Origin of the sequence: Halalkalibacter wakoensis JCM 9140 (assembly GCF_000513095.1) — a bacterium.
Lineage (GTDB): Bacteria > Bacillota > Bacilli > Bacillales > Bacillaceae_D > Halalkalibacter > Halalkalibacter wakoensis.
Genome location: NZ_BAUT01000003.1, coordinates 1 through 57,671 on the forward strand (window position 1 = coordinate 1; position 57,671 = coordinate 57,671).

Genomic DNA, 57,671 nt, shown 5'->3' on the forward strand with positions numbered 1-57,671 from the left:
CCTCATCTATGATCACTAGATCATACGGTTGGTCTAACACAATATCGCGATGTGGCTGCCTTTTAGCTGTATCAATCGAAGCCACTACTACATCGCACTGTTCCCACACATAGGATTTTCGTTGGGCGATGGCTGGAATATGAAACTTTGTATTTAACTCAATTGCCCATTGAGAAACGAGTGAAGCGGGAACTAGAATCAAAACTTTTTTTACAAGTCCTCTGATCATGTATTCTTTTAAAATTAATCCAGCTTCGATTGTTTTTCCTAAACCTACTTCATCAGCTAAAATAGCTTTTCCGTTCATTTGTTCGATGACCGTGTTTGCAACCTCAATTTGATGTGGAAATGGTTTCAATTGAGGTAGGTGTTTAGGAGCTTGTAGTCCATGAAATTCTGGTATAATTTGATGTTGTTCAGCTTCATAAGCCAATTTAAAAAGTTCCCAATTGGACCATGGACCGTCTTGATCTAATCTTTCTTTAAACGTATCGTTCCAGTTTTGATCAAAGTGTAAATCGATTTTCATAATACCATCCTTTCATAAAACGGCTATTTCCGAATGAAAATAAAGATAATCTATAAATTAATCTGAATTTATAAATAAAGAGTTGCGAAAATGAACATAAATTGGTACGATATTAATAGAAATCCGAATTACTCATATTGTCATTTTTTTGAGATGTTTATACATGTAGTATGTACCATTTTAAAGAATTTCATGAGTGATACTGGGAATAATGAAACGTTAGCGGATGAGAATAAGGGGAGAGCTTGCTACCATGCAACGCCGAAGGAGCAAGTGTTTGGTAATGTGTTACCTGCACGAATCTCTCAGGCAAAAAAGACTCTTATTTGACGCAGCTCTGGAGAGTGCTGAAAAAGCCACCTACGAAGACACTATATTCAAATGGAATATAGGAAACTTTCTGGTTAAAGGACAGAGTTATACACGATTTAGTGTATAACTCTGTCCTTTTTTGTGTGCTTATGGAATGAATGAGACTTGAGGAGGTATGATGAATGGCTGATTTAAAACGAACACCTTTGTTTGATCTTTATAAAGAAAGTGGAGCAAAAACGATTGATTTTGGTGGATGGGATCTTCCAGTACAATTTTCAAGCATTAAGGATGAACATGAAGCTGTAAGAACAAAAGCAGGCCTTTTTGATGTTTCACATATGGGTGAGGTAGAAGTGAAAGGTCCGAAAGCTCTACAGTATTTACAGAAAATCATGACAAATGATGTGTCGAAGCTAGTTGATGGCCAAGCTCAATATACGGCCATGTGTTATGAACATGGTGGAACCGTAGATGACTTGCTTATTTATCGAAAAGCAGAAAATGATTATTTGTTAGTCATCAATGCTTCCAATATTGAGAAGGATGTAAAGTGGTTAGAGCAACACATCATTGATGGGGTAACGGCCTTGAATGTATCAAGTAACATAGCGCAGTTAGCGATTCAAGGACCTCTTGCACAACAGATCTTGCAAAAAAGAACAGCGTATGACTTAGCAACGATTGGATTTTTCCGTTTTGCAGATGATGTAGAAGTTGATGGTGTAAAGGCGCTAATTTCACGTACGGGTTATACAGGAGAAGATGGATTCGAACTATATTGTTTAGCAAGTGAAGCTCCGAAATTATGGAACAGCTTGCTTTTGGCAGGTAAGGACGATGGACTCGTACCATGTGGCCTTGGTGCACGTGATACGTTACGATTCGAAGCGAGACTGCCCCTTTATGGCCAAGAACTGACAAAAGACATTTCTCCTTTAGAGGCTGGTATCGGCTTTGCGGTAAAAGTGAACAAAGAAGCTGACTTTATCGGAAAAGAAGCGCTGAAGAAGCAGAAGGAAGAAGGATTAAAAAGAAAACTTGTCGGGCTTGAGATGATTGATAAGGGAATACCGCGAACAGGCTACGAAGTTTTTGTTGCAGAGAAAGTAGTGGGCTTTGTTACAACGGGAACTCAATCACCAACGTTAAAGAAGAATATTGGACTTGCTGTACTCGATAAAGATCTTACCGAAATTGGAACAGAGGTAGAGGTTCAAGTTCGGAAAAGACGTTTAAAAGCAATCGTTGTAGAAACGCCATTTTATAAGAGATAAGAGGAGGAACACCCATGAACCATCGCTATTTACCTATGACAGAAGCCGATCAACAGGAAATGCTGAAGACGATTGGCGTCGATTCAATTGAAGAGCTGTTTTCCGATATTCCGAGTGACATTCGTTTTAAAGGAGAAATGAATGTAAAAGAGGCATTAAAAGAGCCAGAGCTCGTCTCTTATTTTAAGTACTTGGCAGCTAAAAATGTTTCTATAAAACAAACACCTTCTTTTTTAGGGGCAGGAGTGTATGAGCATTATATTCCATCGATTATAGATCATGTTATTTCTCGTTCAGAATTTTATACAGCTTATACACCGTACCAGCCAGAAATTTCTCAGGGAGAGCTTCAAGCCATTTTTGAATTTCAAACGATGATTTGTGAATTAACAGGAATGGATTTAGCAAACTCTTCTATGTATGATGGTCCAACTGCTCTTGCTGAGGCTGCGATGCTTAGTGCAGGTCAAACGAAAAAGAAAACCATCTTAGTGTCCAAATCCGTTCATCCAGAGGCTCGCGCCGTATTACAAACAAATGCAACGGGTCAGCGTTTAAAAGTAATTGAGGTTGATACAGCAAACGGCGTAACTGATCTTAAACAGCTTCAGGAAGTATATGGAGAAGACACAGCTTGTGTTGTTGTTCAGCATCCGAATTTCTTTGGAAACTTAGAGCCATTAGCTGAGTTAGAAAAGATTGCTCACAGTGACAAGGCCATGTTCGTTGTATCAAGTAACCCGCTTGCTTTAGGTCTATTAAAGCCACCGGGTGAATTTGGTGCTGATATTGTTGTAGGTGATGCGCAGCCATTTGGGATTGCTACTCAATTTGGTGGACCGCACTGTGGTTATTTTGCAACAACAAAGAAATTAATGCGTAAAGTTCCTGGTCGATTAGTGGGACAAACAACTGATGAACATGGTCAACGTGGTTTTGTTTTAACTCTTCAGGCACGTGAGCAGCATATTAGACGTGAGAAAGCGACTTCTAACATTTGTTCAAACCAGGCTTTAAATGCCCTTGCAGCTTCTGTAGCGATGAGTGCAATTGGCAAAAAAGGTGTAAAGGAAATGGCTTATCAAAATGTTCAAAAAACAGCATACATGAAAAAGCAATTAAAAGCACAAGGGGTGGAAATTGTTTCAGAGCAACCATCATTTAATGAGTTTGTCATAAATGTCAAAAAATCGGTTTCCGAAGTGAACGAACAGTTGCTATCAAAAGGGTTTATCGGTGGCTATGATCTTAGTCGTGATGATGAATCATTAGAAGGGCAAATGTTACTGGCTGTAACGGAAGTAAGAACGAAAAATGAGATTGATACTTTTGCCAAGGAATTGGGGGCTTTACTATGATGACAAAAGACCAACCATTGATTTTTGAGCGTAGCAAACCAGGACGAATCGGACATAGTCTTCCAATTTTAGATATGGAGGAACAAAAGATAGAAGAACTAATTCCAAGTGAATTTTTGCGTGTGGAAGAACCTGAGTTGCCAGAGGTTTCTGAGTTAGAAATTATGCGTCATTATACGGCTTTATCAAAACGTAATCATGGGGTCGATTCGGGCTTTTACCCACTTGGTTCTTGTACGATGAAGTACAATCCAAAAATTAATGAAGATGTTGCTCGTTTTGAAGGATTGGCTCATATCCATCCATATCAGCCAGTCGAACAAGTACAAGGTTCGATGGAGCTTCTGTATGAATTGCAAACGTCATTAGCTGAAATTACAGGAATGGATGAAGTGACTCTTCAACCAGCAGCTGGTGCACATGGGGAATGGACTGGATTAATGATGATTCGAGCTTATCATGAAGCAAACGGAGATTTTGACCGGACAACGGTTATTGTTCCAGATTCTGCCCACGGTACAAACCCTGCATCCGCAACAGTTGCTGGATTTGCATCTGTAACCGTGCGTACAGACGATAATGGGTTAGTTGATCTTGAACACTTACGTGAAGTGGTTGGAAAAGATACAGCTGCGCTTATGCTAACCAACCCGAATACGCTTGGTTTGTTTGAATCGTATATCGTTGAAATGGCTCAAATCATTCATGAAGCTGGTGGTAAACTTTATTATGATGGTGCGAATTCAAATGCCATTTTAGGGATCGCAAGACCTGGAGATATGGGTTTTGATGTTGTTCACTTAAACTTGCATAAAACATTCACCGGCCCGCATGGTGGTGGTGGCCCAGGATCTGGTCCTGTTGGGGTGAAGAAAGAATTAATTCCATATTTACCAAAACCAGTTATCGTTAAGCGCGAAGATGGTGTGTATGATTTTGATTATGATCGTCCGCAATCAATTGGACGTGTGAAACCGTATTATGGAAATTATGGCATTAACGTTCGTGCATACACGTATATTCGGACAATGGGACCTGATGGCTTACGGAAAGTATCGGAATATGCGGTATTAAATGCTAATTATATGATGCGTAGGTTAGAACCTTATTTTGATTTACCATATACGCAACACTGTAAGCATGAATTTGTTATATCTGGTCGTCGTCAAAAGAAACTAGGTGTACGTACGTTAGATATTGCGAAGCGTTTGCTAGATTTTGGGTATCATCCTCCTACGATCTACTTTCCGCTTAATGTTGAGGAATGCATGATGATTGAACCGACAGAGACGGAATCGAAAGAAACATTAGATGAATTTATTGATGCTATGATTCAGATTGCGAAAGAGGCAGAAGAAAATCCTGAGATTGTACAAGAGGCACCACATACGACGGTCATTTCTAGATTAGATGAAACAACGGCAGCGAGAAAACCGATTTTAAAATATGAAAAAGCCTGAGCCTAAGCTCAGGTTTTTTAAAAAAATAAAAATTTCTTAAAGAGTTGGGATAAGGTATATAAAAAGCCAAATAAAAAACGAAGCTTATCCTCATTAAGTTTAAGCTTCGTTAATCTACATATATTATTTCTTTTTAACCTTACCTGACCACTTCTTAAACCCACCTTTTAGGTGATAAATGTCGTCAGTACCGCGCTTCTTCTTAATAAGTTGAGCAGCTTGTCTACTACGAGCAGCTGACTGGCAGTATAGATAAACAGGTTGATCGCTACGGACTTCATTGATTCGTTGACGAAGCTGAGACATCGGAATGTTTCTAGCTCCAAGAATATGTCCACCTTCATATTCACGAGGTTCGCGAACATCAATTAACTGAGCTTTGCGATAGCCCTTAATAAACTCATCTTGTGTTAATGTTTTTAAATACTTTGGATTGTAAAAGCGTTTAAAGATGAGATACACCAAAAATCCTAGTAAAATAAGCCACAAAAATTCCATAAGCTGTTGTATACACTCCTTTACGTACTACATCACTTTTTCATTATAATGCTCACTTCTCAAATACGCAATAACTCAAATCACTTGGCGACACATTCGACGTTTGTTAGAATGATTTTAAGATCAAAATGGAAAGAAGAGATGGAAATGAAGGAAACGTGGCGCTTTATAGATTCAGGGAATTGTTCACCTGCTTATAATATGGCATTAGATGAAGCATTGCTTGATTGGCATAGCAAGGGACTTATTCCACCAACCATTCGGTTTTATGGTTGGAATCCTGCGACTTTATCAATTGGGTATTTTCAGAAGGTAGAAAAAGAAATCAATATGGATAAGGTCAAAGAGTATGGTTTAGGGTTTGTTCGAAGGCCAACTGGAGGACGTGGCGTTCTTCATGATCAAGAATTAACGTACAGTGTAATTGTGTCCGAAGATCACCCCGAAATGCCAAAGACCGTAACGGAAGCGTATCGCGTTATTTCTGAAGGAATATTAGAAGGGTTTAAAGACGTCGGATTAGATGCTTATTTTTCCATTCCACGTACAGATGAAGAAAAAAGTGCACTAAAGAACCCACGGTCTGCCGTGTGCTTTGATGCGCCGTCTTGGTACGAGCTTGTCGTGGAGGGGAGGAAAGTAGCGGGGAGTGCTCAAACGAGGCAAAAAGGAGTCATCTTACAGCATGGATCCATCATTTTAGATATTGATGAGGATAAATTATTTGATTTATTTACCTATTCAAGTGACCGACTGCGTCAGCGTATGCAGAAGAATTTTAAAAACAAGGCGGTTGCTATCAATGCACTTAGAAGTGAACCTTTAACAATGGAAGAGGCAAAAGTTGCCTTTAAAAAAGGATTTGAAAAAGGGTTAAACATTGAGCTTGAACCATATACACTGTCTAAAGAAGAAGAGGAAATAGTCAAAGAAATTGCTAATAACCGTTATAATAATGACGAGTGGAATTTCAGAAAATAAAAAACAGGTGGCCCTTGTAGCCGCCTGTTTTTAGGTTGTTTTCATTTTTACATAAGCTCTTTAAATTTAATTTGCAAATCTTTTGTGACAGGACCAATTGGAAACGTAGTCGTTAACTGCCCATAAACAGCTTTAATAGGAGTAATTTCAAGCGATGTGTTTGAAATAAATGCTTCATCGGCATGTTCCAGTACCTCTACAGGAAAAGGCTCTTCTACAACCTCGTACCCATATTTCTTAGCAACTTTAATAATGAGTTGTCTTGTAATGCCATTTAAAATTAAATTCGTTGCAGGATGGGTATAAAGAATTTTATCTTTTACTAAGAAGACATTTGAAGAGGAGGCCTCTGTAATGGTGCCATTTCGATGCATAATGGCTTCTTGACAATGATGATCAGCAGCTTCACGTTTAACCATGACATTTCCTAATAAATTGATTGTTTTAATATCACAGCGTAACCAACGAATGTCATCTGTTAGCCAAACATTTACACCGTTCTTTTGAGCATCTTCTACATCTTGTGGTGGTTGAACAAATGCCGTGAATGTAGACTTTAGTTCTCTTGAATATAAATGATTACGTGGCTCTACACCACGGGTGATCTGAAAATACACGAGCCCATTTTGCATAGAATTCTTTTCAACAAGCGAATAGAGCAATTCTTCCATTTTCTCTATTGAAAAAGGAAGAGGAATTTCTAGTTTCTTTGCGCTATCAACTAAACGTTGTAAATGTTCATCTTTTGCAAACAATTGACCATTGTATACTTTTATAACTTCGTATACTCCATCGCCGAAATAATAGCCTCGATCGTCTAATGGGATTGATGCTTCTTTTTTAGGAAGAAGCAATTCATTTTGAATGATGTACTCCATCTTTTTTCCTCCAACAATTAAATAGTTCCAAGTATGCTTCAAGAATAACATAATAAGGCAAGCGTGGAGAAAAAAATTTTGTCAATTAATTTGCTGAATTTCTGAAACGAAGATGGTGCAAGACGTTGAAAATAGTTTGTATCTGGCAAGAGACGAATTCGTTCAAAATGTCGAAAAAAAGCGGATAAGTGTCTAGTAAACTCGCATTTTCTTCTTTTTTGGAGGAATTACAAAGTTGACAAAATGAGCTAAAATAAAACTCAACACAATATATAGTGTATAAATGAGAAAAATGAGCACAATATATTGAATCTAGTAATGAGTTTGTGGTAAGCTTACCCAAGAATATCGGACATGGACAACAACGTAGTAACTAACTAGATATACCTAGTTGAATATAGATTTCCATGAGAATGAGGAGGAGACGCGAATGGCAATGACGATGTCAAATGTGATGCGCCTAAATACGGAAGGATTAAATGAGGATATTAAGCAATTTTCGCAAGTGCATCCAATTACAAGCGATATGCATATTACTCAAAAAGGTGTATCAAGACTCGTAATGTTAGACCGCTACACATTTAAAGATACGGAAAAGAAAACCTTAAAAGAAGGAGACTTTGTTGTCTTAACAGTAAAAGATGATCCGAAGTTCCCAGCTCGCGGGTACGGTTTTATTGTGGAACTGAATCGTGAAAAAAATCAAGCAAAAGTATTGGTTGATGAAGAGTTCCGTGGAGTGCTTGAAGGAGAGGAAGCGGATACTGGCTTAGTTTCCCGTTCATTGGACACAATTGAGAAGCCTCTTGAAATTTATTATGAGCAAATCGCAAAACGAAATGCGACGGGACTTGCGTCTGTTGAAACAACAGAAGAGAAGAAACAAGAAGCATTTGAACAATTTTATGAGCAACTTGTTTCGATGAACTTTATTCCAGCTGGACGTGTATTATATGGTGCCGGGGCGGAAACGGATGTTACGTATTTTAACTGTTACGTCATGCCATATGTTCAAGATTCACGTGAAGGAATTTCTGAACACCGCAAACAAGTAATGGAAATTATGAGCCGTGGTGGCGGTGTTGGAACGAATGGATCCACTCTTCGTCCAAGAAACACATTAGCACGTGGCGTGAACGGAAAATCATCTGGTTCCGTTTCATGGCTTGATGATATTGCAAAATTGACGCATCTTGTGGAGCAAGGTGGGTCCCGTCGTTAAGACTCGGCGACGTAATCTCGTGAATTGCTGGAACACCCTTAGAGCTTTCTACACCACAACGTGACTGGTGACAGTGAGCGTGACGGTTTGAAAAGAAGAAAGATTGGGCAATCAGCAGCCAAGCATCTTTGGAAACGGAGATGAAGGTTCAACGACTATTGAAAATTCCTAAATTACCCATTAAATTAAGTGTATACCGATTAAGGTAGGTGCTATTAATATGGGTGGTAAGGAAAGAGTAAATCATAATAATCGGAGACGTTGTTATGAGGCACGAGACAAAGAGGAAATCATAAAATCGATTATCAATCTTATATAAATCGTAAACATGAAAAGTTTCTATCTTTGATGATATAGTCTGACCTCATGTGAAAGCATGAGAGCTAGGCAGAAATGACCTAGCCCCGCTAGAGGCGGAGTAACAAACTGGGAGCCCAGATGATCATGCTTGCTGATTGGCATCCTGACATTTTGGAATTTATTATTTCAAAAATGCAAAACCCGCGTATTCTTCGTTTCTTATTAGAGAATACACAAGACGATCACATTCAAAAGCTTGTAAAGGACAAGCTTTCCTTTACGCCTTTAACTTCTGTTGAAGAATCGATGTATCAAGGGATTTTGAACTATAAGACGATACCAGGTCAAGGTGGATTCGATCCGAAGGTTATTGAAGACGCGGAAGAAAAGCTACACATTGGTGGAACTTACTCAGTGAATAATGCTGAATTTTTAACAGGGGCAAATATATCTGTTTGTTTAACAAAGGAATTTATGGAAGCCGTTGAAAATGACGAAGAATACGCACTGCGTTTTCCTGATGTTGAAAATTATAATGATGAAGAAATGGCTATTTATAATGAAACATGGCATGAAGTTGGCGATGTGCGTGAATGGCAAGAAAACGGGCATGGAGTTAGAACATATAGAATTATTAAAGCAAAAGAATTGTGGAACTTGATTAATATTTGTGCAACGTACAGTGCTGAACCAGGTATCTTCTTTATTGATAATGCAAATGACAAAACAAATGCAAAGGCCTATGGACAAAAGGTTGTTGCAACAAATCCATGTGGAGAACAGCCGCTAGCACCATATTCAGTTTGTAATCTTGCAGCGATTAACTTAGCAGAAATGGCTAACAAAGAAACAAAACAAGTCGATTTTGACAAGTTAAAGAAAACGGTTGAGGTCGGTGTACGTATGCAAGACAACGTCATTGATGCAACCCCTTATTTCTTAGAACAAAACACAAAACAAGCAAAAGGGGAGCGCCGCGTAGGGTTAGGTGTTATGGGGCTTCATGACCTTCTTATCTATTGTGAGTCTGTTTACGGTTCAGAAGAAGGAAATGATTTAGTTGACCAAGTATTTGAAACGATTGCCACTACAGCTTATCGAACGAGTATTGAACTGGCAAAAGAGAAAGGAAGTTTTCCTTTCCTTGTAGGTGCTACAGAGGATGAAACGATAAAGCTACGTAACTCCTTTATTAATACTGGATATATGAAGTCAATGCCTGAAGATATTCGTCAAGGAATTCTTGAGCATGGAATTCGTAATTCTCACTTATTAACGGTAGCTCCAACAGGAAGTACAGGTACAATGGTCGGAGTTTCAACAGGTCTAGAACCATATTTCTCCTTTTCTTATTTCCGTAGTGGACGTCTTGGAAAGTTCATTGAAGTAAAAGCTGGCATTGTCGAAGAGTATTTACAACAAAATCCAGAAGCAAGTGCAGAGCAATTACCGGAATGGTTTATTTCAACAATGGAACTGCCTCCAGAAGCTCATGCGGATGTACAATGTATTATCCAACGTTGGGTAGATAGTTCCCTTTCGAAAACGGTGAATGCGCCTCGTGGTTACACAGTTGAACAGGTTCAAGCAGTGTATGAACGCTTGTACAGAGGTGGAGCAAAAGGCGGAACTGTCTATGTTGATGGAAGTCGCGATGCACAAGTTCTTTCACTAAAAGCTGAAGAAAACAACTTTGATCATGACGTAACGTCAAAAGCAGAAGCGAATAACAAAGTTGTTTTAATTGATACGATATCTGAAATTAGATCAACGAATGTTACGATTGGATCTGAAGTTGGGAATACGTGTCCAGTTTGTCGAGAAGGAAAAGTGGAAGATCTTGGTGGATGTAACACTTGTACAAGTTGTGGCGCACAATTAAAGTGTGGCTTGTAGAATAAAATAAAAAAGGTGTTCAAAGGTCAGAGAGACCATTGAACACCTTTTTTCTATTTACTGACAGCGTGAAACCTATATATATGCACAAACTATTTTGTAGTTATAACACGATTGAGATGAAACAATTACTGAAAAAACAGAGGTGTATATAGATGAAGGAGTTCGAACCACAGCTTGTTTATATTGAGCCGGGCGCTCTTGAATATCCTTTAGGGCGTGAGTTGAAAGAAAAGTTTGAAAAAAAAGGCGTCGAAATTAGGGAGACTACTTCCCATAATCAAGTTCGTAACATACCGGGTAAGAATGAATTGCAACAATATCGCAATGCCAAATCAACACTAGTTATAGGCGTTCGTAAAACATTGAAATTTGATACATCCAAGCCATCAGCTGAATATGCTTTGCCTCTTGCTACAGGTTGCATGGGGCATTGTCATTACTGTTATTTACAAACAACATTAGGGAACAAACCGTATATCCGAACGTATGTGAATTTAGAAGATATTTTTGAGGCTACCGACAAATATATTAAAGAAAGAGAACCGGAAATTACTCGTTTTGAAGCGGCCTGTACTTCAGATGTCGTGGGATTAGATCACCTAACCCATTCCTTAAAAAAAACCATCGAGCATATTGGGCAAACAGATCTAGGAAGATTACGATTTGTGACAAAATATCATCATGTTGATCATTTATTGGATGCAAAACATAATGGCAACACAAGATTTCGATTTAGCGTAAACTCTGATCACGTTATAAAGCATTTTGAACCAGGAACCTCTTCGTTTTTAGAACGTATCGAAGCAGCCGGCAAGGTTGCAAAAGCTGATTATCCGTTAGGCTTTATCGTAGCTCCCCTGATCCTACATGAAAATTGGAAAGAAGGATATTACGACTTATTTGAACGATTAGAGGCCATTTTACCAGCCTATGCGAAAAAAGATTTAACGTTTGAATTGATTCAACATCGCTTTACAAAAACAGCGAAAAATATCATTCAAAAACGTTACCCAAAATCGAAACTAGAAATGAATGAAGAAGAAAGAAAATATAAATGGGGAAGATACGGAAGAGGAAAATATGTATATAAAGATGAACAGGCTGGGGAATTAAAAGAAACAATCCAAACGTATATTGATCGCTTTTTCCCAGAAGCAAAAATGGAATACTTCACATAAAAATAAGCAAGACATTGTCCTCTCCTTCTATTTTGTTGTACAATAAATGGTGTTGCACTTTTTTATAACAATGAGAATAGACTAAAAGATAAAGATGCACGGAAGGTCATAAAGAGTGATGACCAATAAATGGAGGGGACATCATGCCAACACCAAGTATGGAAGATTATTTAGAACGAATATATATGTTGATAGAGGAGAAAGGCTATGCAAGGGTCTCCGATATCGCAGAGGCATTAGAAGTCCATCCATCTTCAGTAACAAAAATGGTTCAAAAGCTTGATAAAAGCGAATACTTAATTTATGAACGATATCGTGGACTAGTACTGACAGCAAAAGGAAAAAAGATTGGAAAAAGACTTGTTTATCGTCATGAACTCTTGGAAGATTTTATGAGGCTTATCGGAGTGGATGATTCTCATATCTATCAAGATGTTGAGGGAATTGAGCATCATTTAAGTTGGGATGCCATTGACCGAATTGGTGATCTTGTACAATATTTTCAAGAAGATAAAGGCAGAGTTGTGGAGTTAAAAGAAGTTCAAAAACGAAATGAAGAAGAAGAGTGAAAAAGCAATGGATAGTGCCATTTGGCCTTCCATTTGCTTTTTTTTTATTATTTTTTAAATTTAAGAGTTGTCCCTGCTTCTATCCTTCATAAGGTTAAAAAGGGAGGCGATTACAATGAAAGTTGATGGTGTTTTTGCTGGTGGAGGTGTAAAAGCCTTCGCATTTATTGGGGCTCTTCAAGTAATGGAAGAGAAAGGATATGAGTTTGATCGAATTGCTGCAACGAGTGCGGGATCCATTATTGGTGCATTAATAAAAGTTGGGTATACGAGTGAAGAGATATATACTCTGCTTGATCAATTAGATTTAGAAATGTTTAAAGATGAACGTATGTCAATATTGCCCTTCACTCTTTCGAAGTGGTTGCTTTTATACTTTAAACTGGGAATCTACAAAGGAAATGCATTTGAATCATGGCTTAGGGATGTGCTAGCAGCTAAAGGAGTAAGAACGTTTGGGGACTTACCGAAAGGATCCTTAAAAATCATCGCCTCAGACTTAACGAAAGGAAAACTTCTTGTTTTGCCTGATGATTTAGAGAAATACGGAGTGATCCCAGAAAAGTTTCCTGTAGCTAGAGCCATTCGCATGAGTTGTAGCATTCCTTATTTTTTTGAACCAGTTAAAATTTATGATCGAGGAAGTGGTGGGAAACCTTCTTATATTGTTGATGGAGGTCTATTAAGTAATTTTCCGATGTGGTTATTTATGGATGGTAACCCAAAAAGGTGGAAAAAACCTGCGATTGGGTTTCAATTAAAACCTGAATTAAGCGAAATGCCACCTAAGAAAATAAAAAATGCGGTGTCCATGTACCGAGCACTTTTCGAAACGATGGCATCTGCCCACGACCTTAAATACATTGATGAGGACCATGCAAAAAATATCGTTTTTATTCCTGTACTGAATGTGAAAGCAACAGACTTTGAGTTGTCGGACGAACAAAAGGATAAACTGATTGTATTAGGAAGAGAGGAAACAAATCATTTCTTAAAAAAATGGTGCTATTAATAGAAAACGTCTCTTTAGCTGCAAAAAAAGAAACGAGTCGCTTAAAAGAGCGCCCGTTTCTTTTTCTTGTTTTTCTTTCCTTCTATTACAGTAAGGTTGTGACCTTCACGGCGAGTTTTTGGCCTAGAGGGTTTTCTCTTCTCTTTTAAAGAAGAGCTTTTTGCCTTAAAAGTCGCTGGTGTGGAAGGAGATGGTTTTTGACTTGTTTTCTTTGCTTTCTTTAGCTGTGCACGACTTGGGCCTGTTTGTGTAGGAAATATTGGAGTTCCGTACTTACGAGCCATATACCAACGATAAGCTAGAAAAATAACAGCAACAAATCCAACTATCATTAAAATTCTTGTTAAGAAACCAAGAGGATTAAAGATTAGCTCATATCCAAGTCCAATAACAGCGAAAAACAAAACGATCGGAATAATGTACGTCATGATTGAACGCATTTGTCTGCACCTCCAATTGAATTGACGATCAAAGGTTACACAATTTCGGCTGCTCGTCTGTCAAGTTTCCTAGCACCTTGCGTTTAGTATGAATACTTCTCGCAACTCTGATCAAACTAAAAAGACAATGATTGCTGGAACAAACCCGTAGCAGTAAATGGTACACACTTGTTCGTTTTGAAAATGTATGTTGACGCCGTTTTTTCAAACGGACAAATAAAAGAGAGAAAATAACATGTAAGCAATGTTGCAACGAAAAATAGGATCTTTTTATAGATTTTATAATATTAAGATCACAATAACTAGTAATTCTACAAAAAGGCCTCAAATTCCTCTATGGGAATACCTATGTCAACCATTTTAACAAAAATATGTTTCAGTATAGTATACCCATTTTTTGTCGAATTCATTCTAAGTGGACAACCAAAAATCGGATGTTTTTCAACTTACTTATCGGACATACTAACGTATGGAGGTGGACAGTTTGCAAAAACAATATGTTGAAAGAAACAAACAAGAGGAACAAATGTCTTTTGCAGCAAAAGTTGCGCTAATTGGTCTTTTCGGTGGGTTAATTTGGTCATTAATCGGTTATTTTGCGTTTTATTTTCATTTCATTAGAGTTGGTCCTGCTCTAGCGTTAATGCCTTTTGTATTAGGGGACTGGAAAGATACGTACATTGGACAGCTTGTTGGGGTAGCCGTTATTTCTGTTCTATCAATTGGAGTGGCGTTTTTATATAAGTTAGTGTTGCAGAAAATAAATAAACTTTGGGCTGGAATAGGTTTTGGTCTTGTCCTTTGGGTGTTGGTATTTTATGTGCTAAATCCAATATTTCCAGGTTTAAAATCGGTTACTAATCTTGATCTGAACTCAATTATCACGTCTATATGTCTTTATGTCTTGTACGGTGCATTTATAGGGTATTCTATATCTTATGAATATGCAGAAAGACAAGAAAATGTTTAGACTTTCTCCTAATCTGTGTCGTGTTCACCAACGAATATGCTACAATGTTTTTGGTGAAAGAACGGCACAAATTAAGAGGAAAGAGGGATAGTTGATGAACCGAATCGAAGCATTGCGTTCGAAATTGAATGAGCTAGAGGTCGACGGATTATTAATTACGAGCACATACAACAGACGATATATGACTCAATTTACAGGAACGGCTGGAGTAGCTATTGTTTCAAAGGAAAAAGCTATTTTTATAACTGATTTTCGTTACATGGAACAGGCAAGTGAACAGGCAAAGGGTTTTGAGATAGGTCAGCATACAGGTCCAATATTTGAAGAAGTAGCCAAACAAGCAAAAGCACTTGGATTAAAAAAACTTGGATTCGAACAATCACATCTTACATATGAAGCACACCAAATCTACAGTAAACAACTTGAACCCGTTACATTAGTCCCCGTTTCAGGTGTAATTGAAAGCATACGACTTATAAAAAGTGAAGAAGAAGTAAAGATCATTCAAGATGCAGCCAATATTGCCGATGCAGCGTTTGAACATATTACTTCCTTTATTCGCCCAGGTATAACGGAACTAGCAGTAGCAAATGAACTAGAATTCTTCATGAGAAGTCAAGGAGCGGCCAGCTCATCCTTTGATATAATCGTAGCGTCGGGTTACCGGTCTGCACTTCCACATGGCGTGGCAAGTGAGAAAGTAATTGAAAAAGGAGAACTCGTAACTTTAGATTTTGGTGCTTACTATAAAGGGTATTGTTCAGATATCACAAGGACAGTTGCTGTTGGACAAATTAGTGATGAATTACAAACCATTTACAATACGGTTCTTCAAGCTCAACTTTTAGGGATGGAAGGAATCAAACCTGGAATGACAGGGAAAGAAGCAGATGCCTAACGAGGGATTATATTGCTGAAAAAGGTTTTGGTGAATACTTTGGTCACTCGACAGGTCATGGCCTTGGAATGGAAGTGCATGAAGGCCCGTCTCTTTCGTTAAAATCTACGACTGTTCTTGAGCCAGGAATGGTTGTGACAGTCGAACCAGGTATTTATATTGCAGGGGTTGGTGGAACAAGAATTGAGGATGATACGCTAATCACAAAAGACGGAAATCGATCGTTTACGCACTCGACAAAAGAATTATTATTTGTAGGTGAGTAACTAGAGATAGCTAGAAAAAGGACACGAAATTTGGAAGAAACTTTTACCAAGCTGTGGTATAGTAAGAATGGTTATTGAACGTCCAAGTTATGGATGGAAAGATGGAGGAATAAATCATGATTTCTGTAAACGATTTTAAAACGGGTTTAACAATCGAAGTGGACAATGGCATTTGGCAAGTAATGGATTTTCAACATGTAAAGCCAGGAAAAGGAGCGGCCTTCGTACGTTCGAAATTACGTAACCTTCGCACGGGCTCCGTACAAGAAAAAACATTCCGTGCAGGGGAGAAAGTAGCAAAGGCTCACATCGAAAATCGCCGTATGTCTTATCTTTATGAAAGCGGAGATATGCATACATTTATGGACAATGAGTCATATGAACAAATTGAGTTGCCGTCAGCTCAAATTGAATATGAATTGAAATTTCTGAAAGAAAATATGGTCGTTCAAATTATGACTTACCAAGGTGAAACGTTAGGGGTAGAAGTACCGAATACGGTTGAACTTGAGGTTACTGAAACAGAGCCAGGTATTAAAGGGGACACTGCTTCTGGTGGTACGAAACCGGCTACACTTGAAACAGGATTAACGGTTCAAGTTCCTTTCTTCATTAATCAAGGGGATGTGCTAATTATTGATACAAGAAGTAGCGCATACGTTTCACGCGCATAACGAGACTGTTGGGGATTCCCCAACAGTTTTTTTTAGATTTTCTAAGTAATTAAAAGGACAAAATCAAGAAGCGACTGATAAAGGTGAAAACCAACCTTTTTCTGTGTGGCCAATAGAAAAGTAAATAGAGTCTTAATCACCTTCTATGAGAAATCCATTCATAGAAGGTTTTTTATTGCAAGCTTTTTCTTTTTTAGTACTCGCGATACGAAGCTCGTCTTTTTTGTTCTGAATAAGCTTGTTCCATCATAGGTTGTACAAAGTGAATATATTATTGGGGTGGAAGAATGAAGACATGGTTCTATACGATAGAGATGACATTGCTTGTAATGGTAGGATTGCGGCTGATTTCTGGTCTTATTGAATTAACAGTTGCAGGTTTGATTTTAAAATTCAACAGCATTGAAAAAGCAATGGCGTTAAATGCAATGTTAGCAATCATTGGACCAACGATCTTTGTTACGTCCATTGCTTTAGGGCTAATTGGGATGTCGGATAAATTATCTATGTCTAAGTTTTTGTTTATAGGAGCTGGAGTTGCACTCATATTAATCGGAATTAGAAAGTAGAGGAGAGTTGGGTTATGTTACGGGATATAGCATTCATTTTACCAGAATATATTCGAGGGATTATCAATCAATTAGACGTAACCATTGCTCAAAATGTTGAAGAAATACGCATCCGTGTTGGTCGACCTCTTGAGGTAATCTCAGGAGGAAGGCCGCATTACCCACAAGCGAAAGGGACAAGTTACATCGTCAGAGCAGAGGATGCTAAGTATTTGCTCAATCAACTTAGTCAGTATTCAATGTATGCATTTGAAGAAGAACTACGACGAGGGTTTATTACAATACAAGGTGGCCATAGAGTTGGGTTAGCTGGGAAAGTTGTACTTGATCGTGGACAGGTAAAAACATTACGAGATATAAGCTCTTTTAATATTCGAATCGCAAGACAAACGATTGGTGTAGCTGAACGCTTCATTTCACATTTATATGATAAAAGGTGGCTGAATACACTTTTTATCGGACCACCACAATCCGGTAAAACCACCATGCTTCGTGATGTGGCGAGGTTAATTAGTCAAGGAATGCCTAGTCGAAATATTGCTCCGTTAAAGGTTGGAATTGTGGATGAACGTTCTGAAATTGCGGCAAGTATGAATGGTGTTCCACAACTTGATTTAGGTTCAAGAGTGGATGTACTCGATGGCTGCCCGAAAGCTGAAGGGATGATGATGTTAATTCGATCGATGAGTCCTGATGTGATTATCGTCGATGAGATCGGAAGAGACGAGGATGTCGTTGCTGTTCAAGAAGCTCTTCATGCCGGGGTAAAAGTGATGACAACGGCTCATGGTTTTTCCGTAGAGGATGTCGAGCAACGTCCAGGGCTAAGAACGCTAATGGAAATTGGCATCTTTGAACGATGTGTGGAATTAACAAGAACCACTCGTGCCGGTGTCGTAAAAAGAATTCGGAATCAAAACCGTAAAGATGTGGTGAGTATACCGTGAAGCTATTTGGTGCAATTATCATCATTCTTGCCACAACTTGGGTCGGATTTGAAGGTGCCAAACGGCTAAGCGAAAGACCGAAACAGTTAAGGCAACTAAAAGTAGCAATTCAATCACTTGAAGCAGAGATTATGTATGGATTAACACCACTTGCCGAGGCGAGTGAACACATTGCCAAGCAAATACCAAATCCGCTCTCACGATTATTTGAGCAATTTTCTAACAAGCTGCTTACAAAACAAGAAACAGCTTTTGAAGCATGGGAAGAGAGTGTTAATGAAATATGGGGACAAACCTCGATGCTTGATAGTGAGAAAGAAGTCATGATGCAATTTGGGTCAACTTTGGGTCAACATGATCGAGAGCAGCAACAAAAGCAAATTAAGGCTGACTCTTTCTCATTTGGAGAGAGAAGAACAAGAGGCTAAAGAGCGTCAGCATCGATATGAACGAATGATAAAAAGCTTAGGATTTTTAACGGGGTTGTTGATTGTCATATTGATGTTGTAAAGGACAGGAGGAGGAGAGGTTGTGGTGTATGATGTTAACACCATTTTTCAAATAGCAGGAATTGGAATTGTGGTTGCGATGATTCACACCGTTTTGAAGCAAATGGGGAAGGAAGATTGGGCTCATTGGGTAACCCTTATTGGATTTGTCGTCGTACTTTACATGGTAGCAACAATTGTTGATGATCTGTTCCAAAAAATTAAAGGAGTCTTCCTGTTTCAAGGGTAGGGGGTGAGTTGCGATTGATATTATCCAAATTGTCGGGTTAGGACTTATCGCAACCTTCCTAGCCCTCGTTGTAAAAGAACAAAAACCTTTGTTTGCATTCATGTTAACGGTTTTTGTCGGAATTTTGATCTTTCTATTTTTAATAGATGAAATTGTCAAAATTATTGACATGCTCCAAGGAATTGCTGAACAGGCAAACATGAACATGATGTACTTGCAAACGATTTTAAAGATCATAGGAATTGCTTATATAGCAGAATTCGGATCACAAATTGCAAAGGATGCAGGACAAGCTGCTATTGCTTCAAAAATTGAACTTTCTGGAAAAATATTAATTTTGGTTATGGCTATACCAATTTTAACAGCTGTGATTGAAATGGTTCTTTCTCTTTTACCGAATTAACGAGAGAGAAAGATGGGAGGGACAAGCGTGAATATACGGTTCATCATCCAAGGACTCATTGTACTTACCGTCTTATTACTATTTGCACCTGTCAGCTTAGCTGAAACTGAACCGTTGGACGAGCAAGGGTTTGTTGAACAACAAATGGAACAACTGCAACTTGATGAAGTGAGAATGTACTGGGAAGAGATATCAACCGAGTACGGAGGGTTTCTTCCTGAAAGTCAAAAAGGGACTTTTATGGAATTTGTAAGAGGCGATAAACAATTCTCGATGAAAGAATGGGGAATTGGACTTCTTAAGTTTTTACTACATGAGCTGTTAGTGAATGGGAAACTATTAGGATCCCTTATTCTACTAACTGTATTTTGTATGATCTTGCAATCATTACAAAATGCATTTGAACAGCAGACGGTTAGCAAAGTAGCGTATGCCATTACGTACATGGTTTTGATGCTAATTGCATTGAACAGTTTTCATGTAGCGATTACGTATGCACAGGAAGCCATTAGTAGCATGGTTCATTTTATGATCGCTATGTTGCCATTGTTGTTAGCTATGATGGCAGCGATTGGAAACATAACTTCGGCTGCTTTGTTTCACCCACTTATCATTTTTTTAGTAAATACGAGTGGATTATTGATTCAGCACGTGGTATTGCCGCTCTTATTTTTATCTACAGTTTTAAGTATTGTCAGTACATTAACCGATCACTACAAAGTAACAAAGCTGGCTAACTTTCTTAGAAATTTAGCCATTGGAGCATTAGGCGTTTTTTTAACGATTTTTTTAGGGGTTATTTCTGTACAAGGAGCAGCAACAGCTGTAGCTGATGGGATTACGGTTAGAACAGCAAAGTTTATCGCAGGAAACTTAGTCCCAGTCATCGGAAGAATGTTTACCGACGCAGCAGATACGGTTTTAAGTGCATCGCTTTTATTGAAAAATACAATTGGGATTGCAGGACTCGGTATTTTGTTAATGTTATGCGCATTTCCAGCTTTAAAGGTTCTCTCACTAGCCATCATTTTCAATCTATCAGCAGCGATCCTTCAGCCTTTAGGAGGCGGACCAATAATTGAATGTTTATCAATTATCGGAAAAGCTGTCATCTTTGTTTTCGCGGCAATGGCCGTCGTCTGCCTCATGTTCTTCCTAGCCATCACCATCATGGTAGCCGCAGGAAACATGTCGGTGATGATTAGATAGATTTAAGGAAAAAAGGCGATTTTCCCTTTTTTCCTTAAATCGTCGCAATGAGCGGAGCCGCCGTAATGTTTTAAGCTTTTTGAGTGAACTTCTCAAAAAGCGCACGGTGAGTGGAGCCATTGCAAACCCACTAGGAAAAAAGGCGATTTTCCCTTTTTTCCTTAAATCGTCGCAATGAGCGGAGCCGCCGCTGCAAGCAGGCTTTTATCGTTAAAATTAGAGAGGAGGAGCTACTTTGGGATTTTTGACGGAATGGCTGACGAATATCATTCTATTAATTTTATTAGCGACCATTTTAGAACTAATGCTACCCAATTCGAATATGCAACGTTACGTCAAAATGGTCGTAGGCTTACTTTTACTTGTTGTTATGCTTCAACCTTTATTATCGATCTTCACCGAAGATGTTGATGAATGGCTGTTTTCATTAGCGGGTGAAACGGAACAAACAGAAAGATTAGTAAATGATTCAATAAATTTGCAAAAAAGAGATATAGAGTCGGGTGTACGTGCATATACCTTAGAACAGGTGGCTGTCCAATTGGAGAGACAAGTAGCAGGAGAGTTAAAGGATCAGCATTCTCTAGTCATTAAAGAGGTAGAAATTGATTTGGAAGGTGATATTAATCAAGCAATTGATGAAGAACAAATCACTGCCATCCATGTATTTGTACAAACAATAAGTGACAACGAGGAAGTTGAGGAAGAAAATGAGTCTAGCGAAATATCTCCTGTGCAAGTTGTTCGAATTGATACGACATCACGAGGACAACAGAGACAGGAGATGGAGGAAACAGCTTTTGACTTACAACCTGTTCAAACATTGCTATCTCAAAATTGGCAGATCCCAAAAGATAAGATTTTACTAGCTTGGGAAGGGGGGAAACAAGCACAATGAATCGCGACGAACAGAAGGATCAACAATGGCTACAAAACCTATTTAAAAAGCCAGAAGGTGGAAAAAAGAAACGATTACCTCTTCATTATATCTTGCTTTTAGGTTGTATAGGTGTAGCGCTCATGATCACGGGCAACCTTCTGACCAATCCAGCAGGAGACGAAGAACAATCCTTACCCGTCTTTAGTGAAGAGGAAGAGGCTGACGCTGAACCAGCTTTTGGGAGAGAGACATCATCAGCTGAACCTAGCACGATGCAAGACTACGAAAGACTCTATGAAAACCAGTTAAAAGAAGCACTTGAACAAATTGTTGGAATCTCTGATGTTTCCGTAATGATTAATTTAGCTAATACGGAACGCAATGTGTATGAACGAAACACGAATGAAAAGCAACAAAAAACCGATGAGACTGATCGAGAAGGCGGCACGAGAAATGTAGAAGATATTACTCGTGATGAGCAGCTTGTTATTAGGAGAAACGGTGATAAAGAAGAACCAATCCTTATTGAACAAGAGAAGCCAACTGTTAGAGGGGTATTGATTGTGGCAAAAGGGGTTGAAAATGCCCAAGTGAAAAGTTGGGTTGTAGAATCAGTAAGTCGTGTACTAGATGTACCAAGTCATAGAGTGTCAGTAATGCCTAAGAAAACAAAGGAGGACTTATAATGGTCTTAAAAAAGCAAACAGTATGGTTATTAACGATGTTGAGTTTAATTATTGTGTTATCTGTTTATTATGTACAATCGCCTGGCCCTGTACCGGGAGAAGAGGTAGCGTTTGATGAAATACAAGAAGAAACGGAAATGAATTTAGAAGAATTGGCTGAAGGCGATGCGAATGAAGTTGTTGTGAACATTGCTGAAGAGCTAGAAGAAGCAGAGGCTGAAGAAGGACTAGAAGAAACTGAATCAGGAGTAATTTCTAGCATCTCTACGAATGAAGCATTTGCAACGATTCGCATGGAATTACAAGCATCACGTGACCGCATGGCAGAAGAGTACACACAAATCGTTGCTTCATCTGACGTGTCTGCTGAATTAAAATCAGAAGCACATGATAAGAGCATTGAATTACAACGTTTAGCTCAAAAAGAGAGTCAATTAGAAACATTAATCATGGCGAAAGGTTTTGAAGACGCACTTGTTATGGCTGAAGACGATCAAGTACGCGTTATTGTTCAAACAGAGGAGCTATCTCGTGAGCAAGCAAACGAAATCTTAAGTATGACATATGATCACCTTGGATCAAATAACACTGTTACTGTTGCTCATCAAGCAACAAAATAAGAGGATATGAAAGCCACCAAATTGGTGGCTTTCTATCTATTTCATGTTAAACATTCCATTTATTCAGCATAATTTTTCATAGAGCAATGGCTTCGATATATTCGTCTATGATATAATACGCAAAGTAAGAAAAAAGGAGCGATTGCAATGGAATGGAATGATTTAACAGAAGGCGCAAAAGCCGTTTTGGAACAAACACGAAATATTAAAAATGATCATATTCAAATTGTTGAATTTGAAATTGGATTCGAACAGGTTCCTGAAGAAGGAGAAGAAGATACATACGCAATATCGATTCAAGAGGAAGATTATCAAAACCTTAAACGTTATACACAAGAAAATGAATATGGAGATAAATTCCATATGGCACGCAATAAAAATATTGTAAAAATTATCTTATTGGAAAATGGTAAAATTCCTGAGAACTTATCAGAATTTCCTGTTTTTCGTCAATATAAAAAAGAGTCGCTAGTAAAACCGGAAGTAACGGAAGAAGCAGGGGAATAAATCTCATAGATCAGGTTGATGAGTTGAATCAATCTGATTACCCCCTTTTCATTTAGTAGAATCCTAACTTAAAGGGTTTTTTAACGTCTTGTCGAAACTGTTATTATGTTATTGTTTTTTAGATATCTCTTATATGTTTTTGAGATAAAAGGGTTACGAGAGGGAGTGCATGACATGTTAAAAGTTCAAGAATTGAAAGAATTAATCAAAGCATTAGACCAGTCAAATTTGGATGAGCTGAAATTTGAGCAAGAAGGAACAAAACTTGTACTAAAAAAGCAACAAGCACCTGTAAACGCAGTTGAGAAGATTGTTGAAGTAACAAAAGAGGCTCCGCAAGTAACAGCTGCACCAAGTGTTACAGAAGTAGTGACTGAAGCGCCACAAAAAGAAGCCCAGCAAGAGCAGAAGACGGTTGCAGCTAACATACATACAATTACATCACCAATGGTTGGAACGTTTTATGCTGCTCCATCTCCTGATTCAGCTCCATACGTTACATTAGGTGATCAGGTTAATGCAGAATCTGTTGTTTGTATTGTTGAGGCAATGAAGCTTATGAATGAAATTGAAGCAGAAGTAAAAGGCAAGATTGTAGAGGTTCTTGCTGAAAACGGAGAACTTGTTGAATACGGACAACCATTATTTGTTGTTGAGCTTGTTTAACATAGGAGAGATATTATGATAAAAAAGGTCTTAATTGCAAATCGTGGGGAAATTGCAGTACGGATTATCCGTGCTTGTAGAGAAATGGATATTGAAACGGTAGCTGTTTACTCTGAAGCTGATAAAGACTCATTACATGTTAGGTTAGCTGATGAAGCGATTTGTATTGGTCCAACAGCTTCGAACAAAAGCTATTTAAATATCACAAATATTATGAGCGCAGCTACATTAACAGAAGTAGATGCGATCCATCCAGGATACGGATTTTTAGCTGAAAATGCTGATTTTGCTGAAATTTGTGCTGCTTGTAATATTACGTTTATTGGGCCAAGCCCGTCAGCTATTAATCAAATGGGAACTAAAGATGTGGCGAGAAAGACAATGGCACAAGCTGGTGTTCCAATCGTGCCAGGCTCAAGTGGGATCGTCGAAAATACAGATGCTGGTTTAAAAGTAGCTGAGGAAATTGGGTATCCTGTTATTATTAAAGCTACAGCTGGTGGTGGAGGAAAAGGGATCCGCGTTGCACGAACACCTGATGAGTTGAAAAAAGGCATGAACATTACGCAGCAGGAAGCGGCTACAGCTTTTGGTAATCCTGGTGTATATATAGAAAAGTATATTGAAGACTTTAGACATGTTGAAATACAAGTTTTAGCAGATAATCATGGAAATGTGATTCACCTGGGTGAGAGAGACTGTAGCATTCAGCGTCGTTTACAAAAACTTTTAGAAGAAACACCTTCACCGGCAATAACAGAAGAAACTCGCACGGCGATGGGGGAAGCGGCGGTCAATGCAGCAAAAGCTGTCTCCTATTCAGGTGCGGGTACAGTTGAATTTATTTATGATCACCATCAAGATCGATTTTATTTTATGGAAATGAATACCCGTATTCAAGTTGAGCATCCTGTTACAGAAATGGTTACTGGAGTTGATCTTATAAAAGAGCAACTACGGGTAGCTAGCGGCGAAACTCTATCACTTTCACAAGATGATGTTACATTTCAAGGATGGTCAATTGAATGTAGAATTAACGCTGAAAATCCAGCTAAGAATTTTATGCCATCCCCAGGTAAAATAACAAATTATTTAGCACCCGGTGGATTAGGGGTTCGTGTTGATTCAGCCGTATACCCTGGCTATACGATCTCCCCTTTTTATGACTCAATGGTTGCGAAAGTCATTACACACGGAGCTACTCGTGAAGAAGCCATTGCGAAAATGAAAAGAGCATTGGAAGAGTTTGAAGTAGAAGGGGTAGATACAACCATCCCGTTCCACCTTCGTCTATTGAACCACGAAACCTTTATTTCTGGTGATTTTAATACGAAGTTCCTAGAGCATTACGATGTGATGTCAGTTAAGTTATAGTGGAGTAAATGGAAGACCCGTTGTTTGATAAGAAGGCTGTTTTCGTAAAAATGTTGCTGGGAATTAGCCTGAAAAAACTTCAAGTAATAGGAGGGAAACAAAAATGAATGAAAATCATATTCTCGAACTTGAGGAACAAAAGTCAGAGTTAGGAAAAGTAGAGATTTCTCCAGAAGTGATAGAAGTGATAGCTGGTATTGCTGCATCAGAGGTTGATGGAGTTGCGACGATGCGAGGCAACTTTGCTACAGGAGTAGCCGAAAAATTAGGTAGAAAAAATCACGGTAAAGGTGTTAAAGTGGAGTTAGATGAAGACGGAATTACCGTTGATGTATCAGTAGTCATTTCATATGGCGTTGCTGTTCCAGAAGTTGCAAGTTTAATTCAATCAAATATTAAACAAGCTTTGCAAACGATGACTGCCATTGAGCTGCAAGCAATAAATGTTCACGTTGTTGGTGTTCAATTTGAATCAGCAGATCCTATTGAGCAAGAAGAAGTTTAAATAAGAAAAAGGTGACCCAAATGTCTAACGACTCAGGTGGTCACCTTTTTTCTTTTTGAATTGGTTTCTTTTTGGCTATAATAATAAAATCTGAAGAAAAGATAAGGCTGTTTTCGTAAAGAGTGCTGTTGTACAGATAGGTTTTTCTCATAGTGAAATGGAGCGGAACCCACTCGACTCCTGCGGGAGACCCCACAGGCTCGGCACCTCCTTGCGGGTGCGAGTGGCTGAAGCGTAATGGAACGAACATATGACGAACACGTTACTCATAACAAACAACTAGGTATGCGAAAAGAGCTAAAGATAAAACTGACAAAAAGAAAAACGAAGGTTTATGAACATTTCAGTCGAAATTGTTCTGTTTTCCGTTTACGTGTTATGCTATTATCAACATATTAACTGAATTGAAGGAGTTTAACGAATGAATCGAAGAGTAGCTAGACTTAGAGCTGCACAAGCGCTCTACCAAATAGATCTAACAGAAAGTGATGCAAATATCGCCATAGAAAGTGTAATGGATGAAGGGGAGACTCCAAGTTCGTTTATGCTTGATCTCGTTCATGGAACCCTCGAACATAAATCGACCATTGATCCACTTATTTCAGCAAGTCTTCAAGGTTGGACACTTGATCGTATGGGTCTTGTTGATCGTGCTATTGTAAGGATGACCCTCTATGAAATGAAGCATATCGAGGATATCCCTGTAAATGTTTCATTTAATGAAGGAATTGAATTAGCAAAAGCGTTCGGTGGGGAAGAGTCTGGAAAGTTTGTAAATGGTGTATTATCAAAAGCAATGGAAGACTTACACAAATAGATAAAATTAAAGGAGCGGATTGTAGCAATGACAGCCTTATTATTAAATGGAAAAGAATTAGCAGCAAAAAAAAGAGAGCAGTTAAAAAAAGATGTTGAAGAATTAGCAACCAAACAGATTGTCCCAGGATTAGCTGTTATCTTAGTTGGTGAAGATCCTGCTTCTCAAACATATGTAAGAGCAAAGCAAAAGGCATGTGAACAAGCTGGAATTCATTCTGTTCTTATCGAAAAATCCAACTCAATTACGGAAGAGGAGTTATTAGCAGAAATTGACCGTTTAAATGAGGACTCTTCCATTGATGGAATACTTGTTCAATTACCAATTCCAGATCACATTTCTGAACAAGCTGTTATTGAAAGAATCTCACCTGAGAAAGATGTGGATGGATTCCACCCTATTAGTGTTGGAAAGATGATGATAGGTGAAGATACGTTTCTTCCATGTACACCATATGGCGTTGTTGAAATGTTGAAAGAAGCTGAGATTGATCTTGTAGGTAAACATGTGGTTGTGGTTGGTCGAAGCAATATTGTAGGTAAGCCAGTTGGTCAGCTATTATTAAATGAGCATGCAACGGTTACATATACACATTCAAGAACGAAAAATTTACGTGAAATGACAAACCTGGCTGATATCCTCATTGTGGCGATTGGTAAACCAGAGTTTATTTCTTCTGAAGACGTAAAAGATGGGGCTGTCGTTGTCGATGTAGGGATTAATCGAGTGAACGGAAAGCTAGTTGGTGATGTCGACTTTGAGGGAGTAAAAGAAAAAGCTTCCTATATTACGCCAGTACCAGGTGGAGTCGGACCAATGACAATAACGATGTTACTAGAAAATACAGTTCAATCAGCAAGAAAGCGTTCATAGAGGTATTCATGGCGACTAAAAATGTATTAACGATTTCTGAAGTGACCCGTTATATAAAATCACTAATGGAAGAAGATGTGATGCTTCAAAGTGTTTGGATAAGAGGAGAGCTTTCAAACGTCAAGATGCATAGTCGTGGGCATTTGTATTTTACGGTTAAAGATGACCAATCAAGAATGCAAGCCGTTATGTTTGCAGGACATAATCGCTATCTGAAATTTAAACCTGAAAATGGGATGAAGGTTCTCATACGCGGTGAAGTCAATGTGTACGAGCCATATGGACAGTATCAATTCTATGCAAAAGAAATGCAACCAGATGGGTTAGGCAGTCTTTATCTCGCTTATGAGAAATTAAAGGCGCAATTAGAAGAAGAAGGACTTTTTGCACCTGAACGTAAAAAGGCGATTCCTTCATTTCCAGCTCGAATTGCTGTCATTACATCACCCACAGGTGCTGCCATTCGAGACATTATTATTACGTTAAAACGAAGATATCCAATGGCTCAAGTTACGCTTCTTCCTGTTTTAGTTCAAGGAGAACAGGCACCAAGCTCTATTACGCGAGCGATCAAGCAAGCAGACTTAGCAGGATGTTTTGATTGTTTAATTGTTGGACGTGGAGGTGGCTCGATTGAAGAGCTTTGGGCCTTTAATGATGAAGAAGTTGTACGAGCAATTTCAGATGCACATGTTCCGATTATCTCAGCTGTCGGGCATGAGACGGACTTCACAATTAGTGATTTTGTTGCAGATCTTCGCGCGCCTACCCCTACAGGAGCAGCTGAATTAGCAGTCCCTGATCAACAAGAAGTTCGCAGGTCTCTATCGATGTTGAAGGTTCGTTTAAAGAAACTAATGAAGGATCACGTTGCAGCTGAATCGGCAAAATTAGAGCGTCTTAAACGTTCTTATGCATTTCGTTATCCTGAACAATTGATCCAACAAAAAGAACAACAGTTAGATGGTTTTCTCGATCGATTGAAGCGAGGCATTTTGCAAACAGTAACAGAGCCGGCCAAACAATTAAAGCATATTGATAAAACATTGCAAATGTTGCATCCACAAGTACGAGTTCAAAAAGCTACTGAGGAAACGAAGCAGCTGCAAACAGCATTAATTAAGGCTATGAAAGAGCAAGTAAAAAGCAAAAGAATACCGTTTGAGAAATCAATAAGTGAGTTACATCTTCTAAGCCCATTGCGATTAATGGATCGAGGATATAGCTTAATTTATGATCAGAATACAGACTCTTTAATCAAATCGACTAAGCAGGTTCAGGTTGGAAGCAAGGTAGATATAAGGTTAAAAGATGGAAATGTTCATTGCGTGGTAGAAAAAACAGATAATGGGTAAGGAGGAGATTTGAATTGGCAGAAAAAACGGAACTCAGTTTTGAGGAAGCGATGAAAGAATTAGAAACTGTCGTTGAACGTTTGGAGCAAGGAGATGTTCCACTTGAAAAAGCCATTTCCATGTTTCAGGAAGGAATGGCGTTGTCAAAACAATGCCATGAGAAGCTAGAAAAAGTGGAAAAACAAATGGATCAAATCCTTCATGAAGATGGAGAATTGGAGCTGTTGAATTTTCAGGAGGATGAATAACCGTGAATGCAGAGCTTACGTCATTTCTAACTGAAACAAAGGAGCAAGTTGAAAAACGCTTGCCACAAGTATTCGAGAATTTATCTATTCCTGAAACATTAGTTGAAGCAATGATCTACTCTTTAAATGCTGGAGGGAAAAGAATTCGTCCAGCCTTATTATTAGGAACCATTCAAAGCTTTGGAAAGCCAATGGAATCTGGGTTAGATGTAGCTTGTGCCATTGAAATGATTCACACCTATTCACTCATTCATGATGATTTACCAGCCATGGACGATGATGATATGAGACGTGGCAAGCCAACGAATCATAAGGTGTATGGAGAAGCGCTAGCGATATTGGCTGGTGATGCCCTGCTGACGTATAGCTTTGAACTCATCACTCAATTAGATAGAGAGGACATCTCAACAGAACAGAAACTGTTATTAGTACAAGAAATTTCAAAAGCAGCTGGACCAGAAGGGATGGTTGGTGGACAAGTAGCTGATATTGAAGGAGAAAACAGGTCTCTTTCACTTGATGAGCTTGTGTACATTCACCAACATAAGACAGGCGATCTTTTAACAGCTGCGATTGTCTCAGGTGCTATTATAGCTGGGGCGTCTAAAGATGATATTGCTAATTTACGTATGTTTGCCAAAGAACTAGGTTTAATGTTTCAAATTAAAGATGATATTCTTGATGTCGAAGGCGATCAAGATTTAATCGGAAAACCAATTGGTAGCGACGATGGCAATAATAAAAGTACATATCCGAATCTCTTAGGCTTAGAAGGGGCAAAAAAGAAATTAAATGAGCATATGTCTAATGCTAAGGAATATTTATATAAAGTAAAGATGAATCATGGGTTACTCTTAACTTTAACGAATTATGTAGCAGAGCGTGATCATTAATTCTAAGCATTTCCATTGAGCTAACATAAAGCTCATGCTATAATAGCGTGACAAATGAGTGGTGCAGTATTCTAGTCAGTTCTCCATTCTTGAAGGCGGGGCTAAAAATCCGCCAAAGGGCACATCGATGAAGCTCCTTGTTTTGGCTTGAGGCGCCCAGCCTTGGGTCTTAACTGGGAGAAAAGGTAGTAGGGCGATCCGCAAAGGCATGTGGGCGTTGACCCTCCTACTGTGGAGGCCTTTTATCCAGTCCATACAGGAGTATGATCACTAGGATAAAGGGTATGAACCTGCAACGGCAAGCTAGGGAGCTTGTCTGCAGCGTAGCCTGCCTTGAGTGGAGCTAGAGGGGATTATGGAAATGAGGTCAAATTCGTGTCGGCCAACACGATCTGACTTTTACCCATATGAAATCTACTCTGCAAAAGAGGATAAAAGAATGGCAAGGAATTGCTGAGGAAATCTCCTAGACTGTTCATTTTGACATTTAAAGAGGATTGCAGTGTAGACTAAGTGGTAATCCAGTCTGACGATTGGTGACAACGTCAAATTCAGTATAAAGGGAAACCGCCACTGCGGCGACGCTGTGGAGCTGAATTGGGAAATCCTACTGGACCTAAGCTACAGAGTTTACTCTTTAAATGACCACTCTTCATTTACATAGAACTTTTTTAAAAGGTGATCGATAAATAACTATGAAACCTCTTCAGAAATCAATACATTGGAGCTTAGGAATCGCCGTTATCACGCTTGTGCTAGCGGCTATTTTTTCAGTTATTTCTACTTTTATTTTAAGTGGAGTAACGTGGGCAATCGGAATGGTAATTGTCCTTATCATTGTGTTTTTAGGTGTTTTCTTTGATACAATAGGTGTAGCCGCAACAGCTGCTGATGAAAAGCCCTTTCATGCTATGGCGTCAGAGCGCTTACATGGTGCCAAACATGCTGTTCTAATTACGAGAAATGCTGATAAATTCGCAAATTTCTGTAACGATGTAATTGGTGATATTTCTGGTATTATTAGTGGGACAGCTTCTGCTTACGTTGTATTGCAACTGTCCATTCAATTAGGATATGGAGACACGTCTGTTCAACAATTTGCGATTTCGATTCTTTTTACAAGTATCGTGGCTGCTCTAACAGTAGGCGGTAAAGCAGTGGGGAAAACACTGGCGATTCATTATGCAACTCCAATTATCTATCAAGTCGGTAGATTATTATATTTTTTAGAGGTGAAACTGAAAATAAGAGTATTTTCAGCCAATGGAAAAAGTAAGAAAAAAGAAAAACTGACTCGAAAGTGAGGGTTCCTTTATGAAACTAGAGGAATTTAAAGACCCAAGCGACCTTAAAAATTATTCAAAACAACAACTCGAAGAATTAGCAGAAGATATAAGAGATTTTCTTATAGAGAAATTATCAGTAACTGGTGGCCACTTAGGTCCAAACTTGGGTGTTGTTGAATTAACGTTAGCTCTTCATCATTTATTTGATAGCCCAAAAGATAAGTTTATTTGGGACGTAGGACATCAAGCTTATGTTCATAAAATCCTAACAGGGCGTGCGGGTCAATTTGATCAATTACGTCAATATAAAGGATTATGTGGGTTTCCTAAACGAAATGAAAGTGAGCACGATGTTTGGGAAACAGGGCATAGCTCTACCTCTTTATCTGCTGCAATGGGCATGGCAACTGCGAGAGATTTAAAAGGAACGGATGAAAATGTTGTTGCGATTATTGGTGATGGGGCTAACGGGTGGAATGGCACTAGAGGCTTTAAATCACATTGGACATGAACAAACGGATTTAATTGTGATTTTAAATGACAATGAAATGTCGATTGCTCCGAATGTAGGTGCCCTTCATAACGTGTTGGGTCGCTTACGAACTGCTGGGAAATATCACAAAGCAAAAGAGGAGCTAGAGCAGCTTATTAAAAAGATTCCTGCATTTGGCGGGAAGTTGGCTTCCACAGCAGAACGTGTGAAAGATAGCTTGAAATACTTGTTGGTATCTGGAATCTTTTTTGAAGAGCTTGGCTTTACTTATTTAGGACCTGTAGATGGACATGACCTTGATGATTTAGCGGAAAACTTAAAATACGCAAAGAAAACCAAAGGCCCTGTTTTAATCCATGTTTTAACGAAAAAAGGTAAAGGCTATGAACCAGCTGAGAACGATGCGAAAGGAACATGGCACGGGCTAGGACCATACAAAATTGAATCAGGTGAAGTGGTGAAAAAGCCTGGTCCACCAAGTTATAGTGGTGTTTTTGCTGAAACATTGAAGAAAATTGCTCGTGAAGACAAGCGTATTGTGGCCTTAACCGCAGCTATGCCAGGAGGAACAAAACTCGATGTATTTGCAAAAGAGTTTCCTGAGAGAATGTTTGATGTAGGTATTGCAGAACAGCATGCAACTACGATGGCAGGAGGCTTGGCAACTCAAGGTATGAAGCCTGTTTTTGCCGTGTATTCAACATTCCTGCAACGAGGCTATGACCAAATTGTTCATGATATTTGTAGACAAAACTTGAATGTACTTTTTGCCATTGACCGTGCAGGATTAGTTGGTGCAGATGGTGAGACACATCAAGGGGTGTTCGACATCGCTTATTTGCGTCACTTGCCAAACATGAAAATATTAATGCCAAAAGACGAAAATGAACTTCAACATATGCTATATACAGCTGCGAAGTATGATGATGGTCCGATTGCTGTTCGTTATCCACGTGGAAATGGATATGGAATCAAAATGGATGAGGAATTAAAGCAACTACCAATTGGCAAATGGGAAACCCTACATGAGGGTACAGATGCCTGTATTTTAACTTTTGGTACAATGATTCCAGTAGCAGAAGAGGCATTAAGCGCCTTAACCAAGCAAGGTCTGTCTGTGAAAGTAGTCAATGCAAACTCAGCTAAACCATTAGATGACGAATTGTTACACGATTTAGCACAGCAGAAAATCCCTGTTTTAACCCTAGAGGAAGCAGCCCTCCAAGCTGGTTTTGGTAGTGCTGTTTTAGAGTTTTTCCATGACAATGGTTATCACAATGTTGAAGTGAAGAGAATGGGAATACCAGATGAATTTATTGAGCATGGTAGTGTATCCCAACTGTTAGAGGAAATTGGTCTTACTTCGGCAAACGTTGCTGATCAAATGTTAACAATGCTACCGAAAAAAAAGCAAAGGGCGTAACAACTTTGACTAAGAAAGAGCGAATAGATGTTTTGCTAGTCGAGCGAGGATTAATAGAGACGAGAGAAAAGGCGAAGCGATCCATAATGGCAGGGTTAGTGTTCTCTGGCACAGAGAGAATGGATAAACCTGGCGTGAAAGTGGATCGTGACACTCCTCTTGAATTAAAAGGGAGTCCTCTTCCTTACGTGAGTCGTGGAGGGCTTAAATTAGAAAAAGCAATTGATGTATTTCCTATTTCTTTACAAGGAAAGGTCGTTCTGGACATTGGTGCTTCTACTGGAGGGTTTACTGATTGTGCCCTCCAAAATGGAGCGAAATCGGTTTATGCTCTGGATGTCGGTTACAATCAATTAGCTTGGAAGCTCCGACAAGATGAGAGGGTAACCGTTATGGAGCGAACGAACTTTCGTTACGTTACTCCAGAAGACTTGCACGAGGGTTTGCCTCAATTTGCAACCATTGATGTATCGTTTATCTCGTTAAAACTCATTCTGCCTGTTTTAAAAAAGATTCTTGTAGCCAAAGGAGACGTTATTGCCTTAGTTAAGCCACAATTTGAAGCAGGGCGTGATCAAGTTGGGAAAAAGGGAATCGTTCGGGATAAAAATGTTCATGAAGAAGTATTGCAGAACATAACGAAGTTCTCGTTGGCTGAAGGATATGCTGTTTGTGGAATAAGCTATTCTCCGATCAAAGGTGGAGAAGGAAACATTGAGTTCTTACTGCACTTACAATTAGCAGCAGAAGATGGCAGTGAAATGGACAAGGCGATTGTCATTCAAGAAATTGTTAATGAAGCACATGAAGCATTAAAAGCTAAACAAGAAGAGTAAAAAAGAAAAGTCTCAGTTGAGACTTTTCTTTTTTTAGATTGGGTTTTTATTCAAATAAATGCATGAATAAATTGAGATTTATTGAAAAGGAACCAATAATCTTGTCTTTCTCAGTTGTATTGTAGCTCATTTACGTAGATAATGTAGATAGATGAGATCGTGAAGAAATAGGTGAATATGATATGAATAAAGGTCAAAGACATATTAAAATTAGAGATATTATTGCAAATAACGAAATTGAAACTCAAGATGATTTAGTGGAACAACTACGAGAAGCTGGTTACAATGTCACGCAAGCTACCGTTTCTAGAGATATTAAGGAACTCCATTTAGTGAAAGTACCGATGTTAGATGGTCGTTATAAATATAGTTTACCGGCAGATCAAAGATTCAATCCTCTTCAAAAGTTGAAACGTGCGTTAATGGATAGTTTTGTTAGTATTGATCGCTCGGATAATTTAATCGTAATGAAAACGCTCCCCGGTAACGCTAATTCCATTGGGGCATTAATTGATAATTTAGATTGGACAGAAGTAATAGGAACCATTTGTGGGGATGATACGATCTTAATTATTTGCAAAACAAAGGAAGAAGGTCCGGGTGTTACACAACGATTTTTAGATATGTTATAAGGGTGTGACGTAAGTATGTTAATTGAATTAACAATCCGTCAATTTGCAATTATTGATGAGTTAACCGTTCAATTTGAAAAAGGGTTAACCGTCTTGACTGGGGAGACCGGGGCAGGAAAGTCAATTATCATTGACGCGATAGGACTTTTGCTAGGTGGTAGAGGTTCTGCGGAATATGTAAGACATGGAGAAAAAAGAGCTGAAATTGAAGGGTTATTTATCGTATCAGACCATCATCCTTTAATAAAAAAAGCAGAGGAATTTGGTATAGATGCTCAAGATTCTATGTTTATCTTGCAACGAAATATTACAGCGCAAGGCAAAAGTATTTGTAGAATAAATGGAAAGTTAGTGACGCTTGCCATTTTACGTGAAATAGGACAAGCGCTTGTCGATATTCATGGCCAGCATGAGCACCAATCATTAATGCAAGCAGAAAAGCACATTTCGATGTTAGATGGATATGCTGCACAAGATTTAGCAAAAACACAAAAAGAATACGAAACATTATTTCAACAAGCCAAACAGTTACAAAAACAATTACTACGTTTAAGTGAGAATGATCAAGAATTAGCACAGAAAGCCGATTTGTTTCAATATCAGTTGGACGAAATTGATCAGGCAAAGTTATCTCCAGAAGAAGACGTTCAATTAATGAATGAGCGAAATAAATTGGCTCATGGAGAGAAGTTATTTTCTCTCTTACAAGATAGCTATTTAAGTTTGTACGGAGAAGGAAGAGGGTTAGATTTTATTAATAATGCTGTCTCTCACTTAGAGGAAGCCGCTTCGATTGACAATGAGTTAAAGGAGCTGTTTGAATCGGTTAGCAACAGTTATTATTTATTAGAAGAAGCTGCATTTGCGCTTCGAGACCGTGTAGAACAAATTGAATTTGATCCAGCTCGTCTTGAAATGATCGAAACCAGGCTTCATGAAATTCAACGTTTGAAAAGAAAATACGGTGAGACGGTTGATGAGATTTTAATTTATGCTTCAAAAGTAGAAGAAGAATTAGACACGATCCTTCATAAAGATGACCGGTTGTCTACGTTACAGGTAGAATTGGACGGGATTTGGGATGATCTGTTTGTGGAAGCAAAAGCATTAACAACCATTCGAAAAAAAGCAGCTCGACAATTAACCGAAGCGATTCATAGTGAATTACGTTCATTATATATGGAAAAAACAAAATTTGATGTACGTATTACGGAAAAGCATCCAGCCAAACATTCTCCAATCGTGAATGGGCAGGTAATTCCATTTAGTCCAGATGGAATTGATGCAGTTGAATTTTATTTAACGACTAATCCAGGTGAACCAATGAAGCCACTCTCGAAAGTCGCATCAGGAGGAGAGATTTCTCGAATCATGCTTGCGATTAAATCGATTTTTTCCGATCAGCAAGGAATTACATCTGTTATTTTTGATGAGGTTGATACAGGAGTCAGTGGCCGTGTTGCACAGGCAATTGCCGAAAAAATTCATATGATTTCGATAGGATCTCAAGTTCTTTGTATTACCCATCTTCCTCAAGTTGCAGCAATGGCTGATTCACATTTGTATATTCAGAAGTATGAAGAAGAAGACAGAGTAAAAACATCGGTCAAAATCCTTTCCGTAGAAGAAAAGGTTGATGAAATAGCACGAATGATCTCGGGTGTAGAGGTAACGGAATTAACACGAGAACATGCAAAAGAACTGTTACAGCTAGCTAAATTGCATAAGCAACCAGCTTAATGGAAGGATTCGGTAGAACATAAAACCATGCTCAAAACTCCTCAAGTTTATTCTACATTCTTTCACACATTTTAAGCCTGCTATTAAAATTCCACTTATAGCAGGCTTTTAAAAATGAATAAAAACGGTATTTAGCTTCCTAAAGAAAGGTAAGTTTTTTTCTTTTTGTTCCAGTTATAATTGTTGTGCTCTAAGGCAACATTAATAGTACAGCCAGTAACGGAGGTGTGGGCAAGGAGCTAGGAGAGTGAAGTGAGTGAGAGGCGATGCAGTAAGAAAAACATTAGGTATACTTGTTTTGTTATTTGTCGTAAGTTTAGGTTTTTCTGATGGTGTACGTGAATGGGTCCATATTCCTACAGCAATGACTGTATATGAAGGGGATATGTCGCCTGTTTTGGAAGAAACCAAAGCACTTAAAGCTGCAACAACGCCATCAGCACTTACTTTTCAAATGAACGGAGCAAGTGAAGAAGAAGCAACTGAGAATGTCTCATTAGAAGTTGCGGGCTTTCCAGTCAAAAGTATTGATGTTAATGTGCTTCCGAAAACAGAAGTTATTCCAGGTGGACAATCTATTGGCGTTAAATTAAACACTGAAGGGGTTTTAGTCGTAGGTCATCACTTAGTTGAAAGCAAAAACGGAAATACATCACCAGGTGAAGATGCTGGCATTCAAGTTGGTGACATGATTACCAAAATAGATGATCATGAAATCCAACGAATGAGTCAGGTTGGGGAGTATGTCCAGGCTGCCGGAGATGACGAACGTTCCCTAAAACTTGAAGTGAAACGTGACCAACAAATCTTAGAAAAAGAATTAACTCCTGTTAAGGCAAAAGGAGAACATTCCTACCGCATGGGTCTATATATTCGAGATTCTGCAGCGGGCGTTGGAACGTTAACTTTTTATGATCCAGAATCAAAAAAATACGGGGCATTGGGTCATGTCATTTCAGATGTTGATACTCAAAAGCCAATTGTCGTTCACGACGGTCAAATTATCAGATCTTCTGTTACTTCTATTGAAAAAGGGAGCAATGGCGATCCAGGTGAAAAGTTGGCAAGTTTATCTCAACAAAGAGATGTTTTAGGTAGTATAGAAAAGAATAGTTCCTTTGGCATATTTGGAACATTAAAAGAGGCAAACTTAAAAAATAATATACACGATAAAAAAATGCCAATTGCTCATTCAACGCATGTAAAAGAAGGGCCGGCTAAAATCTTAACGGTTGTAGAAGGGGAAGAAGTCGAAGAATATGATATTGAAATTGTCAGTTCCGTTCCCCAAAAACAACCAGCTACAAAAGGAATGGTTATTAAAGTAACAGATCCGAAGTTACTTGAAGCAACAGGTGGGATTGTACAAGGCATGAGTGGAAGTCCCATTATTCAAGATGGAAAAATCATTGGTGCAGTAACACATGTCTTTGTTAATGACCCGACTAGTGGCTATGGTTGTCACATTAGCTGGATGTTAGAAGAGGCAGGAGTAACTGATCATTTTTCAAATACACAAGAAGTCAAAGCGAGTTAATTCGCTTTGACTTCTTTTCATTTCTAGAATTTATGGTATCATTAAACGTGTAAAGAAAATTCGACAAAAGGAATACTCTAAACTTGTCAAGGTTCGAATAAGGTCGAATAAGGTAGTATGGTGGAGAATGAGTTAGAAAACGTGAAAAAAGCTTATAAATTTTAAAAAAATAAAAGGGATTTAAAAATGACTGTCGAAAAGGTTATAATATGACAGTTAAATGGAACAGAGGAGGCTTTATCATGCAAAAAATAAAAGTATGTATTGCAGATGATAATCGTGAGTTAGTTAATCTACTCAATGAATACATATCAGCTCAGAGTGACTTAGAGGTAGTTGGTTCAGCTTACAACGGACAAGAATGTTTAACGTTAATAGAAGAGAAAGAACCGGATGTCCTTATTCTTGATATTATTATGCCACACTTAGATGGGTTGGCCGTTCTTGAAAGAATCAATAAATTAAATTTAAAGAAAAAACCAAATATCATTATGCTAACTGCGTTCGGGCAAGAAGATGTTACAAAGAAAGCAGTTGACTTAGGTGCGGCTTATTATGTACTTAAACCGTTTGATATGGAAGTTTTAATCTCTAATATTCGTGAGATTAGTGGTCAGACAAGATCGTTTATCCAGCAGTCACCTTCTACGAACTCATTTATTTCAAATATAAACAGCAAGCCTGCAGAGCAACAAGGATTTAATTTAGATGCAAGCATTACAAGCATCATTCATGAAATTGGAGTTCCTGCTCATATAAAAGGATATATGTATTTACGTGAAGCGATTACAATGGTATACAATGATATTGAGTTGTTAGGCTCGATAACAAAAGTTCTTTATCCTGACATCGCGAAAAAGTTTAATACAACATCAAGTCGAGTTGAACGTGCTATTCGCCATGCGATTGAAGTTGCATGGAGCCGTGGCAATATCGATTCGATTTCAAGTTTGTTCGGATACACAGTAAGTCATTCAAAAGCAAAGCCAACGAACAGTGAATTTATCGCAATGGTAGCTGATAAATTAAGAATTGAACATAAAGTTTCTTGAAAGAATCGCAATGAGGATTAGTCCAAAAACACTTCAACATATGTTGAGGTGTTTTTTATTATTTTAAAAAAGCTTAAAGATTATTTTTAAAGGGTTTTCACTATCTGTGTAGTATTTAACATAGAGAGAGGAGTGAAAGCTGTTGTTTAGTAATCAAAAAGCCATTGTGATAGGGACGGTGGCGGTTGTCTTTTTTATAAAATGGTCCATTATCCTCATTTTGTTCTTTTTATGGAAAAAAAGTAAAGAAAAACAGAAGTTCTAGCGTTTCCTAAATTGTAGGAAATGCTTTTTTGTTTTTCTTACATGAAAATAGTGAGAATAGTATATGTTACGTTTTATAAATAAAAATGAAAAAATAGCTCATATTATGAACAAACGGTAAAAAGAGGGTATTCATATGATGAATCTGATAAAAGGACCTATCTATGAACATAAACAAACAAAGAAGTTGCTTCATTTCTTACCGAAAAAAAGCATTGTCTATTTGTGGCATGAAGATTTAGATGGAGTAGCTGTTGATGGTTTAATTGATGCACAAGTAAAAGCAGTTATCAATGCAAAACCTTCCATGACGGGACGCTATCGTCAAGACCACGTTCGAACACTATTGCAAGCAGGGATACCTGTATTCGATGTTATCAGATCGGAAAAGCAAAAGGATCAATATCACGGGGAAGAAGCCATCATTTTTGAAGATCAACTCTATGTTAGTCAAGAATCAGATCCTATTTTTATTGCATCGTTATTCTCTTATACAGAGGAAGTTATTGAAAAAAAAGAAAGACAAGCACATTCCAATTATTCAAATCAGTTTGATGAATTTGTTCAAAATACCATTTCCTATGCGGAAAAAGAATGCCAATGGTTTACGAAATTTCCGAAAGTGCCAAACTCATTCTCAAATGTTGCAAGTGAAAAGGACGTCTTTATTGTAGCTAGAAATACGAAGTATGAATTGGACATTAAAGTTGTACGACGCGCAATGCTAAAAAAAGAGAGTGTGATCGTAGCGGTAGACGGGGCGGCTGATGGTTTGTTAAAACAAAAAATTACTCCAGATTTCATTATAGGTGATATGGACTCGATAAGTGAAAAGGCTATTGCTTGTGGAGCTCAATTGATTTGCCACGAACATCCAAATGGTACTTCACCAGGGAAAGAAAGGTTAAATCATATGGGGTTGTTTGTGGAAACCATTCGCTTTGTTGGGACAAGTGAAGATGTAGCGATAACTGCTTCTTTTTGGTCTGGAGCAAATCGTCTCTATTTAATAGGTTGTCGGATAGGGATGACTGAATTCCTTGAGAAAGGAAGAGCAGGTATGGGATCAACATGGCTCTGTCGGTTACAAGCAGGAGACAAAATAACCGATTTAAAAGGGATTCATACTCTGGAACATTCTTCGTTTTTTCCGTTACAGTGGTCGCGAAGACATCGTCCAAAACCATCTTTACTGGAAACCATTCAACAACTTGTAAGCGAAAGAATGGGTCTCTGGAAGAAGAAGGAGGTCTTAAGGCATGATTGAGACATCGTTCATCATTGCCGCCTATAATGAGGAAAAAACAATAGAGAAAACACTACAGGCACTAAGGAACCACCCGCACTTTTTAAGAGCCGAAATAATTGTAGTAGATGATGGGAGCCAGGATCAGACAAGTGATGTAGCAAGAAAATGGGCAGACGTCGTCGTATCTTTTCAAGATAATAAGGGAAAAGGTACGGCGATGCAACGAGGGTGGAAAGAAGCAAAAGGAGATTACATCGTTTGCTTAGATGCCGATTTAGAAGAGACTGCAGAAGAGATTTTTTCTCTGCTTCCACCTTTATTAGAAGCAAAAGCGGATATGACAATATCTATTATTAACCCAGGAAAAAAGTCAGGTATGGGTTTTGTGAAAAGAAGGGTACAGTCCATTGTAGAGCGTGAAACAGGAGTAAAGTTAGAAGCTCCTTTATCAGGGCAAAGAGCGTTTCATAAAAAATGGCTTTCTGTGTTGCTTAGAAAGTCGTACTACGGGTTTGGGATCGAGACTCAGATGACGATTGATGTCTTAAAAGCTGGAGCAACGTGTGTAGAAATTGAAACAAATATGAAGCATCGAGAAATGGGTAGAGATGTGAAGGGATTTGTCCATCGACTGAAACAGTGGCTGATATAGAAAGGCAACTTCGAGGTGTTCAACCATGATCGTGTTTTTCATTGCTATCCCACTTATTGCTTATTTAAGTATGGTTATTTTTTATTCCAAGAAGCTGGGTGTAGAAAACTTTGAAGGTAAATTTGTTCCCTACAGTTTAGGTGTACCCATTTTGTTTAGTTATGGACTTTTTTATGTGCTTTATCACGGTGCTTCAAGCTTTTCATTAGGATCAGTGTTATTTATCCTTCTTATTTGGCTCTTGGGATTTATTGACGACATATATGGAACTCCGTATCCAAAAGGATTAAAAGGACATGTCATGTATGCGTTAGAAGAAAAAGTAATTACAACGGGTTTGCTAAAAGCCGTTGGTACGGTTGTGACAGCATTATTGTATGTACCGACCGTTCAAACTCTTACATTAATTTCATTTATGGTTAGTTTGTTTTTATTAATTGGCATTCCACATGTAATGAATCTCTTTGATACACGCCCTTTACGTGTGTGGAAGGTAACGGTTTGTTTCATTATGGCTGCCCTATTTGTAATCCCTTTGCCAACAATCCACTCAATTATTATGTTGGTTGCCCTTTTTGGTACATGGTATTTCCTTGAAGCGTATCGAAAAGCGATGCTTGGAGATAACGGTGCAACCCTTGTTGGAGCGATAATGGCCGTTGTGAGTATTCACTACTTTACCCCTACAACGCAGTTTATTCTTTTAGGGATCGTATTTTTATTTATGTTACTCGCTGAAAAATACTCCTTTTCCAACATTATTGAAAATTCTTCTATGTTACGGGTTATCGATCAATGGGGAGTTGCTAAAAGGCAATAAAGAGGGGTTGTCCTTTATGAAGTCGGTTTTAGACTTTATAGGACAACCCTGAATCATTTTGCAATAGTAGGATTATGATTTTCTTTTTTGAAACCTCGGAGCAATTTTGCCATTTTTTCGATCTCTGTAAAAAATAAACCCACCGATAAAACTTAATCCAGCAATGAATAATACTAAACCTATAAAAAATTGCAATGTTAAATTAGGAAAAGGGGTATTCATAATTTGGAAAATGGTATCTCTCATAAGCTTTATGCCATAACCAGCAATAACTCCCGGTATGACTAATATCATTAAGGCTATAAAACGTCCCATCTTAATTCCTCTTTCATTATAAAATCAACCTACCTCTATCTTAACGAAATTTCTAGTTTGTGTACATCATAGTAGTTGCATTTTTGTGTCATTTGCGTAATAGTAAGGAGAGGATAAATTATTAGTAGAAGTTAAGACCAAGTAATAAAAAGGGGGGAGTATGATGAAACGAGCGGTAATTATTGGTGCCGGAAAAGGTGGGACAGCTCTGTTTCGGATGCTCATGAACATGGAGCACATTCAAGTTGTAGCTGTGTACGATCTTAACATGTCAGCCCCTGGCATTGTAGAGGCGAAAAGAAACAATGTCAAAACAGGAACGATATGGCAAGAAGTTTGCGCTGATGATGATGTTGATTTTATTTTTGAGTCAACCGGTCGGCCGGATGTCTTGACGGAAGTGCGCAAAATGGTTTCTCCTCAAACAATGATTATTCCTTCGCAGTTAGCGAGACTTTTTTATTCTTTAATGAAAGAAAAAGATCAACTGATTATACGCTTGGATGAGCAAAAGTCAATCCAAGAAACCATTTTAAACTCAACTCATGATGGTATGATCGCGATAAATACAGATGAACGAATTCTTATTTTTAATGAAGCAGCTGAACGAATTTCAGGGATGAAAGCTGAACATGCAATTGGATGTAAAATTCAAGAAGTCATGCACTCGAGTCATTTGCCAAGAGTATTAAAAACACAACAAGCTGAACATAACAGAGAGCAACAACTCCAAAATGGGGCAAATGTGATTACGACTCGAGTGCCAATGATTGAAGAAGGGCGATGCATTGGGGCACTAGCTGTATTTAAAGATATAACAGATATTGTTGAAATGGCAAATCAAGTAACCAACTTAAAAGGCATCCAAACAATGTTAGAAGCTATTATTCATTCGTCAGATGATGCTATTTCGGTTGTAGATGAAAAAGGGATTGGACTGATGATTAACCCGGCTTATACAAGGCTGACAGGGTTACAACGTGAGAATGTAATTGGAAAGCCTGCCACTGCTGATATTTCCGAAGGTGAAAGCATGCATTTACAAGTGCTTGAAACAGGTAAAGCCGTTCGAGGTGTCTCACTAAAAGTAGGGCCAAATAAAAAAGATGTGATTGTCAATGTCGCACCTATTATCGTTGATGGAAAGAAACGTGGAAGTGTCGGTGTTATACATGATGTCTCAGAGCTGAATTCGTTACATGGACAACTTGAGAGGGCCAAAAAACGAATTCAAACACTTGAAGCGAAATACTCTTTTAATGAGATTATCGGGACTTCAGATGAAATGAAAATAGCGATTGAACAAGCCAAACTAGCAGCTTTAACTCCTGCAACCATTTTATTACGTGGAGAGTCCGGGACAGGAAAAGAACTATTTGCTCACGCCATACATAATGAAAGTACCCGAAAACATCATTCCTTTATTCGAGTGAATTGTGCGGCTCTCTCGGAGCAACTATTAGAGAGTGAGTTATTTGGTTATGAAGAAGGGGCATTCTCAGGAGCGAAACGTGGAGGAAAACGAGGCTTGTTTGAAGAAGCGAACAATGGCAGTATTTTTCTTGATGAACTAGGGGAACTTTCAAGTTCGATGCAAGCGAAATTGCTCAGGGTTCTACAAGAACAAGAAATTGTACGAGTAGGTGGAACAAAGCCCATCTCTATTAATGTACGAGTCATTGCAGCCACAAACGTCAATCTAGAGCAAGCAATTGCTGAGGAACGCTTTCGTGAAGATTTATATTATCGTATTAATAAATTTCCAATTTCGATACCTCCGTTACGTGATCGGACAACAGATCTTGAGTTATTAGTGAGACATCTATTGCAAAAATTAAATAAAGATTATGGTAGATACGTACAAGAAATCTCACAACAAGCGATTGATTATTTAGCGCAGTACCATTGGCCTGGGAATGTTAGAGAATTAGAAAATGTACTAGCTCAAACGATGATTTATATGGAACCCTCTAGTCAGAAAATAGAGAGAGAGCACTTACCTCTTCTATCTGCATTGGAACCATCAAATAGTCCATTGGTGAGGAATGTACATGATGAAGGGACACTTTCACAAATGCTGAATGATTATGAGAGGTCCGTAATCATCAAAGCGCTTGAGCGTACGAAAGGAAATAAAACAAAAGCTGCAAAATCATTAGGCATTTCAATTCGTTCCCTTTATTATAAAATGGAAAAATTCGAGCTTGCATAATGTTGCATGCAAGTATTTGCGTAACTATGAAAAAACTTGCACGAACCTATTTTGGATTGTGAGCGTTTTGTGAAGACTAGTAAGGATTTAAGCGCCAATCTTGTTTGTGGCACACATTTTGCATATAAAGAGGCAAAGGTGTCATCAAAAAAAGATGACGTTTCAAGGAGGCTATCATGGAATTATTCTCTTATATGGAAAATTACGACTATGAACAAGTAGTGGTTTGTCAAGACAAGGTGTCGGGGTTAAAGGCGATTATTGCTATCCATGACACAACACTCGGACCTGCACTCGGCGGAACGAGAATGTGGATGTATGATACCGAAGCAGATGCATTTGAAGATGCATTACGTTTAGCAAAAGGAATGACATATAAAAACGCCGCAGCTGGATTAAATTTAGGCGGAGGGAAAACCGTTATTATCGGTGACCCACGAAAAGATAAAAATGAAGAAATGTTTCGTGCATTTGGAAGATATATACAAGGTCTTAATGGCCGTTATATTACGGCTGAAGATGTAGGTACGACGGTTCAGGATATGGACATCATTTATGAAGAAACAGAATATGTAACAGGTATTTCTCCGGCTTTTGGTTCTTCTGGTAATCCATCCCCCGTAACAGCTTACGGAGTGTACGTAGGGATGAAAGCAGCGGCAAAAGAGGCGTTCGGTTCTGATGATTTAGGAGGAAAAACCATTGCTGTTCAAGGTGTGGGGAACGTTGCATACAATTTGTGCAAACACCTTCACGAAGAAGGGGCTTCATTAATTGTTACGGATATCAATAAAGATTCGGTTGCACGAGCTGTTACTGATTTTGGTGCAAAAGCAGTAGATATTAATGAGATTTATGGTGTGGATTGTGATATCTTTGCTCCTTGTGCACTTGGAGCTATTATTAATGATGAAACGATCCCACAGTTTAAAGCAAAAGTGATTGCAGGGGCAGCTAACAATCAATTAAAAGAAGAACGTCATGGTAGCTTAATTCATGATATGGGGATTGTATATGCACCTGATTATGTAATCAATGCTGGTGGAGTCATTAACGTTGCGGATGAACTAAATGGTTATAATAGTGAGCGTGCATTAAAAAAAGTAGAAGGAATCTACCAAAACATTGAGAAAGTATTTGATATATCCAAAAGGGATCAAATCCCTACATTCAAGGCGGCAGATCGTATGGCTGAAGAACGCATTGAACGAATGAGACGATCAAGACGTCAATTTTTGCAAAATGGCCAACATATTTTGTCTCGTCGGGAGAGGTAATCACACTGAAAAATCCAGTGCCCTCAATAACATACGCTAGGAGGACTAGAAATGGCTGAAGAATATGACCTTGTCATTTTAGGAGCAGGGACCGGTGGGTATGTAGCCGCCATTCGTGCAGCGCAACATGGCTTAAAAGTAGCTGTTGTCGAAAAAGAAAAACTAGGGGGAACATGTCTTCATAAAGGGTGCATCCCAAGTAAAGCGTTGTTACGCAGTGCTGAAGTATATGCTACAGCTAAAAAAGCGGATGAGTACGGTGTTGAGACAGGGGAAATTAACCTTAATTTTTCTAAAGTACAAGCGAGGAAAAAGTCTGTTGTTGACCAACTGCATCGAGGAGTTGAACATCTCCTGAAAAGAGGAAAGATCGATGTGTTTGAAGGGAAAGGAAGGATTCTTGGGCCATCTATTTTCTCCCCTACTCCTGGAACAATTTCAATCGAACGTACTGATGGAGAGGAAAATACGATGCTCATCCCCAAACATGTCATTATTGCAACAGGGTCATCCCCTAGAGAGCTACCGGGTTTAGCTGCTGATGGTAAATACGTTCTAACTTCAGACCATGCTCTAGAACTTGAGCACTTACCTACTTCAATCATTATTGTAGGTGGAGGAGTTATTGGAATTGAATGGGCCTCTATGCTAAACGATTTTGGAGTTAGTGTTACTGTCCTTGAAGCTAGTGAACAGATTTTGCCTACAGAAGATGCAGACATTGCTAGAGAAGCTGCACGAGTTTTAAAGAAAAAAGGCATAAAAATTATAACAAACGCAAATGTATTACCTGAAACGCTAGAAACAGGTGACGGGATTGCGATCCAAGCTGAGAGAAATGGAACAAAGCAAGCTTATAAGGCAGATCAATTGCTGTTATCAGTTGGACGAAAAGCAAATATAGCTGACATTGGAATTGAAAATACAGATATTGAAGTGAAAAACGGAACCATCGTCGTTAATCAATATAACCAAACGAAAGAATCTCACATGTATGCAATTGGAGACGTCATTGGCGGACTTCAGCTTGCACATGTTGCTTCACATGAAGGGATTCTTGCTGTGGATCATATTGCTGGAAAAAAACCTGAACCTCTTAATTATGATACGGTTGCCAAGTGTGTTTATAGCAATCCTGAAGTTGCAAGTGTAGGATTGACAGAAAAACAAGCTACTGAACAAGGCTTTCGTGTTCAAGTTGGGAAATTTCCATTTAAGGCAATTGGAAAAGCACTCGTCTACGGAGAAACGGATGGCTTTGTAAAGATCATTGCTAATTCTGATAATCAAGATGTGCTTGGTGTTCATATGATTGGACCTCATGTGACGGATCTCATTTCAGAAGCAGCGTTAGCAAAAGTATTAGATGCAGCTCATGTTGAAATTGCGGAAATGATTCATCCACACCCAACGTTATCAGAGGTTATCGGCGAAGCGGCCTTAGCAGTTGAAGGTATAGCAATTCATTCATAATGTTCTTGAGGGAGGAAGAAAAATGACTGACAATCGACATCAGGCATTAGGTTTATCCGATGAGACAGTTTTGGAAATGTACAAAACGATGCTTTTAGCTCGTAAAATAGATGAACGCATGTGGCTTTTAAATCGTGCGGGGAAAATTCCTTTTGTTATCTCATGCCAAGGGCAAGAAGCAGCTCAAGTTGGTGCTGCATTTGCCCTTGATCGAAACAAAGATTATATTTTACCTTACTACCGTGATATGGGAGTCGTTCTGACGTTTGGAATGACTGCACGTGATCTAATGCTTTCAGGGTTTGCAAAAGCAGAAGACCCTAATTCAGGTGGACGTCAGATGCCAGGACATTTCGGTCAAAAGAGCAACAGAATTGTAACGGGATCATCACCTGTTACAACACAAGTTCCTCATGCGGTTGGTATTGCGCTCGGAGGTCGAATGGAAGGCAAAGATTTTGTCACGTTCACAACGTTTGGTGAAGGATCTTCCAATCAAGGTGATTTTCATGAAGGGGCTAATTTTGCAGGTGTTCATAAATTACCGGTTATTTTTATGTGTGAAAACAATAAATATGCGATCTCTGTACCGATTGAAAAACAGCTAGCATGTGAAAATGTTTCTGACCGTGCAATAGGTTATGGGATGCCAGGTGTAACCGTTGATGGTAACGATCCTCTTGCTGTGTATGACGCGGTGAAACAAGCGGCTGACCGAGCTAGAAAAGGCGAGGGGCCTTCACTCATAGAAACCGTTTCATATCGTTTAACTCCGCACTCCAGTGATGATGACGATCGTGCCTATCGTTCACGAGAAGAAGTTGAAGCGGCAAAGAAATTGGATGCCATTTTTACGTTTGCTGATTACTTAAAAGATGTTGGAATTCTTACAGAACAAGTAGCAGAAACAATCGAAAAAGAACTAGCACAGATTGTCAACGAAGCGACTGAGTATGCAGAGCAGGCACCTTATGCAGATCCTGAAAGTGCCATGCTGTATACGTATCAGGAAGATTAGGAAGGGGGAAGTACAATGGCTGTCATTTCATATATAGAAGCAGTGACACAGGCGCTTAAAGAAGAAATGGAACGAGATGACAAAGTGTTTGTGCTTGGGGAAGATGTTGGTGCAAGAGGCGGCGTATTCCGAGCTACCAATGGATTATACGAACAATTTGGTGAACAGAGAGTAATTGACACACCATTAGCTGAATCAGCTATTGCGGGTGTTGGAATTGGTGCGGCGATGTACGGGATGAAACCAGTAGCAGAGATGCAGTTTGCTGATTTTATCATGCCGGCTGTTAATCAAATTATTTCAGAAGCTGCCAAGATCCGGTATCGTTCGAACAATGATTGGAGTTGTCCAATAACAATTAGAGCTCCATATGGTGGAGGAGTACATGGAGCACTTTATCATTCTCAATCTGTTGAAGCGATCTTTGCAAGTACACCTGGGTTGAAAATTGTGATGCCTTCAACTCCTTATGATGTAAAAGGGCTATTGAAAGCAGCTATTCGAGACCCAGATCCTGTTCTATTCTTTGAGCATAAACGTGCCTATCGCTTAATTAAAGGTGAAGTACCTGAAGAGGACTACACTCTTCCAATTGGAAAAGCCGATGTGAAGCGTGAAGGGGAAGATATTACTGTCATCACATATGGGTTATCCGTTCATTTTGCTCTTCAGGCAGCCGAGCGTCTTGAGAGTGACGGGATTTCTGCACACATTCTTGATCTGCGAACCGTTTACCCGTTAGATAAAGAAGCAATTATCACAGCAGCTAGCAAAACAGGCAAAGTCCTGCTTGTTACAGAAGATAACAAAGAAGGAAGCATCATGGGGGAGGTCGCAGCAATCATTGCAGAGCACTGTTTGTTTGATTTAGATGCACCAATCAAACGATTAGCAGGACCAGACACGCCAGCGATGCCTTATGCTCCAACGATGGAAAAATACTTCATGATTAATCCAGATAAAGTTGAAAAAGCAATGCGTGAGCTAGCTGAATTTTAATTGTTAGGAGGGAAGCGAGTGGCAACGGAAATGACGATGCCCCAGTTAGGGGAGAGTGTAACAGAAGGTACAATTAGCAAATGGCTTGTACAACCAGGGCAATTTGTAAACAAGTACGATCCGATTGCAGAAGTCATGACAGATAAAGTGAATGCAGAAGTTCCGTCCTCCTATACAGGAACAATTAAAGAATTACGTGTAGCTGAGGATGAGACTGTTGCTGTTGGTGTGGTTATTTGTACGATTGAAGTGGAAGGCATGACTACGACTAGTGAAGAAAAAGCGAAAGAATCAAGACCTGCTATACCTCATGATGAGCCACAAAACGATCAATCACAAAAACGTCGTTATTCCCCTGCTGTGTTACGAATGTCTCAAGAGCATCAGATCAATCTTGAGAACGTAACAGGAACGGGTAAAGGTGGGCGAATAACACGGAAGGATCTTCAACGGATCATTGATGGTGGAGGAAATGAAAAGCAATCAGTTGAGAAAGCAACTTCTCCAAAACAATATGTTGAACCGAATACGTCAACTCCTTCGGTTGCGCAGTCACTGCCGAATAAGGTAAGCCAAGGTGATAGAGAAATTCCGGTCTCGGGTGTGCGAAAAGCGATAGCAGCAAATATGGTAAAGAGCAAACATGAAGCACCGCATGCGTGGATGACCGTTGAAGTGGATGTAACGAATCTAGTTCAACTTCGTAATGAAATAAAACAAAGCTTTAAAGAAAAAGAAGGCTTTAACTTAACGTTCTTGCCATTTTTTATGAAAGCGACAGTGGAAGCTTTAAAAGAATTCCCCCAACTAAATTCGATGTGGGCTGGGGATAAGATTATCCAAAAGAAAGATATTAACCTTTCGCTTGCAGTGGCTACAGATGATGCACTTTTTGTGCCTGTCATTAAGCAAGCAGATGAAAAGACAATAAAAGGGCTCGGTCGTGAGGTTCAAGAACTTGCAAGTAAAGTCCGCGCTGGTAAGTTAAATAGTGAAGACATGCAAGGTGGTACGTTTACGATTAATAACACCGGATCGTTTGGATCGATCCTCTCAACACCGATTATAAACCATCCACAAGCAGCGATTCTTTCCATTGAATCAATCGTTAAAAGACCTGTTGTGATAGAAAGTGAAACAGGGGATATGATTGCCATACGTAGCATGGTAAACCTTTGTCTCTCTTTAGATCACCGAGTGTTAGATGGACTTGTTTGTGGACGTTTCTTAGCAAGGGTAAAAGAGAAGCTCGAAAACATGACGGCCAAGACGACATCCATTTATTAAAAAGACAAAGCTGTTAAGAATTGAATTTCTTAACAGCTTTTTTTACATGAAAAAAAGTCATCCTGGTTAATCTATAACTAACAGTGAAAGGAAAGGGTGACCAATTCATGAAACGTTTTCACCACTTGTTTCTTCTTGTCCAAATTGTTTTGCTTACGACTGTAGCGATTACATCATTGGCACCTGTCCAAGCGGAAGGTCCAATAGAAGAAGAAGAACAGGAATGTTGCCAGCAAGATGAACAAATAAAGAAAGAGCTAAAAGTACATTTTGATTTTTACTATGAATTACTAGCAGAAAAGTATGCGCCGGATGAAATAGAAAAGTGGAAGGACATTCGCTCCGAACGTGATTTACTCCTAAAGAAACTAAAGGAAGCAAAACAAAAAGGGGAGCTGGAAAATGGGGAAGCAATTGATAAAGAGTGGATTGCTAAGCATAAAGAGATAACCGATTCGTTCCATACAGCTATAGAAAAGAGGGACGAAGAACAAGTGCGTTTGTTATTACCGAAACTTTTTGACCATTATAGGGAATTAAATAACTTGTATAAGAAACGATTAGAGCTAGTGAATCAATCGATATAGAAAGATGAAGCATCAATGTTTGTTTATTGATGCTTCATCTTTTTGTTTACAAATCGGAAAGCTTACGATATAATTTGTAACTGTAATAAAACGTAATCGTTACGAAAGGGGATTTTTATGAAAAAGCGATCAGGCTTGTTTGCTTCGACTTTAATTTTGTCAGGGTTTTTAGCGGCATGTGGTGGAGGTAATGAACAAGCAGCAGAGCAACCAGTTAACGAAGAACCAATTGAATCTGAAGAAGTAGAAGCATTGGAGTTATATACAACGATTTTCCCACTTGAAAATTTTGCTAATGAAATTGGTGGAGAGTTTGTAAATGTAACAAACATTGTTCCTGTAGGAGCAGATGCTCATACATTTGAACCAACAGCTAGAGAAATGATTAGTGTAGCTGAAGGAGACGCATTTATTTATAATGGAGCTGGATTAGAAGGATTTGTTGATGCTTTGATTGAAACACTTGAAGGAGAAGGTGTTGCAATCGTAAAGGCTTCTGAAGGTATTGAATTGTTGGATTATGACCATGACCACAGCCATGATCATGATCACGCGCATGAAGATGACCATGACCACGATCATAGCCATGACGATCACGCGCATGAAGATGACCACGACCATGATCATAGCCATGACGACCACGCGCATGAAGATGACCATGATCACGATCATAGCCATGATGATCATGCGCATGAGGAAGAAGACGACCACGATCATAGTCATGATGATCACAACCACGATCATGATGAAGACCCACATGTTTGGTTGGACCCAATTCTTTCTATTACACTAGCTGAAAACATTAAAAATGCTTTGATTGAATTAATGCCTGAGCAAGAAGAATTTTTTACAACGAATTTTGAAGAGGTAAAAGCTGAATTAGAATTAATTGATGTTGAATTTCAATCTATGGTTGAAGCAGCAGAAAAAGATACATTTCTTGTCTCTCACGCTGGTTACGGATATTGGGAAGAGCGTTATGGTGTAAAACAAATCGGAATTGCAGGTATTTCACCAACAAATGAACCATCCCAACGCCAGATGCAAGACATCATTAATTTGGCTAATGAATACGGATTACAGTATGTTTTATTTGAACAGAACATTCCAACTAAAGTAGCAGAAGTCGTAAAGGATGAAGTAGGAGCCGAAGCTTTATACCTACATAATCTTGAAGCTCTTGTAACAGAAGATGTTGAGAATGATGAAGATTATTTTAGCTTAATGAGAAGAAATATTGAAGTGTTGGAAAAGGCGCTTCAATAAGGTAGCCGAAAGATCAGTGTAATAGCTGATCTTTTCTTTTTTTGATGCAAAAGAATTGGTTTTATTAAATGATCGGGTTACAATAAAAGAAACAGATATCTAAGAGGTGGGAAATCATGCAATTTAATTTTTTTATGAATGATGTCGTGAATGTGGCTCGTCAAGAAATGGTAGAGGCAGGTTATGAACAGCTTCAAACAGCAGAAGAAGTAGACGAAGTGTTAAAGAAAGAAGGAACAACACTTGTATGATTAACTCTGTTTGTGGTTGTGCAGGTGGAATTGCTCGTCCGGCGGCTGCATATATGAAAAACTACGAAACCCAGCCTGATCGTTTTGTTACCGTTTTTGCGGGACAAGATAAAGAAGCAACTGCAAGAGCACGTGATTACTTTACAGGGTATGCACCGTCTTCACCATCATTCGCACTACTAAAAGACGGTGAGATTAAAACGATGGTTGAGCGTTACGAAATTGAAGGTCATGAACCCATTCAAGTTGTTCAAAAGCTTGAGAAAGCATTTGATGACTTTTGCAAAGAATAAAAAAGGCTTCTACTGGAAAGAGCTTAATGTATAGACCTTAAGCTCTTTCTTTAATAAAGTACATAATGCAGGTTACGTACTTATGCTATAATAACTTATAAGTTAATTAAGGAGTGTGCAATACATGCAAGCTTTGTATGATCAAATTCAAGTGTATTTAAATATGGAAGAGGAAATTTCTTTTAAAGAGTTTAGTGAGTATTATCGTAAAGTTGTAGCAGAGCTAGGAGACGTACATGAAACATTAGATGAAGAAATGGTCTGGAAAAGCCTATTCATCGTTGAAAATGTGATGAACAATGCAGAAGGTCGTGCGAGCCAAGCTAAGGGTTCTGAATCAAAGAAATATGCAAAAATGGCTCAACGATTACAGCTCTGGGCAAAGAATCTAGCAGCGCGCTTAGGTGAAGCAGGATATACGGAAGAAGACATTAGTGAACGCTTTAACCAAATGTTAGAAGAGGGCGCTCCTACAGAAGCTAAATAATAAAGATCATTTAAAAGAGAGTGGTTGTCTACTTGACAATTGCTCTCTTTTACGTTATATTTGAATACGTCGCTTGTGAAATGTGCGCCTATGGTGAAAGGGATATCATTCAAGATTCCGGTTCTTGCGTTGTAGGTTCGAGTCCTACTAGCGCGCCAAAAAATCAATTGACATTATCCTAGTAATCAAGTATATTAAACCTTGTCAATAACTTGATCCGTTAGCTCAGCTGGGAGAGCGCCACCTTGACAGGGTGGAGGTCACTGGTTCGAACCCAGTACGGGTCATTCATAAAAGATGCACCTTTCCTATTAATGGGAGGGTGTTTTTTCTTATTTGAGAGAGAAAAGAGAAGTGATTTGATACTACTAATTTGTTTTTCTGTTTTTGATGAGAGAAGGTAGATCCAAAATCAGCAGCAATTCTTCCTGGATATTTTGCATGATATGAGCATAGGTTTGCATTAGTGTTCGAGTATCATTTCCGACTCGTTCAGAAACTGGGGGTATGCTAGACGGGGAGAGAACGAGTATGTCGCTTGAAATAAATCAAACGAGTCAATTTTATAGAAAAATGGCTGCATTAGCGATCCCAATTACGATTCAATTTTTCTTAACGGCTTCGTTAAATATGGTTGATTCCCTTATGGTAGGTCAATTAGGTGCGAACAGCATTGCGGCTGTTGGGGTCGCTAATAAAATTACAATTGTACTCATCTTAATTTTTCAAGGGTTTGCAAGTGGTGCGGGGATATTTGCGGCACAATATTGGGGAGAAGAGACAAAGTCGGGATAAGTAAAATTTCCGTCTTGACGATGAGTATTATTACTATATCTTCAATTCTCTTTACGTCTGCTGTCATGGTATTTCCGGTTCAACTCATCCAATTGTTTTCGTTAGATACACAAGTCGTTCAGTTAGGCGCTAGCTTTATTACAATACTAGCGGTTAGTTACTTTTTTACGGGAGTGACGATTTTATTAACCGTTATCTTAAGATCAATGGGTGAAGTGAAGAGGCCAATGTACATCAGTATATTCGCTATTGCTTTTAATACATTGTTGAACTACCTGTTTATATTTGGAAATTGGGGTTTTCCGGAGATGGGGATAGAAGGTGCGGCTATAGCAACTGTAATTGCTAGAACCATTCAATGTGTGTTCATGTTGATCCTCATTATGCAATTTGACTTGTTGGGTAGTTTAAAGGGTTTGCAGCTTACTGAAGTTTTTGATTGGCCAACTGTAAAAAATTACTTTACAATTTCTATCCCATCGATTTTGAATCATATTTTTTGGACACTCGGGGAAACGAGTTATTTTTGGGTATACGCTCGGATGGGAACGGATCAGTTAGCGGCCGTTACGTTAATTGATCCATTGATGTTGTTATCAATGGCTTTGTTTATCGGTTTAGGGGATGCTTCCTCCGTTATGGTTGGAAATAGTATTGGAGCTAAGGAAAAGGATCAAGCATATGATTTTGCTAAGCGCTTTTTGAAAATAACCGTAATTCTTTCTATCGCGGTTGGTTTGGCGATTGTATCGATTGCCCCTATTTTTGTTGGTTTTTATAACATCCCACCAATTGCGGCTGATTACGCAAAATCCATTTTGCTTGTTTATGCGCTTATTGTTCCATTTAGAATGTTAAATATGGTTAATAACATTGGTGTGTTACGTCCAGGTGGGGACACACGTTTTGTTATGTACCTTGATTTATTAGGAGTTTGGTTAGTTGGATTGCCACTAGCTTTACTTGGAGCTTACTTGCAGTTGCCTATTTACATTGTCTTCTTATTGGCGAATACACAAGAAGTGGCAAGAGTGATCTTTGGACTTAGGAGAACTGTTTCAAAAAAATGGATGAATGATGTTATCAGTAAGAATGAAACGTTTAAAGATGATTTGCAAAAAAGTGTTTAAGCTTGATCAAATGAGAGATGAGTATCGCCATTGGGAGGTGGTGGCACTCTTTTTTCTTTTTCTGCTTTGCTCATTAGAGTTAACTATTGAACAGTGTGATTATTAAAGGAAGAAACACCATTCCTCACTCATCTACGTAGAAAGGGAAGGGAGTTTAGATCTGTGAGGGGGTACAGATCTAAAATAACCTCGTCTAGTTGATCATCTAAAGAATCCTTTTCGAGTGCAGTGAGTAGATTGGATAATGTATTTATCTCTTCTTGATGAACAGCTTCACTAATAAAGTGTGCAATAGAAAAGGGATCTTCTGAGCAAATTTCAAGCTTGAAATTTAGAGGTCGATAAAGGATTACTTTCAGTTGTTTGTTGGAATTTCCTCGGATTTTTCTAATTACATCACTTTTGTCTTTAGAAGAGAAGCCTGTTAAGAAAGTGATAGGTTTTAATTTTTCCAATCTACACACATCCTTTACCAACTAGATTTCTTTACACCTGGAACTTGACCTTTATGTGCAAGCTCTCGAAAAGCTATTCTTGAGAGTTTAAATTTACGTAGGACCCCCCGAGGTCTACCGGTAAGCTCGCATCTTCTTGTTAATCGGCTAGGGGCAGAATCCCTTGGCAGCTTACTAAGAGCCACATAGTCTCCCTTTTCTTTTAGTTCTCTTCTTTTTTCGGCATAGCGTGCAACGAGTTTTTGTCTTTTTATTTCTTTTGCCACTTTTGATTTCTTAGCCATAGTAAAGAAAGCACCACCTTAAAATGATAATAGTAATCGTTACGATTTAAATAATAAAACAAATTGAATTCGATGTAAAGGTTCCAGGAGAATTTTATTCCTTTTCAAAAGGAGGGAGGGGAAATCGAAAGGTAAAGAAGATAAATATTGAAATATTAAACATTTAATCTTTAAGAGAACTTTTCATCTCTCTTTTAACTCTAGTAAATGCAATGAAGTCCATTAGTTCCTCAGTTGAAATAGGCAATTGATCGAGATAAAGTCGTGTTTTTTCTAGGTTAATTAGTTCAGTCAGATTAATTTTGGATACATGATCTTCTTCCCTACCTAACAGATAATCAACGGTCGTATCATACAAATCAGCGAGTTCGATTAATGCTTGAATGGATGGCATTCTATAACCGGACTCATAGCCAGCGTACGTACTTTTCGCAATCCCAAGACGGTCTGCTGTTTCCTGCATAGACCAATTTTTATCCTTTCTAAGTTCCGCCAATCGTTTCAACATTTTATAACACTCCCACTTGGTTTCTATCCTTATTATATCATGAGAAAAAAACAGAACAAGAAATAAGTACGCGTTATGAAAACAAAATATTGATTTTTTTTACTTTTAGCGATTATACTTAATTAAAAGTACGCGTTTCGCAAACGTGATTCTTCAGACTAAAGGGAGTAATGGTGATGAAAAAAATATTGTTACTTGCAACGGGTGGTACGATTGCTGCAATTAAAGGGGAACAAGGACTTGTCCCAAGTTTATCGGCAAGTGAATTGCTACAATTTTTTGAGAATAGTTCAACAATGGATGTTACATATAAAATATTAATGAATAAAGACAGCACGAATATGCAACCAGAACACTGGGTTCAGATAGCTGAGGCAATAAAAGAACATTATGAGGAGTTTGAAGGTTTTGTTATTACACATGGAACGGACACGTTAAGCTTTACGTCGGCAGCCTTATCCTATATGCTTCAAGGTCTAAGAAAACCAGTTGTGTTAACCGGGTCACAAGTGCCAATTAGTTTTAAGAAGACGGATGCGATAAAAAATTTATCCGAGTCACTCGTTTTTGCTTGCGAAGACATTGGTGGTGTATTCGTCGTTTTTGATGGACGTGTCATTATGGGAACAAGAGCTGTTAAGATGAGAACCAAAAGTTACGATGCATTTGAAAGCATTAATTTGCCATATGTGGCAGCTATTAAAGAAAGTAAGGTTTCGTATCATTGGAAGCCAGGCGTAAATAAGCAAGACTTTACTGTTGATACACGTTTGTGTCCTGATGTTTTTGTCTTGAAATTACACCCAGGAACAAAACCTGAAATCTTTGATGCTCTTAAAAAGGTATATAGAGGAATTGTGATTGAAAGTTATGGGAATGGCGGGATTCCATTTGAAGAAAGAAACTTACTCCCAAAAATAAAAGAGGTACTCGATGAAGGGATTGCTGTACTTGTTTCTACTCAATGCCTTGAAGAGGGTGAAGATTTGTATTTGTATGAGGTAGGGAGAAAGGTTGCACAATATGATGTTATTTTGTC

The 57,671-nt window shown here is 38.6% G+C and carries 53 protein-coding genes, 2 tRNA genes, 7 pseudogenes and 1 riboswitch (1 of these 63 running past the window's edge); of the genes and pseudogenes, 54 read left to right on the forward strand and 8 right to left on the reverse strand.

Annotated elements, in window-relative coordinates; translation table 11 throughout:
- Positions 1 to 529 (reverse strand): SNF2-related protein (locus JCM9140_RS02255; protein WP_034741797.1); only part of this gene is annotated, 529 nt, incomplete at its 3' end.
- Between the two features lie 226 nt (positions 530 to 755).
- Positions 756 to 861: riboswitch (glycine riboswitch) on the forward strand.
- Positions 862 to 1,023: 162 nt separating this feature from the next.
- On the opposite strand from JCM9140_RS02255, the gene gcvT reads away from it, so the two are divergent.
- Genes gcvT through gcvPB form a run of 3 tightly spaced genes read left to right on the forward strand, consistent with a single transcriptional unit; the run spans position 1,024 to position 4,936 of the window.
- Complete coding sequence (gcvT, locus tag JCM9140_RS02265) at positions 1,024 to 2,118, forward strand: glycine cleavage system aminomethyltransferase GcvT (RefSeq protein ID WP_034741800.1); 1,095 nt, start codon at positions 1,024 to 1,026, stop codon at positions 2,116 to 2,118.
- Between the two features lie 14 nt (positions 2,119 to 2,132).
- Entirely contained in the window at positions 2,133 to 3,476 is a 1,344-nt protein-coding gene (gene gcvPA / locus JCM9140_RS02270) for an aminomethyl-transferring glycine dehydrogenase subunit GcvPA (protein ID WP_034741803.1), read from the forward strand.
- A complete protein-coding gene (gene gcvPB / locus JCM9140_RS02275) occupies positions 3,476 to 4,936 on the forward strand; it encodes an aminomethyl-transferring glycine dehydrogenase subunit GcvPB (RefSeq protein WP_034742074.1) in 1,461 nt (486 codons plus the stop codon). Before gcvPA ends, gcvPB begins: the two co-directional genes overlap by 1 nt.
- 123 nt (positions 4,937 to 5,059) lie before the next feature.
- Here gcvPB and JCM9140_RS02280 read toward each other — a convergent pair whose 3' ends face one another.
- A complete protein-coding gene (locus JCM9140_RS02280; protein ID WP_034741806.1) occupies positions 5,060 to 5,434 on the reverse strand; it encodes a rhodanese-like domain-containing protein in 375 nt (124 codons plus the stop codon).
- 147 nt (positions 5,435 to 5,581) lie between these two features.
- Here JCM9140_RS02280 and JCM9140_RS02285 point away from each other — a divergent pair, with 147 nt between their 5' ends.
- Entirely contained in the window at positions 5,582 to 6,415 is an 834-nt protein-coding gene (locus JCM9140_RS02285; RefSeq protein ID WP_439644257.1) for a lipoate--protein ligase family protein, read from the forward strand.
- A gap of 47 nt (positions 6,416 to 6,462) precedes the next feature.
- Here JCM9140_RS02285 and dat read toward each other — a convergent pair whose 3' ends face one another.
- On the reverse strand, positions 6,463 to 7,293 hold the full coding sequence (gene dat, locus JCM9140_RS02290; protein ID WP_034741809.1) for a D-amino-acid transaminase: 831 nt from the start codon (positions 7,291 to 7,293) through the stop codon (positions 6,463 to 6,465).
- A 430-nt stretch (positions 7,294 to 7,723) separates the two neighbouring features.
- Here dat and JCM9140_RS02295 point away from each other — a divergent pair.
- The 5 genes and pseudogenes from JCM9140_RS02295 to JCM9140_RS02315 all read left to right on the forward strand — a co-directional run.
- A pseudogene (locus JCM9140_RS02295) lies at positions 7,724 to 8,512 on the forward strand (ribonucleotide reductase barrel domain-containing protein); the annotation flags it as partial.
- Positions 8,513 to 8,944: 432 nt separating this feature from the next.
- Positions 8,945 to 10,711 (forward strand): annotated as a pseudogene (locus JCM9140_RS02300) (vitamin B12-dependent ribonucleotide reductase); the annotation flags it as partial.
- 155 nt (positions 10,712 to 10,866) lie between these two features.
- Positions 10,867 to 11,892 carry a spore photoproduct lyase gene (gene splB, locus JCM9140_RS02305; RefSeq protein ID WP_034741813.1) on the forward strand — a complete coding sequence of 342 codons (1,026 nt, stop codon included), beginning with the start codon at positions 10,867 to 10,869 and terminating at the stop codon, positions 11,890 to 11,892.
- A 143-nt stretch (positions 11,893 to 12,035) separates the two neighbouring features.
- Positions 12,036 to 12,461 carry a transcriptional regulator MntR gene (mntR, locus tag JCM9140_RS02310; RefSeq protein ID WP_034741816.1) on the forward strand — a complete coding sequence of 142 codons (426 nt, stop codon included), beginning with the start codon at positions 12,036 to 12,038 and terminating at the stop codon, positions 12,459 to 12,461.
- Positions 12,462 to 12,576: 115 nt separating this feature from the next.
- Positions 12,577 to 13,473, forward strand: a complete 897-nt coding sequence (locus tag JCM9140_RS02315; protein WP_034741819.1) for a patatin-like phospholipase family protein — start codon at positions 12,577 to 12,579, stop codon at positions 13,471 to 13,473.
- Positions 13,474 to 13,514: 41 nt separating this feature from the next.
- Here the strand turns inward: JCM9140_RS02315 and JCM9140_RS02320 are convergent, their stop codons facing one another.
- On the reverse strand, positions 13,515 to 13,913 hold the full coding sequence (locus tag JCM9140_RS02320) for an SA1362 family protein (protein ID WP_034741822.1): 399 nt from the start codon (positions 13,911 to 13,913) through the stop codon (positions 13,515 to 13,517).
- A gap of 469 nt (positions 13,914 to 14,382) precedes the next feature.
- On the opposite strand from JCM9140_RS02320, the gene JCM9140_RS02325 reads away from it, so the two are divergent.
- The 31 genes and pseudogenes from JCM9140_RS02325 (at position 14,383) to JCM9140_RS02475 (ending at position 41,995) form a co-directional block, all read left to right on the forward strand.
- The gene (locus tag JCM9140_RS02325) at positions 14,383 to 14,883 is read left to right on the forward strand and encodes a YqhR family membrane protein (protein ID WP_034741837.1); all 501 of its coding nucleotides are present in this window, start codon (positions 14,383 to 14,385) and stop codon (positions 14,881 to 14,883) included.
- 94 nt (positions 14,884 to 14,977) lie between these two features.
- A pseudogene (locus JCM9140_RS02330) lies at positions 14,978 to 16,047 on the forward strand (M24 family metallopeptidase).
- A gap of 116 nt (positions 16,048 to 16,163) precedes the next feature.
- On the forward strand, positions 16,164 to 16,721 hold the full coding sequence (gene efp / locus JCM9140_RS02335) for an elongation factor P (protein WP_034741840.1): 558 nt from the start codon (positions 16,164 to 16,166) through the stop codon (positions 16,719 to 16,721).
- A 287-nt stretch (positions 16,722 to 17,008) separates the two neighbouring features.
- Positions 17,009 to 17,290, forward strand: coding sequence for a YqhV family protein (locus JCM9140_RS02340; RefSeq protein WP_034741843.1), 282 nt, complete (start codon positions 17,009 to 17,011; stop codon positions 17,288 to 17,290).
- Positions 17,291 to 17,304: 14 nt separating this feature from the next.
- The gene (gene spoIIIAA / locus JCM9140_RS02345; protein WP_034741846.1) at positions 17,305 to 18,237 is read left to right on the forward strand and encodes a stage III sporulation protein AA; all 933 of its coding nucleotides are present in this window, start codon (positions 17,305 to 17,307) and stop codon (positions 18,235 to 18,237) included.
- Positions 18,234 to 18,747, forward strand: a pseudogene (spoIIIAB, locus tag JCM9140_RS02350) (stage III sporulation protein SpoIIIAB). The gene spoIIIAA and the pseudogene spoIIIAB overlap by 4 nt, the downstream one beginning before the upstream one ends.
- Positions 18,748 to 18,768: 21 nt before the next feature.
- Entirely contained in the window at positions 18,769 to 18,975 is a 207-nt protein-coding gene (gene spoIIIAC / locus JCM9140_RS02355; RefSeq protein WP_034630453.1) for a stage III sporulation protein AC, read from the forward strand.
- A gap of 13 nt (positions 18,976 to 18,988) precedes the next feature.
- Positions 18,989 to 19,378, forward strand: coding sequence for a stage III sporulation protein AD (gene spoIIIAD, locus JCM9140_RS02360; protein ID WP_081727534.1), 390 nt, complete (start codon positions 18,989 to 18,991; stop codon positions 19,376 to 19,378).
- 12 nt (positions 19,379 to 19,390) lie between these two features.
- Positions 19,391 to 20,587, forward strand: a complete 1,197-nt coding sequence (spoIIIAE, locus tag JCM9140_RS02365; RefSeq protein ID WP_034741851.1) for a stage III sporulation protein AE — start codon at positions 19,391 to 19,393, stop codon at positions 20,585 to 20,587.
- Positions 20,588 to 20,822: 235 nt separating this feature from the next.
- On the forward strand, positions 20,823 to 21,485 hold the full coding sequence (gene spoIIIAF / locus JCM9140_RS02370; RefSeq protein ID WP_034741853.1) for a stage III sporulation protein AF: 663 nt from the start codon (positions 20,823 to 20,825) through the stop codon (positions 21,483 to 21,485).
- Complete coding sequence (spoIIIAG, locus tag JCM9140_RS02375; RefSeq protein ID WP_034741856.1) at positions 21,482 to 22,153, forward strand: stage III sporulation protein AG; 672 nt, start codon at positions 21,482 to 21,484, stop codon at positions 22,151 to 22,153. The genes spoIIIAF and spoIIIAG overlap by 4 nt, the downstream gene beginning before the upstream one ends.
- On the forward strand, positions 22,153 to 22,773 hold the full coding sequence (locus JCM9140_RS02380) for a SpoIIIAH-like family protein (protein ID WP_034741859.1): 621 nt from the start codon (positions 22,153 to 22,155) through the stop codon (positions 22,771 to 22,773). Before spoIIIAG ends, JCM9140_RS02380 begins: the two co-directional genes overlap by 1 nt.
- Before the next feature lie 147 nt (positions 22,774 to 22,920).
- Complete coding sequence (locus JCM9140_RS02385; RefSeq protein ID WP_034741863.1) at positions 22,921 to 23,280, forward strand: hypothetical protein; 360 nt, start codon at positions 22,921 to 22,923, stop codon at positions 23,278 to 23,280.
- Positions 23,281 to 23,454: 174 nt separating this feature from the next.
- Positions 23,455 to 23,946 (forward strand): acetyl-CoA carboxylase biotin carboxyl carrier protein, encoded by a 492-nt coding sequence (gene accB, locus JCM9140_RS02390; protein ID WP_034741866.1) that lies wholly within the window; start codon positions 23,455 to 23,457, stop codon positions 23,944 to 23,946.
- Positions 23,947 to 23,961: 15 nt separating this feature from the next.
- Positions 23,962 to 25,320, forward strand: a complete 1,359-nt coding sequence (gene accC / locus JCM9140_RS02395) for an acetyl-CoA carboxylase biotin carboxylase subunit (protein ID WP_034741868.1) — start codon at positions 23,962 to 23,964, stop codon at positions 25,318 to 25,320.
- Positions 25,321 to 25,423: 103 nt separating this feature from the next.
- Positions 25,424 to 25,825 (forward strand): Asp23/Gls24 family envelope stress response protein, encoded by a 402-nt coding sequence (locus JCM9140_RS02400; RefSeq protein ID WP_034741870.1) that lies wholly within the window; start codon positions 25,424 to 25,426, stop codon positions 25,823 to 25,825.
- 421 nt (positions 25,826 to 26,246) lie between these two features.
- Positions 26,247 to 26,642, forward strand: coding sequence for a transcription antitermination factor NusB (gene nusB / locus JCM9140_RS02405; RefSeq protein ID WP_034741873.1), 396 nt, complete (start codon positions 26,247 to 26,249; stop codon positions 26,640 to 26,642).
- A gap of 27 nt (positions 26,643 to 26,669) precedes the next feature.
- Positions 26,670 to 27,515, forward strand: a complete 846-nt coding sequence (gene folD / locus JCM9140_RS02410) for a bifunctional methylenetetrahydrofolate dehydrogenase/methenyltetrahydrofolate cyclohydrolase FolD (RefSeq protein ID WP_034741876.1) — start codon at positions 26,670 to 26,672, stop codon at positions 27,513 to 27,515.
- 8 nt (positions 27,516 to 27,523) lie between these two features.
- Positions 27,524 to 28,870, forward strand: a complete 1,347-nt coding sequence (xseA, locus tag JCM9140_RS02415; RefSeq protein ID WP_034741879.1) for an exodeoxyribonuclease VII large subunit — start codon at positions 27,524 to 27,526, stop codon at positions 28,868 to 28,870.
- Positions 28,871 to 28,884: 14 nt separating this feature from the next.
- A complete protein-coding gene (locus JCM9140_RS02420) occupies positions 28,885 to 29,118 on the forward strand; it encodes an exodeoxyribonuclease VII small subunit (RefSeq protein WP_034741882.1) in 234 nt (77 codons plus the stop codon).
- Between the two features lie 2 nt (positions 29,119 to 29,120).
- On the forward strand, positions 29,121 to 30,011 hold the full coding sequence (locus tag JCM9140_RS02425) for a polyprenyl synthetase family protein (protein ID WP_034741885.1): 891 nt from the start codon (positions 29,121 to 29,123) through the stop codon (positions 30,009 to 30,011).
- Between the two features lie 695 nt (positions 30,012 to 30,706).
- Positions 30,707 to 31,315 carry a hypothetical protein gene (locus JCM9140_RS02430; protein WP_034741887.1) on the forward strand — a complete coding sequence of 203 codons (609 nt, stop codon included), beginning with the start codon at positions 30,707 to 30,709 and terminating at the stop codon, positions 31,313 to 31,315.
- 10 nt (positions 31,316 to 31,325) lie between these two features.
- Positions 31,326 to 33,213 (forward strand): annotated as a pseudogene (gene dxs / locus JCM9140_RS02435) (1-deoxy-D-xylulose-5-phosphate synthase).
- Positions 33,214 to 33,218: 5 nt separating this feature from the next.
- The gene (locus JCM9140_RS02440) at positions 33,219 to 34,049 is read left to right on the forward strand and encodes a TlyA family RNA methyltransferase (protein WP_034741891.1); all 831 of its coding nucleotides are present in this window, start codon (positions 33,219 to 33,221) and stop codon (positions 34,047 to 34,049) included.
- Positions 34,050 to 34,231: 182 nt separating this feature from the next.
- A complete protein-coding gene (gene ahrC, locus JCM9140_RS02445; RefSeq protein ID WP_034741893.1) occupies positions 34,232 to 34,681 on the forward strand; it encodes a transcriptional regulator AhrC/ArgR in 450 nt (149 codons plus the stop codon).
- Between the two features lie 15 nt (positions 34,682 to 34,696).
- Positions 34,697 to 36,421 (forward strand): DNA repair protein RecN, encoded by a 1,725-nt coding sequence (recN, locus tag JCM9140_RS02450; protein WP_034741895.1) that lies wholly within the window; start codon positions 34,697 to 34,699, stop codon positions 36,419 to 36,421.
- A 256-nt stretch (positions 36,422 to 36,677) separates the two neighbouring features.
- On the forward strand, positions 36,678 to 37,958 hold the full coding sequence (gene spoIVB, locus JCM9140_RS02455; RefSeq protein ID WP_034741898.1) for a SpoIVB peptidase: 1,281 nt from the start codon (positions 36,678 to 36,680) through the stop codon (positions 37,956 to 37,958).
- A 242-nt stretch (positions 37,959 to 38,200) separates the two neighbouring features.
- Positions 38,201 to 39,010 (forward strand): sporulation transcription factor Spo0A, encoded by an 810-nt coding sequence (gene spo0A, locus JCM9140_RS02460; protein WP_034741901.1) that lies wholly within the window; start codon positions 38,201 to 38,203, stop codon positions 39,008 to 39,010.
- Between the two features lie 400 nt (positions 39,011 to 39,410).
- A complete protein-coding gene (steA, locus tag JCM9140_RS02465) occupies positions 39,411 to 40,541 on the forward strand; it encodes a putative cytokinetic ring protein SteA (protein WP_052002011.1) in 1,131 nt (376 codons plus the stop codon).
- Complete coding sequence (locus JCM9140_RS02470) at positions 40,534 to 41,175, forward strand: glycosyltransferase family 2 protein (protein WP_034741904.1); 642 nt, start codon at positions 40,534 to 40,536, stop codon at positions 41,173 to 41,175. Before steA ends, JCM9140_RS02470 begins: the two co-directional genes overlap by 8 nt.
- Positions 41,176 to 41,200: 25 nt before the next feature.
- Positions 41,201 to 41,995, forward strand: a complete 795-nt coding sequence (locus JCM9140_RS02475; protein ID WP_034741907.1) for an MraY family glycosyltransferase — start codon at positions 41,201 to 41,203, stop codon at positions 41,993 to 41,995.
- Positions 41,996 to 42,067: 72 nt separating this feature from the next.
- On the opposite strand, the gene JCM9140_RS02480 is transcribed toward JCM9140_RS02475, so the two are convergent.
- Positions 42,068 to 42,310: a DUF2627 domain-containing protein gene (locus tag JCM9140_RS02480; protein ID WP_034741908.1), complete on the reverse strand. Its 243-nt coding sequence runs from the start codon at positions 42,308 to 42,310 to the stop codon at positions 42,068 to 42,070.
- Positions 42,311 to 42,473: 163 nt separating this feature from the next.
- On the opposite strand from JCM9140_RS02480, the gene JCM9140_RS02485 reads away from it, so the two are divergent.
- From JCM9140_RS02485 to JCM9140_RS02545, 13 genes and pseudogenes are all read left to right on the forward strand, one after another.
- Positions 42,474 to 44,522 (forward strand): sigma-54 interaction domain-containing protein, encoded by a 2,049-nt coding sequence (locus JCM9140_RS02485; RefSeq protein ID WP_034741910.1) that lies wholly within the window; start codon positions 42,474 to 42,476, stop codon positions 44,520 to 44,522.
- Between the two features lie 176 nt (positions 44,523 to 44,698).
- Complete coding sequence (gene bcd, locus JCM9140_RS02490) at positions 44,699 to 45,799, forward strand: branched-chain amino acid dehydrogenase (protein WP_034741913.1); 1,101 nt, start codon at positions 44,699 to 44,701, stop codon at positions 45,797 to 45,799.
- Between the two features lie 51 nt (positions 45,800 to 45,850).
- Entirely contained in the window at positions 45,851 to 47,272 is a 1,422-nt protein-coding gene (lpdA, locus tag JCM9140_RS02495) for a dihydrolipoyl dehydrogenase (protein ID WP_034741916.1), read from the forward strand.
- 22 nt (positions 47,273 to 47,294) lie between these two features.
- Positions 47,295 to 48,290, forward strand: coding sequence for a thiamine pyrophosphate-dependent dehydrogenase E1 component subunit alpha (locus tag JCM9140_RS02500; protein ID WP_034741918.1), 996 nt, complete (start codon positions 47,295 to 47,297; stop codon positions 48,288 to 48,290).
- A gap of 15 nt (positions 48,291 to 48,305) precedes the next feature.
- Positions 48,306 to 49,289: an alpha-ketoacid dehydrogenase subunit beta gene (locus JCM9140_RS02505; RefSeq protein ID WP_034741921.1), complete on the forward strand. Its 984-nt coding sequence runs from the start codon at positions 48,306 to 48,308 to the stop codon at positions 49,287 to 49,289.
- A gap of 18 nt (positions 49,290 to 49,307) precedes the next feature.
- Complete coding sequence (locus JCM9140_RS02510) at positions 49,308 to 50,576, forward strand: dihydrolipoamide acetyltransferase family protein (protein WP_276563928.1); 1,269 nt, start codon at positions 49,308 to 49,310, stop codon at positions 50,574 to 50,576.
- 107 nt (positions 50,577 to 50,683) lie between these two features.
- Complete coding sequence (locus JCM9140_RS02515; protein ID WP_034741925.1) at positions 50,684 to 51,163, forward strand: hypothetical protein; 480 nt, start codon at positions 50,684 to 50,686, stop codon at positions 51,161 to 51,163.
- 117 nt (positions 51,164 to 51,280) lie between these two features.
- Positions 51,281 to 52,429, forward strand: coding sequence for a metal ABC transporter solute-binding protein, Zn/Mn family (locus JCM9140_RS02520; RefSeq protein WP_034741928.1), 1,149 nt, complete (start codon positions 51,281 to 51,283; stop codon positions 52,427 to 52,429).
- 116 nt (positions 52,430 to 52,545) lie between these two features.
- Positions 52,546 to 52,973, forward strand: a pseudogene (locus JCM9140_RS02525) (BrxA/BrxB family bacilliredoxin).
- A gap of 124 nt (positions 52,974 to 53,097) precedes the next feature.
- Positions 53,098 to 53,460, forward strand: a complete 363-nt coding sequence (locus JCM9140_RS02530; protein ID WP_034741931.1) for a hypothetical protein — start codon at positions 53,098 to 53,100, stop codon at positions 53,458 to 53,460.
- Positions 53,461 to 53,544: 84 nt separating this feature from the next.
- Positions 53,545 to 53,618: transfer RNA gene (locus JCM9140_RS02535), tRNA-Arg, on the forward strand.
- Positions 53,619 to 53,674: 56 nt separating this feature from the next.
- Positions 53,675 to 53,747: transfer RNA gene (locus JCM9140_RS02540), tRNA-Val, on the forward strand.
- A gap of 358 nt (positions 53,748 to 54,105) precedes the next feature.
- Positions 54,106 to 55,385 (forward strand): annotated as a pseudogene (locus JCM9140_RS02545) (MATE family efflux transporter).
- 128 nt (positions 55,386 to 55,513) lie between these two features.
- Here the strand turns inward: JCM9140_RS02545 and JCM9140_RS02550 are convergent.
- The 3 genes from JCM9140_RS02550 to JCM9140_RS02560 form a co-directional block, all read right to left on the reverse strand.
- Complete coding sequence (locus tag JCM9140_RS02550; protein ID WP_034741933.1) at positions 55,514 to 55,840, reverse strand: hypothetical protein; 327 nt, start codon at positions 55,838 to 55,840, stop codon at positions 55,514 to 55,516.
- A gap of 14 nt (positions 55,841 to 55,854) precedes the next feature.
- Positions 55,855 to 56,124, reverse strand: a complete 270-nt coding sequence (rpsN, locus tag JCM9140_RS02555; RefSeq protein WP_034741936.1) for a 30S ribosomal protein S14 — start codon at positions 56,122 to 56,124, stop codon at positions 55,855 to 55,857.
- 163 nt (positions 56,125 to 56,287) lie between these two features.
- Positions 56,288 to 56,632 carry a helix-turn-helix domain-containing protein gene (locus JCM9140_RS02560; RefSeq protein WP_034741938.1) on the reverse strand — a complete coding sequence of 115 codons (345 nt, stop codon included), beginning with the start codon at positions 56,630 to 56,632 and terminating at the stop codon, positions 56,288 to 56,290.
- A 176-nt stretch (positions 56,633 to 56,808) separates the two neighbouring features.
- Between JCM9140_RS02560 and JCM9140_RS02565 the strand changes: the two genes are divergently transcribed.
- Positions 56,809 to 57,671, forward strand: the 5' portion of a protein-coding gene (locus tag JCM9140_RS02565; RefSeq protein WP_034741941.1) for an asparaginase. The gene runs 130 nt beyond the window's last position; only the first 863 of its 993 coding nucleotides appear in the window; it begins with the start codon at positions 56,809 to 56,811; its stop codon lies off the right edge, out of view.

What these genes read in the sequence shown, in the direction of transcription:
- gcvT (WP_034741800.1), top strand. Translation starts at nt 1,024, where the DNA reads ATGGCTGATTTAAAACGAACACCTTTGTTTGATCTTTATAAAGAAAGT.
- gcvPA (WP_034741803.1), top strand. Translation starts at nt 2,133, where the DNA reads ATGAACCATCGCTATTTACCTATGACAGAAGCCGATCAACAGGAAATG.
- gcvPB (WP_034742074.1), top strand. Translation starts at nt 3,476, where the DNA reads ATGACAAAAGACCAACCATTGATTTTTGAGCGTAGCAAACCAGGACGA.
- JCM9140_RS02280 (WP_034741806.1), bottom strand. Translation starts at nt 5,434, where the DNA reads ATGGAATTTTTGTGGCTTATTTTACTAGGATTTTTGGTGTATCTCATC.
- JCM9140_RS02285 (WP_439644257.1), top strand. Translation starts at nt 5,582, where the DNA reads ATGAAGGAAACGTGGCGCTTTATAGATTCAGGGAATTGTTCACCTGCT.
- dat (WP_034741809.1), bottom strand. Translation starts at nt 7,293, where the DNA reads ATGGAGTACATCATTCAAAATGAATTGCTTCTTCCTAAAAAAGAAGCA.
- splB (WP_034741813.1), top strand. Translation starts at nt 10,867, where the DNA reads ATGAAGGAGTTCGAACCACAGCTTGTTTATATTGAGCCGGGCGCTCTT.
- mntR (WP_034741816.1), top strand. Translation starts at nt 12,036, where the DNA reads ATGCCAACACCAAGTATGGAAGATTATTTAGAACGAATATATATGTTG.
- JCM9140_RS02315 (WP_034741819.1), top strand. Translation starts at nt 12,577, where the DNA reads ATGAAAGTTGATGGTGTTTTTGCTGGTGGAGGTGTAAAAGCCTTCGCA.
- JCM9140_RS02320 (WP_034741822.1), bottom strand. Translation starts at nt 13,913, where the DNA reads ATGCGTTCAATCATGACGTACATTATTCCGATCGTTTTGTTTTTCGCT.
- JCM9140_RS02325 (WP_034741837.1), top strand. Translation starts at nt 14,383, where the DNA reads ATGGAGGTGGACAGTTTGCAAAAACAATATGTTGAAAGAAACAAACAA.
- efp (WP_034741840.1), top strand. Translation starts at nt 16,164, where the DNA reads ATGATTTCTGTAAACGATTTTAAAACGGGTTTAACAATCGAAGTGGAC.
- JCM9140_RS02340 (WP_034741843.1), top strand. Translation starts at nt 17,009, where the DNA reads ATGAAGACATGGTTCTATACGATAGAGATGACATTGCTTGTAATGGTA.
- spoIIIAA (WP_034741846.1), top strand. Translation starts at nt 17,305, where the DNA reads ATGTTACGGGATATAGCATTCATTTTACCAGAATATATTCGAGGGATT.
- spoIIIAE (WP_034741851.1), top strand. Translation starts at nt 19,391, where the DNA reads ATGGGAGGGACAAGCGTGAATATACGGTTCATCATCCAAGGACTCATT.
- spoIIIAG (WP_034741856.1), top strand. Translation starts at nt 21,482, where the DNA reads ATGAATCGCGACGAACAGAAGGATCAACAATGGCTACAAAACCTATTT.
- JCM9140_RS02380 (WP_034741859.1), top strand. Translation starts at nt 22,153, where the DNA reads ATGGTCTTAAAAAAGCAAACAGTATGGTTATTAACGATGTTGAGTTTA.
- JCM9140_RS02385 (WP_034741863.1), top strand. Translation starts at nt 22,921, where the DNA reads ATGGAATGGAATGATTTAACAGAAGGCGCAAAAGCCGTTTTGGAACAA.
- accB (WP_034741866.1), top strand. Translation starts at nt 23,455, where the DNA reads ATGTTAAAAGTTCAAGAATTGAAAGAATTAATCAAAGCATTAGACCAG.
- accC (WP_034741868.1), top strand. Translation starts at nt 23,962, where the DNA reads ATGATAAAAAAGGTCTTAATTGCAAATCGTGGGGAAATTGCAGTACGG.
- JCM9140_RS02400 (WP_034741870.1), top strand. Translation starts at nt 25,424, where the DNA reads ATGAATGAAAATCATATTCTCGAACTTGAGGAACAAAAGTCAGAGTTA.
- nusB (WP_034741873.1), top strand. Translation starts at nt 26,247, where the DNA reads ATGAATCGAAGAGTAGCTAGACTTAGAGCTGCACAAGCGCTCTACCAA.
- folD (WP_034741876.1), top strand. Translation starts at nt 26,670, where the DNA reads ATGACAGCCTTATTATTAAATGGAAAAGAATTAGCAGCAAAAAAAAGA.
- xseA (WP_034741879.1), top strand. Translation starts at nt 27,524, where the DNA reads ATGGCGACTAAAAATGTATTAACGATTTCTGAAGTGACCCGTTATATA.
- JCM9140_RS02430 (WP_034741887.1), top strand. Translation starts at nt 30,707, where the DNA reads ATGAAACCTCTTCAGAAATCAATACATTGGAGCTTAGGAATCGCCGTT.
- ahrC (WP_034741893.1), top strand. Translation starts at nt 34,232, where the DNA reads ATGAATAAAGGTCAAAGACATATTAAAATTAGAGATATTATTGCAAAT.
- recN (WP_034741895.1), top strand. Translation starts at nt 34,697, where the DNA reads ATGTTAATTGAATTAACAATCCGTCAATTTGCAATTATTGATGAGTTA.
- spo0A (WP_034741901.1), top strand. Translation starts at nt 38,201, where the DNA reads ATGCAAAAAATAAAAGTATGTATTGCAGATGATAATCGTGAGTTAGTT.
- steA (WP_052002011.1), top strand. Translation starts at nt 39,411, where the DNA reads ATGATGAATCTGATAAAAGGACCTATCTATGAACATAAACAAACAAAG.
- JCM9140_RS02470 (WP_034741904.1), top strand. Translation starts at nt 40,534, where the DNA reads ATGATTGAGACATCGTTCATCATTGCCGCCTATAATGAGGAAAAAACA.
- JCM9140_RS02475 (WP_034741907.1), top strand. Translation starts at nt 41,201, where the DNA reads ATGATCGTGTTTTTCATTGCTATCCCACTTATTGCTTATTTAAGTATG.
- JCM9140_RS02480 (WP_034741908.1), bottom strand. Translation starts at nt 42,310, where the DNA reads ATGGGACGTTTTATAGCCTTAATGATATTAGTCATACCGGGAGTTATT.
- JCM9140_RS02485 (WP_034741910.1), top strand. Translation starts at nt 42,474, where the DNA reads ATGAAACGAGCGGTAATTATTGGTGCCGGAAAAGGTGGGACAGCTCTG.
- bcd (WP_034741913.1), top strand. Translation starts at nt 44,699, where the DNA reads ATGGAATTATTCTCTTATATGGAAAATTACGACTATGAACAAGTAGTG.
- lpdA (WP_034741916.1), top strand. Translation starts at nt 45,851, where the DNA reads ATGGCTGAAGAATATGACCTTGTCATTTTAGGAGCAGGGACCGGTGGG.
- JCM9140_RS02500 (WP_034741918.1), top strand. Translation starts at nt 47,295, where the DNA reads ATGACTGACAATCGACATCAGGCATTAGGTTTATCCGATGAGACAGTT.
- JCM9140_RS02505 (WP_034741921.1), top strand. Translation starts at nt 48,306, where the DNA reads ATGGCTGTCATTTCATATATAGAAGCAGTGACACAGGCGCTTAAAGAA.
- JCM9140_RS02515 (WP_034741925.1), top strand. Translation starts at nt 50,684, where the DNA reads ATGAAACGTTTTCACCACTTGTTTCTTCTTGTCCAAATTGTTTTGCTT.
- JCM9140_RS02520 (WP_034741928.1), top strand. Translation starts at nt 51,281, where the DNA reads ATGAAAAAGCGATCAGGCTTGTTTGCTTCGACTTTAATTTTGTCAGGG.
- JCM9140_RS02530 (WP_034741931.1), top strand. Translation starts at nt 53,098, where the DNA reads ATGCAAGCTTTGTATGATCAAATTCAAGTGTATTTAAATATGGAAGAG.
- rpsN (WP_034741936.1), bottom strand. Translation starts at nt 56,124, where the DNA reads ATGGCTAAGAAATCAAAAGTGGCAAAAGAAATAAAAAGACAAAAACTC.
- JCM9140_RS02560 (WP_034741938.1), bottom strand. Translation starts at nt 56,632, where the DNA reads ATGTTGAAACGATTGGCGGAACTTAGAAAGGATAAAAATTGGTCTATG.